Source organism: Dyadobacter subterraneus (assembly GCF_015221875.1).
Taxonomy (GTDB): Bacteria; Bacteroidota; Bacteroidia; order Cytophagales; family Spirosomataceae; genus Dyadobacter; species Dyadobacter subterraneus.
This window is the reverse complement of sequence record NZ_JACYGY010000001.1, coordinates 3,389,900-3,447,570: the sequence shown is the minus strand read 5'-3', so window position 1 is coordinate 3,447,570 and position 57,671 is coordinate 3,389,900. Positions and strand designations below refer to the sequence as shown.

Sequence of the window (57,671 nt, the reverse complement as noted above, 5' to 3'; positions counted from 1 at the left end):
GGTGCTCAGGTATTGTTAAATAGTACAGCTAGTGTATGTTAATAAGATAGTCAAAGATAACTATATTTTTTTAATTTTCTTGTACTCTTCCAATAATTGGTTTGCTACGACTTTTATATCAAAATTATCTGTGACCATTGTGAAGGCTTGTTTTCTTAGTTCATCTGCATAATTTTTATCTTGCAATATTTTAAGAAGACCTTCGGCGACCCCTTCACTGGTCAGAGGCGTAAGATAGGCGGCATTGTATTTTTTGATATAATCCCCAAAACCTACGCGATCCGAAACAAGTGCAGGAACTTTTGAAGTCATTGCTTCCAAAACTGCAATGGAAAATCCTTCGGAATAGGAGGGAAGTACGAACAAATCTGCATCTGACAATGCCTCTTTTTTGACCGTATCAGTCAACATTCCTACCAGCTTTATCTTTTCTGACAAGTTGTTATTTCTGATAAATTGCTCGGTTTCTGACAAATAGCCGTCATCCGGGCCGGCAAGAATAAGAACTGCATTGGGCAATTTCTCATGAATCTGCTGAAAAGCAGGTAACAGCAAGTCAAGCCCTTTTTTTATGTTCAGACGGCCCATGAACAAGATCATTTGTTTGGAAGGATCTATTCCATGTTTTTTACGGAAAATCCCCTTTTCCGGTAAATTGATGTATTCCGACACTTTCATTCCGTTTGGCACAATGACCATATTGGCCGGCCGGTAACCCAGATAGCGGATTACATCTTCTTCTTCGTCCGTATTGTTAATCTGAATTAAATCAGCTTTGCCCAACAATCTTTTTTGATAAAGTAAAGTCACCAGGTCTTTTTTCCACTTACTATGTGCAACGGCCCATTTATCAAGCAAACCGTGGATTGTGATGACCAACGCAGCTTTATGCGGTATTAGAAACGGCGCCAAACTTCCAAAATGCCATATTCCGTGCATATGAATAATGTCATATTCGTTAATGTGCTTTTTGAGATAGTCGTACATCTCGATTGAAAATTCCCGGTAGAAATTACTGATCGGTGTCGTTCTTTTGCATTCAATTAATCTTGCGCCTTCCGGAACGGGATACATTTTTTCGCCGGGTGTCATCGGACTTAAAATATCAACCTGATGACCCTGGGCCAACACTTCGTTGGTATGGTCATAAATAATTCTTGCAGGTCCGCCGATTGCCCACGTGTAAGCACATATGTTCAGAATTCGCATATTTTCAATAAGTTAATGATAATCTGATAGAAATCTAACGCAGATTCCTGTAACAGTTTACCATTTCTTTGGCTACGGTTTTTGATGAAAATGGTTGTATTATTTTTAATGATTCTTTTCCCATAAAATCAATTTTATCAGGATGATCAAGGAAAAACTTTAATGCAGTTTCGAGTTCAGACTGGCTTTCAGGATTAAATAAAAATCCGTTGATTCCGTTGCTGACCAAATCTTCTGCGCAGCCGCATTTTTCAGAAACAATGACGGGCATGCCACAAACCATGGCTTCGTTAACGACCAATCCCCACGGTTCTGATTTACTTGGTAAAATTAGTACATCGCTTTTTGCCAGCCAGGCAGGAACTTTATACCATGGATGTCCGCCGGCAAATTCAATAGTCCCGATGTCGGCATATGCTCCGGATATTTCCTTTAATTTTTCTTTGGACGGACCGTCTCCTACAAAAAGTAATTTCCAGTCAGATGAATTTTTATTGTTTTCTATGGCAGCAATGAATGCTCTGATCAGTAAATCCAGATTTTTCTCTTCCGCCAGCCTGCCCACATAAACGAAATTCCGGGATCTTTTTGACGAATTTATTTCAAAGTTTTGATTTCTGGCCTGATCAAAATTCGCTTTTATCACATCTTCGTCAATCACAGCGGCATTGGTTACAGCTATCTGGGATGGTTTGATACCCAAAGTTAAAAGATAATCAGCGGACGATTTTCCAAAACAGAAAAAAGCATCCGCGCGGTTTACAATCCAGCTTTTGATTTTTTCCTTCAAAGACGAGCGATTATGGTCCATTGAAGAAGATTCGGACGACAATACTATTTTAACACCTTTCGCCCGGGCGTAGATCATCAATAAAACCTGTGCGTAATCAAACCATCCGGTAACATTTAAAACAGTCGGTTTAAATTCATCAAAAGATTTAAACAGCGCTTTCAGTCTGTCTCCGAAATTAACCTGATCGAGGCTGGTTTGAAATAAAACGCGGTAAGGATAGTCGTATTTTATCGCCTCATCATCTTGCATTACGCTGCGACTGGCTTCGTAAAGCGCAATATGGACTACCAGATATTCACTTTCGGGACTGGTAGCCAGTATATTCTGATAAATCTCACTGAAAAGTTTCGACTTATAATGCGCCCATAACTGATTGTGAATCACTAAAACCCGCATTATTTATCTTTTTTAAGGTAATCCAGAATAATCGGATAGAGATTGTTAGTCAGGAAAACCTGCCCTTTATTATCAAAATGAACAACATCCATTTTCCGGTACATTTTTGTTGATGGATGATAATCAAATTCGCTGATTAAACGGACATTTTTTTCTTTGGCAAAATTGATAATTTCATTTCCCTGATCATTAAAATGACCCATGGCAACTTCTGAAATTTCGGGATGCAAGTAAATAAAGAACGGAATTTTATTCTCTTCTGCTATTTCTCGTAACTGTTCATAACCTGGGTTAAAACCTACGCCTGATTTCCTGATTCCTTCATCAACAGGTTTTTCAGTTGCAAGCGTATCTGATTTTGGTTTCTGTGCAACCGGATCTATTTCTTTTTGTGTTGAAAAAAACAAAGGAATTTTTCCGGCATAATAATCTACATAGTAAGGATAAAGATATTTGTAACGATCCCAAAGTTCCAGCAGCGCAACATGATATTGTTTGTCAGGCATATTCGGATCGATACCAACGTTGCTTTCATGCGCCATGATATCGTGGGCATCATGACTGCTTGTGACAAGACAAATAAGCCTGGCATGAAACAGACCGAATTTTTTTAAATAAGCGGCAATATTATCTGGTCCCCAGGACCCGGCTGAAATATTCAAAACACGGACCCGCGTTTTTAGTGCTAAGGTTAATTTTTTTTCAAGAAACCCGGAAGCGAGGCTGTCCTGATCTGTCATACTGCCACCATTTATTACGGAATCGCCTACGAGCAGCACAACCGTGGTATCGGTGGGAAGTACAGCATCATTACGCATCGAAAATTCGTTTGTAATAACTCGATTCCCAAAACGCTTTACATTTTGGTTCGGAGCATAGATATATTCAAAATCAGGATCGGAAACATATAGTGGTGCATTGCAAAAACCATATTTGAAACGGAGCACTGCTTCTGACACTCCGGCAACGATTATTAAAAAAATAATAAACCTGAAAATAAATTTTAGCATAAAGTAATTCTAATTTTGCGATGTTCGCAGATGCAAATTTAGAATTACTTTTTCATTTTTGATTTTTTATTGAAATACACAGCATGATTTCTTCCAAAAACCGTAAAATAGTTACGTACACACTACTGGCTTTAGTTATATTATCCGTTTTTATTTCGGGCGTTATTATGCCGCCTTTTCACGGTTACTACACTACCGATGAAAATTTTGTAGCAGATTCCGGTGTTTGGATGTGGTATGGCAATACGCCGCGAGGATTAGACTGGCCGGCTTCGCCTAGTATGTTATTTTATTTTTTGGTATTTGGAGCGGCCTGTTTCAAATCAATTATTGCCAATAGCGGAAGTATTCACGGACTGGTTTCTATTTTCGAGTCTTTTGATCTGGAAGCGTATAAATATCTCTGGGATCGTGAACCTTATATTTTGTTGGGAAGAGCGGTTCAGATATTACTTGTAGGCTATATTCTTTACCTTACGATCCGGTTAATACATAAAAGGAATCATTATCTGCTAACCGATTCACTAAGACTTTTCTTACCCATCGTTCTGGTTGCGTCAACCATTTTGTTTGCCAATTTACCCGTACTTCGGCCCGAAGCAATAGCTGGTAGTTTGTTTATTTTATTATTGGCAAAACTCATCTTTACAGATTCGGTTACGGTAAAAGATATTATAATCTGTTCGATAATATTCGGTCTGATTTTGGCCCAGAGGCTTATTTTTGCCTTTTTTGTTCCTTTTTATGTCATCGCCATTTTCTTGCTGACACCTCAGGATAAAATCAAAAATGTGATGTTGTCCTTGCTTGTCATCCTTGTATCGTTCATTGTTTTTTGTCCTTTTATTATATCGGATACATTGGTGGTTATGAAATCCTTTGTTGGGGGAATTATAGCTAAAATGAATGACAAGCCGATGGGCACTTTTTTCAATATGGAGTATCTGAAAGTGTATTTTGCTGAACCAGTCAACTATATCCTTTTAATATTAAGTTTGCTGGGTCTGTTCAATTTATTAAGAACTAAAAAAGTAATTTACTTTGTATTGATTGGAAATCTTTTTCTTTTCCTCTTTCTCGTTTTACGTTCATCGAAAATCTACGATACACACGTTTTGCCGGCAGGTGTAGTTACTTTATTCCTTATAGGTTTTGGTCTGAGTTATGTTGTGGAATTAGGAAAGGCGACTGGGTTTAAAATTGCCATTGGGCTTGTCGTGATAATCGCTCTTTTTCATTTTAATGAAGCCTATGCCCAACACAAAAGAGTGCATGCAACAGTTAATATGCATACGGCAGCAGAGTGGATTTTGACTTTGCCTGCCGGAACTAAAATGCTGCTCAACCCGGAACTTGAATTTTACATTCCAAAAACACAAGATTGTATTCTTCGTGAAAAAGCGCAGAATCTGGATACTTTGAAAATGATTAAGAAGCTAAATTTCCTTTTGGGAAATAAAGGCGCTGCCGAATTAAGCGAAAAAAATCTTCCTATTATCGCTAATGCATTTGCCTTCGAAGATGAAAAACAATACGATGCGCAATATCGAATTTTGTTAAAATATGTAGCAGCCGAAAAAAGAAAAATGTACGATTATGACATTTATTTTGATTCGATAGAACTCGCAAGCCACAGTGTCCAGACACAGGAGGCGATCAGCGAATTTAAGGCCGGAAAATATCAATATATGGTCACGGATTTACAATTGGAGGGCGTCAAGCCTGTCCGGATTTTTAACAAAGATGAAGGTGCCTACTATTACGTATATGATAGTGGGACGAAGTAAAATCGTTATAAAAAATCAAGGTAAATTTTTAGGGGCTGACCAAAAAGCCAAAGCCCTTTATCTACTTTGTAGATAGAGGGCTTTTTTGTATTTTTAATTACCACATTAGAAATACATGAGCAAGATAAAAAAATCTATCGTCTTTAAAGAATACTGCCCGCAGCAGCTATTATTTTTACCACCTTCTCTTGAAGAACTGATACCTCCTACGCATTTGGTACGGGTTGTTAATGAAGTAGTTGAACGGATGGATATCACAGAGCTGATGAACCTTTATGAAGGTGGGGGAACCAGCGCATACCATCCGCGGATGCTGCTGAAAGTCTTACTTTATGCGTATTGCATCAAGATATATACTGGCAGAAAGATAGCCCGTGCCCTGGGTCAGGACATCCATTTCTTCTGGCTGAGCAGTATGAGCCGGCCCGATTTTCGGACCATCAATACTTTCCGGAGCAGCAAAGCCAAAGAAGTGATTGAAGTGCTGTTCAGCTCCATGCTGGTGTTTTTGATGGAACACAAGTATATCAAAATGGAGCACTATTTCTGTGATGGCAGCCCATTTATGGCCGATGCCAATAAGCACAAGATGGTCTGGAAGAAGAATGCCCTCCGGTATAAGGCATCAGCAGAACAGAAATGCCAGCAGCTGCTCAAAGAGATTGATGCGCTGAATGCATCCGAAGATTTTACCTACGGAAATAAAGATCTTGAAGAATATGGATCACAGCCTGTTAGCCGGCAGGTCCTGGCCAATCAGATTGACCAGCTCAATGAAAAGATTAAGAATACCAGCGTCAAAAAAACAAAACGCAAAGCCCAAAGCCTGGGCAAACAACTGGTAGAAACAGCAGATCGGATTGAGAAATACGAGCAGCAGATTCTTATCGCGGGCAGCCGCAGTGGCTATAATGTAACAGATCAGGACGCCAGTGCGATGATGATGAAAAATAAGGTTGAGGTACTGCCCGCATATAATGTGCTGGCGGGATGTGAAGATCAGTTTATTACCGGCGTAAGCCTGCACCAGAACACCAATGACGGCACCTGCTTCAAAGACCACTTGGATCAGCTGTCAGTTCAGCAGTCTGTGACCCCTGAAAACATCATTGCTGACAGCATCTTTGGTACCGAAGAGAATTATGAGCTACTGGAAAACAAGGGGATAAACAATTATTTGAAATTCCCCCAGTTCCATAATGAGCAAAAGAAATCCTATAAGAATAACCCTTTTTTAAAAGAGAATTTCTATTACGATCCCGCTGCAGATAGCTATACCTGCCCCAATAAGCAGCAGCTTACTTTTCGAAGCAGCTATAAGCATACACATAAAAAAACAGGTTATCAGTCACATATAAAGGAATACGAATGTACAGACTGCACGGGTTGCCCATTCTACGAACGCTGTTGTAAATCTACCCAAGGGCATAACCGTACACTCAAAGTTAATGAGCAGCTTGACCAATACAAGCAACAGGCACGGGACAACCTTAACTCACAGAAAGGTTTTGAGCTCCGCAGACGAAGAAGTATTGAAATAGAAAGCTGCTTTGGCGACATAAAAGCCAACATGGGTTTTCGCCGCTTCCATCTTAGAGGTCTTAAAAAGGTAACTACTGAGTTTACCTTGGTTGCTATGGCCCACAACCTGAGAAAACTGCATCTTAAAAGACAAAAATCAGCAGCCTAAGTAGAAAAAATGGCCAGATAGCTGCTCTTAAGAGTACTTTCCGGCCATTTTTTATAAATCAATTAAATAACGAAGCTAAAAATCAAAATGAAGATCTTTTATTTATAAATCAAAGAACTCTTTTTGGTCAGCCCCATTTGCATTTAAAGGGCATTCACAATGGCTTGTTTATATTCGCTTAACAATGGGGTAACATTAACATTGCAGTTTTGCAGCCTGTTAAACGAGACGGCATTTAAGAAATTTTTAAAATAGAATTAATCCTCCCAAACCCGTAATTAAGCCTGTCTTAGTTTTATTTCAATTTATCCAGATTTATTTCAAACGTTTGCAGAAAATTTCAAACGTTTGCATTAAGTGCATGCTATTTTATATTTTTTATATCAATAATACAATTTGTAGTTTTGAAAAACTTACTCATCGACAGCCTTTAATAATCTTTTAAAAGCAGTATCTCAATTTATCTTAAAACAAATAATCCACATTATGAGACAAACTCTATTAGTCAGCAAAATGGGCTTGTGTTGTTGCGTTTTGTCGTTTTCTACGTTGATGACGTTAAGTGCCGGCGCGGCTGCCGGTCCGGTAGCAAACGGAAACAATCAACACATTTCTCACCGCACCTTGCTGTCAGTTAAAGACATTCCGCTAAAAGGCAAGGTTGTTACAACAAAAAACGAAGGGCTGCCAGGTGTTACCGTACTCATCACCGAAGCTGGCGGAAACAAACAGGGAGCCACTACAAATGAAAATGGAGAGTTCACTTTCAGTGCGTTGGAGGCCGGAAAAAAGTATAATCTGGAATTCAGTTATATCGGTTTTGAAAAACAGACTTTAAGCGATTTTGTTTTATCCGAAGCGAACAGTACCGTTAATATTACACTAAAAGAATCCGCGGCAGATCTTAATGAAGTTGTTGTTGTTGGTTACGGAAGCACAGTTAAAAAAGATATCACGGGATCTGTAAAATCTCTTAAAAGCGGAGAATTTAATACCGGGATTATTAACTCACCAGAACAACTTTTCCAGGGAAAAGTTGCGGGTGTGAACGTAACTTCAGCAACGGGTGAGCCGGGTGGAACCGTAAGTATTACGGTTCGCGGTCCGGGTGGAGTTCGTACAGGTAGTACGCCTCTTTTTGTGGTTGATGGATTGGCGCTTGACAATAGCAGTACGGGTGGCGCTACAAACCCGCTAAGTTTCCTGAATCCGCAAGACATTGAATCTATCGATGTTTTAAAAGATGCTTCGGCGACAGCAATTTATGGTGCCAGAGGTGCAAATGGTGTCGTTTTGATTACGACTAAAAAAGGGAAATCCGGTGTGGCAACGGTTAATTATTCAGGAAGTTTTGGTATTTCAAAAATGGCCAGACCTCTGGATGTTTTTTCAGCGGATGAATTCCGTTCGGAAGTAACAAAATTGGGTGGAACGCTGATTGACGGAAAAGGTAACACAGACTGGCAAAAGGAAATTTCCAGAACTGCACTTACACAAAACCACAATGTTTCACTGGGCGGTGGCACGGATAAGCTTACTTATTATGCATCGGTAGGTATGCAGAAACAAGAAGGGATTTTAAAGAACAGCAATCTCGACCGCTACACAGGACGTATAAATTTGAATCAAAAAATGCTTAATGATCGTGTCAGCGTGGATATAAATCTGAATGCCACCAACACGAAAAATTTAAGACCAAATCAGGGAATGATCGGCAGCGCGTTGTCGGCAAACCCGACTTATCCGGCTTATGATGATAAAGGTGCACCTTACCAATATCAGGACGGTACAAATCCGTTAATCACTCTTGCATTAGAAAAAGACCAGACAACGACAACACGTATCATTGGTAATATATCTCCATCGGTAACGATCATTAAAGGATTGGTTTACAAGTTGAACTTTGGTATTGACAACTCCAACTCAACGCAGGATATCCAGTCACTTGCTAATAAAGTTCCTTTTCAGGATGGCCGCTTGGAAACAAGAGATGTACGTAACAGCAACAAGCTGATTGAAAACTATATCACGTATTCCCTTGATAAGAACAATCATAATTTTTCAGTTTTGGCGGGTCATTCTTACCAGAAAATATCGTTAACGGGAAGAATTTACAGCATCAACAAATTCCCGGTTGGCGGTGTTGAGCCGATTTATAACCCGGGCGTAGGTCAGGATTTGACATTGGTTAATAACAGACCAACGGGTACTGCTACCTTGAATGAGTTGCAGTCATTCTTTTCCAGAGTAAATTATGCTTTCAAAGATAAATACTTGGTTACTGCAACGGTCCGTGCGGACGGTTCTTCCAAGTTTGGTGCGAACAACAAATATGGCGTTTTCCCATCTTTCTCTTTAGGGTGGAGACTTTCAGAGGAGAAATTCCTGAAATCTTCTGCTTTCACAGATTTGAAAATTCGTGCGGGTTGGGGACAAACAGGTAACCAGGAAATTCCTTCAAAAATTACTCAGGCTTTGTTTACTTCCACCATTACGGATAAGACAAGTTATCCTTTATTCAATACAGGAACATATCCTGCCGGAACAACTTATGCACGTCTTGCCAACCCGAATATCCAATGGGAAACTTCGACTCAAACGGATTTGGGTATTGATTTTGCGCTTTTCAAGGGTGCATTGAGCGGTTCGGTTGATTATTTCAGCAAAACTTCTGGTAAAATTCTTCTGGAAGTAATTCCTTCCGATCCGGTTCAACCGGCAGGTACTTTCTGGACCAATGTTGAAGATATGAAAATCGTAAACCAGGGAACTGAGGTTGATCTTGCTTATAGAAAAACACTTGGAAACGGAATCAGATTTGGCTTGGGGGGTAATATAACGTTTATCAAAAACAGGGTTAAAAATTCGCCTTATTCAGTAATTCCTTCCGGTGCTGCGCAAGGTTCAGGACTTACTTCTGCTACGATCAACGGATATATCAGCGGACAGCCAATCGGTACTTTTTACTTAAAAGAATTTACAGGATTTGACGATAAAGGAATCAGTACTTTCAAAGATGTAGATGGTGATGGAATTATTACTGACAAAGACCGTGTTGCTGCTGGTTCTGCGCTTCCTACCAAAATGTATAATTTCAGTGGAAATATTGGTTTCAAAGGTTTTGATCTGGTTGCTAACTTCAACGGAGTTTCGGGCAATAAACTCTATGACAATACAGCCAACTCCAATTTTTATAAATTAAGATTATCCAAAGGAATCAATGTAACGCCGGAAGCGATTGCTTATCCTAATGAATCGGTTAGCAACTCAGCTCCGGTATCGACGCGTTATCTTAAAAACGGCTCATTCCTGAGACTGAATAACCTTGCACTGGGTTACAATTTTAACACAACGGCCCTGGGAATCAACAATTGGGTTCATTCCATCAGAATTTCTGTGACAGGGCAAAACCTGTTTGTAGCGACCAAATACAATGGCTATGATCCTGAGGTGAACAACGACAGATCAATTAACGGGATCACTTCTTACGGTATTGACTACCTGAGCTACCCGAAAGCGAAAACGTTGATTTTTGGTTTAAATATTGGATTCTAATCTTACGAAAATGAATAAGAAATTACCTATCATACTTACAGTTGCAGGCATGTTTTTGACTACCATTGCCTGTACGGATTTAAAAGAAAAAGTTCTTGACGAAACGCTGGGTTCGACGCTTACGGATGAGCAGACCGCTAACGGTCTTATTGCTCCTGTTTACGCACTTTTGCCTGAACTCCACAAGCACACCAATTACTTCGCATTACAGGAAATTTCAACGGATGAGGCTATTCTTCCTTATCGCGGAGGAACAGACTGGGGTGACAACGGGATTTATCTTGCCCTGCACGCGCATACATCGGTAAGTACAGACCCGAACATTAAAGCAACCTGGGATAACATTGTGCAAAGTATTTCAAGATCGATCACTGCGATCACAACTTTGTCGACAGCAAAAGATGCGACTTCTACGCTTTATCTTGCTGAGGCGAGAGGGATGAGGGCTTATTATTCCATGATGATGCTGGATTTATTTGGAATTGTTTTCGTAAAAGAAGATCCGGGAACTGTTTCGAAAATCATTCGCGGCGCCGAAGCGGTTTCTTACATTGAAAGCGAATTGTTGGCTGTTGAACCGGTACTTCAAAATAAAGCTACTGTTGGACCGGGCAGATTGACAAAGGCTGCGGTTTGGGGTCTCCTTGCCAGATTATATCTTAATGCTGCAGTTTATCGCGATATTTATGCACCGCAATTTTCTTTCGCAAGTGCGGATATGGATAAGGTAATCGACTACACAAGTCGTATTATCAGCTCAGGAGAGTCTAAATTGTCTGCGGATTATTTCTCGATTTTTGGTAATGATAACCACACGAATTCGGAGTTAATTTTCGCCGTTGACCAGCGTCCTGATCTGAATGGCCATAACCGTATGGCTTATTTCTCACTTTCCGGAGATCAGTTTCCGTTAGCGGCATGGCCGGCGGCAAATGGTACGGATGGGCCTGGTATCACTTCTGATTTTTATCAGTCTTGGGTGCAGGCTTATGGAACCGTGGATCCAAAACGTGATCCTCGTTTTTACAAAGAAAATATGTCTGTTTACTCTAATGCCGCTGATACTTGTCTGGTTGATGCTGATTATAAAATAAACCGTGGAATTCTACGCGGACAGCAGTACGGAGCGATCCGTGTGAATGGTGCATTTTTGAGATGTCCGGATGGAAAATTGAAAGTTGGAAAACTTACCAACCTGAGCCGTAACCGTGCAGATCTACCTGTGATTTTTACAGAAAAAATTGACTTTACAACAGCAGGAAGCGGATACAGCGCCGGATATCGCGTTGAAAAATATGAATTTAGCCGCGTTTCTGATACAGGTAGAAACAAAGGAGAAGCTGATATTTCAATTCTTCGCCTGGCTGATGTTTATCTGATGCGTGCAGAGGCAAAATTGCGTAAAAGCGCAGGTGATGCAACAGCGCTAGAAGATGTGAACACGGTAAGAGCTGCAAGAACGGCTACAACGCCACCACCTGCACTGACTTCATTAACGCTGGATCTACTTTTCCGCGAAAGAGGTTTCGAATTATATTGGGAAATGGTTCGTCGCACAGATATGATCCGTTTTGGAAAGTACGAAGGAGCCTGGACCGAGAAAACAAGTACAGATGTTCACAAACGTATATTCCCAATTCCACAAACTGCAATCGACGGTGCATCGAATTTGCCGGGATATATGAAGCAAAATACAGGTTATTAATCTGCAAATTGATTGGAATTTTACAAAGAAAAACGCTTCCAGGAAAATCCTGGAAGCGTTTTTCTTTGTATTGGGCTAGGATAGCACTTATTTTATTTTCTTCCAGATCTCTCTCAAACCTTCATTTTTTCCTAAAAACGGATCGCTATCCGGAAATGGTACGCTGGCAATATTCTTGTCGGCTTGTTTTCTTTCTTCCGGTTTACCTCTTAAAATATCGTAATCCATACCATTCGGATAAGCGCCGAGTACCTTGAAGTCACTTGAAGATTCCAGATTTTTATGACCCACACCGGCTGGTATCACGATAATATCACCTGCGCTTATTTTTAATTTTTGTCCGCTTTCTCCACCTAAAAGCAAGGTTGCAGATCCATCATATATACCTAAAACCTCGTGAGAAATGCTGTGGTAATGATGATAGGTGAAAACCCCATTCCGCCAGGAATTTGTCCAGTTATTTTGCCTGAAATGTTCTTCGAGCCAAGTACCTGCCTTTGTACCTTTTTCGTTAAAAGCGTTTTTATATAAGATCAGCGGATATTTACTGTTTGGAATTAACCCGTCGTCTTTGAAAAAGTAGGTTTCAATTTTTGTTTCCATCATAAAATATACATTATTTTTTCAACGGTCCCTGACTCACTTCTTTTCCATCTTTCCAAACCGATTCTATTTTTCTTGTATTGTAAATATTCTTTTCCGGGCTTTCGGTAAGAATAATAAAATCAGCTTTTTTACCTTTTTCTAATGTGCCGTTATGATTATCTATTTTCAAAATTTTAGCGGAGTTTCTGGTTGCGGCCGTTATGGTTTGCATTGGAGTTAAGCCTGCCTGAACCATTAATTCCATTTCCAGATGTTCGGAAAAACCCTGTGCGCGAATTGGAAAGGCACCGGAATCAGTTCCAAGCGCAACTAGAATTCCTGCATCGTGGATCTTTTTTAAATTTTTTAAAGCCATTTTAGAACCAGCCAGATTTCTTTCATAATCAGGAGAATTTTTTACCTGATCTTGATATTTTTGGCTGATAATCATTTCGTAAACACCGGGTTCCAGTGAAGCTTTGAAAAAAGGATCTTCAACCCATTCCGGTTTTCTGGCATATATAAAAGCATATTCATCCAGTGATAATGTCGGGATATAGGCAACACCCTTTGCTTTCATCGCTTTAATTAAATCTGCATCAATTTCTTTGTCACGAATGCTGTGCGCCATAATATCCAGACCGGAAGCAGTTAAATCCCGGGCATCTTCAAGATTGTATAAATGACTTGCAACGCGAATTCCTTTTTTATGTGCTTCTGTAATAATCGACTTATAGATTTCCGGCTTCATCTTTTCAGCTTTTCCACCATGATCATCAACCCAGATTTTTATGACCGTAGGTTTAACTTTTGCCAATTGTTCAATTTGTGCAGGAACCTGTTCCGGTGATTCCGGTCGCCAAAGTAAATTCATCCATGAGCCTGGTGCTTTTTCTAGTGTGTTAAAACCATATCCGGCAGAATATAATCTTGCACCGGGCAACAATCCAGCTTTTGTTGAATCAATTAAACCATCAAAGATTAACGGTCTGTCGGTTCCCATGGTCAGAATCGTTCCAACACCGTAATCTTCGTATCTTTTTAATTGGCGGAGCACATTTTCACGTGTGTAATTTTCAGCTGTTGAGGTATTTCCTTTCAAAGTGCCAATATGCGTATGTGCGCTGATAATCGCTGGAATTATTGTTTTTCCTTTCAGGTCAATCAACTTTGCATTTGGTTCTTTTAACCCGGACTGAATCTCCGTAATAATTCCACCTTTGATCAAAATATCGACATCAGGTTTTGAAGCAGAACCTGTTCCATCAATCAGATTTACATTCTTCAGGAGAATCAGATTGTTCTGCTGCGCACTGGAAGATATGGTAATCGCAAGCAGAAATGAGAATAAAGTGTATCGAAAATTTAGTTTCATGTTGTTATCAATTTTCAAATTGTGCACTATAATTATACCAAACGTGAATGATTAGAATTTATCAGAATATAATTTCAATAAAAAAACAAACCCTGAACTGCCGTACACTGCAAGTTCAGGGTTTGTCTTCTAAGATTTATCTTTCTGGATTTTTATTTCTGGTCTCTAAAAAATGCGATTGCGTTTTCTTTGTCAATCTTGATTTGTTCAATTAAGGCGTCCAATCCAATGAACTTTTGCTCAGGTCGAAGGTAATGTAACAGTTCAACCGTCAAATCTTCACCGTAAATTTCTTTGTCAAAATCGAAAAGATTGGCTTCAATAGTCCGGTAAGAACCGTCAACAGTCGGGCGAACGCCGATGTTTAACATTCCTTGATAAGCTGTTCCATTGTAATATGCTTTGATAACATAAACGCCATTGGCTGGAATAAGTTTGTAAGACTCATGTAGCTGAATATTTGCGGTTGGAAATCCAATCGTTCTTCCCAGTTGCTTGCCCTTCACAACCAGGCCTGTAAAGGAGTAGGGGCGTCCTAACAAATATTTCGCCTCATCCACATTTCCTGACAAAAGCGAATGACGAATTCTTGATGAACTTATGGCAAGATCTTCAATATCCTGTCGAGGAATTTCTTCTACTTCAAAACCATAAGTCGAGGCATTCTTTTGAAGAAAATCAAAACTTCCTTCACGGTTTCTGCCAAACCGGTGATCGTATCCAATAACAAGTTTTTTCGTTCCGATTTTGTCAACCAGTATCTGACGGATAAAGTCGTCCGAAGATAATTCAGAAAAAGCTCTTGTGAACGGAATAATCGCCAAATGCTGGATTCCCATTTGGGAAAACAATTCTATTTTTTCGTCAATGGTAGAAAGCAGCTGCAAATCCTGGCTGTCTTCTGAAACAACCATTCTTGGATGCGGCCAGAAAGTAAGTACGGTAGATTCACCGTCGCATTGATTACTGATTTCCTTAAGCCGGGAAAGTATTTTTTTATGGCCAATATGCAAGCCATCAAAAGTGCCACTGGTTACGACTGCGCATTCCAATCTGTGAAAGGAATCAAGGCTGTGGTATATGTTCATTCGTCAACTGGTAACTTCAATTCAACACGCTTTTGGTAGATGAAATCGGTCAGGTTTTTAGCATCTTTCAGTTCGAAGGCACCGATTCTGGTGCGACATAAAACGCTTAGGTAAGCTCCACTTCCTGCTGCAACACCGAAATCTCTTACAATACTACGAATATATGTCCCTTTTGAACAAATGATCCTGAAATCTATGGATGGGAAATTGGTGCTATCAATTTCAAAAAGCGAAATCTCCACGCTGCGCTTTTTAATTTCCGCAGTTTCACCACGACGGGCTTTTTTATATAACCTTTCGCCGTCGACTTTCACAGCAGAATAAATCGGTGGTATCTGTTCAATTTGGCCCAGAAAGGTTTTTCTGGCGGTTTCAAGAACTTCGGGCGTGATATGATCCACCGGAAACTCGGCATCAAATTCAGTTTCCAGATCAACAGAAGGTGTCGTTTTACCTAATACAAAAGTACCGGTATATTCCTTTTCCTGAGCCTGATAGGTATCAATTACCTTTGTTTTCTTTCCTGTACATAAAATGAGCAAGCCGGTCGCCAGAGGATCCAGCGTGCCGGCATGACCGATTTTATTATATTTACAAGCTCTCTTTATTTTGTTGACAACATCAAAAGATGTCCATCTTAGCGGTTTGTCAATCAAAAGAACCTCTCCTTCGTCTTGTATGGTAGTCTCGTTACTCAAACTGTACTTATGTTATCTTAAAATGATCTCCTCAATCTGTCGTCACTGAAATATGCTATACAATGTCAAGTTTGTAACCCGACGCCAATAGTGCCAAAAGTATAATTCCTAAAATAATACGGTAATATCCAAAAACTTTGAAACCGTATTTGGTAAGGAAATTAATAAAGAATTTGATCGCGAGCATGGCTACAACGAACGCAATTACATTACCGATAAGCAAAGTCTGGATATCTGATGCCTGAATGGTATCGTATGTTTTCAAAAGCTTGTAACCGCCAGCAGCAGCCATTGTTGGAACTGCCAGGAAAAATGAAAATTCAGCCGCTTGTTTCCGCGAAAGGCCTTGAAGCATTCCACCGATAATTGTAGAGGCAGATCTGGAAACACCAGGAATCATTGCGATACACTGAAAAAAACCAATTTTCAATGCATCAAAATAAGTAATCTCTCTTTCTCTGGTTTCGTCGTTCGCGATACGATCGATGAAAATCAAAATTATTCCTCCTACCAAAAGTGATATTGCTACGACAACTACGTTTTCAAGCATTGAATCGATAATGTCGTTCAGCAGAAAACCAAGTACAGCAGCCGGAAGAAAGGCTACGAAAAGCTTGAAATAAAAATCAGTAGATTGAAAAAAGCGTTTCCAGTATAAAACCACAACCGAAAGAATGGCTCCGAATTGAATGTTCACTGTAAACATTTTGGTGAAATCCAGGTGGCTGATCCCCATAACTGAGGATGCGATGATCATGTGGCCAGTGGATGAAACAGGTAGGAATTCTGTAATTCCCTCAACAATTGCTAAAATAATAGCCTGCCAAATGGTCATGAATTAGCTGGTTTACGTAAAATGGCCCAGAACTCAACGACGAAACCAATCACAACGATAATCGGTCCAACAGTTAATCCCAATGCACCAAAACCAAATTCTTCTTTGTCCATGCTCATTACCGCAAATCCAACCAGAATCACGGCCAATCCGATCAGCATCATTTTGTAGTTTGATGCTCCGAAAGGAAGACTATTTTTTGTGTTGCTCATAAATATTTTAACAGGTAAGGTTTTATAAATCAATTAATATAAATCATCCAAAGCCATGCGCAAATAACGCGCAAGTGACTGATAGGTGCTGGCAATTCCAATCATGATGCCCAAAGCAAGTACAACCGCTACAAGAATAACAAGCTTGTCATATTCTTGCAACATCGCCAGTCCTTCTACATTTCTAACCGCAATTTGCTGCAAACCGATAAGCAATCCACCGGCAAGAACACCACCTATTGTGCCTTGCATCGCACCACGCAGAATATATGGCCGCTGAATAAATCCGTTGGTAGCACCCACAAGCTGCATACTTCTGATCAGAAAACGCTGTGAATAAATGGCCAGTTTAATGGTATTATTAACAAGCAATACAATGATAATCAGCATAATCAGTGCAAAACTGGCCAGCACTGCGTATATTTTTGTAACGTTACGGTTGATATTATCTGCAAGATCTTCCTGATAAACAACTTCGTAAACGCCGCCTAACTTTTCAATATCCTTTTTTATTGCCTGCAACTTGGATTCTTCAAAATAGTCTTCACCGATTTTGACACGGTAACTATCACGAAGCGGATTTTCTCCCAAAAAGGCGGTGAAATCTTCTTTTGTGCCCTCTATAAATTCTTTTGCCGCTTCTTCTTTTGAGACAAAAGTGATTGGATTAGGAGTCTCCGGCGTGTTATTTACATAAGGTCTGGCTTTTAAAGCAGTAAGTAATGAGTCCTGACCAGCCTTGGTGACTGCTTTATCAATAAAAACTCTCACTTCAATATTCTGACGAATGATCGAAACCAGTTTCTTGGATTGTATTACCAGCAGTCCGCAAAAACCGATCAGAAATAATGCAGCCGTAAGGCTCATTACAATCATTGCGTTAGGGTAACTACCAATCTTCTTCTTTTTTTTAGGCATAAAAAGGAATATTACGCGAATCAGGTTTGTACAAACTTAGTTGCGAAGTATTAATGGCAAAAATAAGGATTAATATTACATCAGAACCCGGGAAAACCGGGTCTTAACTATTTTTAACTATTCCGGAAGGAATCGGTTAATTTCTCTTGCTCATTTCGTCGCGTATTTTTGCAGCTTTCTCATAGTCTTCTTTGGAAAGCGCATCGTCAAGCATGCGTTGAAGTTCATCAAATGAAAGATCTCTCAACTGATCCATCAAACTTCCACGTGTCTGTATCGTTTCTTTCACAGCTTCTTCATCTCCGTCTTCTTCATCTTCTGTCAAAGAACTTGAAATAATTCCTGCCTCCGATAATATTGCTTCGTAGGTATAAATAGGAATATCAAAACGCAATCCGATCGCAATAGCATCGGAAGGACGCGCGTCAATTTCTACTTCACGCAAACTGTCTTTACAAACAATTTTGGCATAAAAAATACCTTCTTTCAAATCGGAAATCACGATTTCTTTCAAGGTGTAATTCATTCCTTCGGCAAAGGATTTGAAAAGGTCGTGTGTCATCGGACGGTTAGGTACAATGTTCTCAATTTGCACGGCAATAGCCTGCGCTTCGAACACGCCGATGATAATAGGAAGACGGCGGTTTCCTAATTCTTCGCCTAATACAAGAGCGAACGAACCTGCCTGAGACTGGCTTGGGGAAAGACCCAATATTTCTAACTTAATTTTTTTCACGTTTGGACTTTAATGGGCTAACGCAACGGTTTTCTAAACAGTTCTGGTGATTTTGCGCAATGGGTACTGAGATTCTCCTGACTTAGGTTTCTTCGTGTCAAAATGTGCATTTCCCTGTATTTTCATGCCTAGTATGTTGTTAGCCAAGATACTATAAAAATAAAAATACAGTTATTTTTACATTTTCCAAGTTATGGAAACCTATTCGTTTGCAAAAATAAATAACCCGACCTGCATAAAAAAATGCAAGTCGGGTTATCTCGGAAAACAATTGGTTATTTCAAGTCCTCAACGGCCTTTGTAAGCTTTGGTAAAATCTCAAAAACATCACCAACAATACCATAATCCGCAGCCTTGAAAAAAGGTGCTTCCGGATCTTTATTGATCACAACTATATATTTTGAGCCGTTAACTCCGGCCAGATGCTGAATCGCTCCGGAAATTCCGCAGGCGATATACAGATTAGGTGCAACCTTAATTCCGGTTTGTCCGATGTGTTCATGATGAGGTCGCCAGTCAAGATCTGACACCGGTTTGGAACAGCCAGTTGCCGCGCCGAGTGCTTTGGCCAGATCCAAAAGCGGCTGCCAGTTTTCCGGGCCTTTCATTCCGCGTCCACCAGAAACGATTATATCCGCTTCCGTCAAAGACAATTCTGAGCTTGCTTTTTCAATAGTACCAACATTAGCCTGGAAATCCTGATCGCGAAGTACAGGTGAAAATGTTTCTACCGTAGCTTTTTCCGATGATTCGGTTGCTTCAATCGCGTTTTTCTTTACAACCAGAATTTTAATTTCAGACTTAACTTCCACGTTAGAAAATGCTTTACCAGTAAAAATGCTTCTTTTCACAGTAAATCCTCCGTTGATTAGCGGCAATTCTGTGACACCGGAAACTATTCCTGCTTTTAGTTTGGCAGATGCCCGGGCTGCAACTGCATCACCCAATCCTGATTTTGCAAGAATAATAATTTTGCTTTCTTCCTGTTTTACAGCCTGCGCGAGTACGTCTGCATAGGCCAAGCTGTTTTCATGTGTTAACTTGTCATCCGAAGCGTAAAGAACTTTGGATGCACCAAAAGCACCGGCTTGTTCAAGTGAAGCTGTATCTGCTTTTCCAAGCGCCAGAACGGTGGCGGTGGTTCCCGTCATTTTTGCCACTTCTGCGCCATATGCAACGGCTTCCAGCGAAGTCTTTTTCACCAAGCCATTATCTAATTCTACAAATATGAGTACTGACATTTTTTGATCATGTTTAGATTTGAAATACTGAATCCAGTTTCCAAAAAAGTTTTAAATAACTTTTGCCTCTGTTCTTAATAATTTGATGAGCGTTTCTGCCTGGTCGGCCGGGATCATTTTACATGCTCCTTTTGGGGCTGGCAAAGTATAGTTTTCGGGAACCGTGAATTCCTCAACAGAAACCGGCTCAACAACCTGTAAAGGTTTTGTCCGCGCTGTCATAATGCCTCGCATATTAGGAATTTTCCATTCGGAAATAGGTTCCTGACAGCCTAAAACCAGGGGTAAGGATGCGGATAGTGTTTCTTTTCCACCGTCAATTTCTCTTGCGAGTGTCGCAGTTGTACCTTCAATTTCAAGTTTCATCACAGGAGAATAGGAGGGAATTCCCAGCATTTCTCCAACTAGCCCATGAACTACGCCACTATTGAAATCAATAGATTCCCTGCCCATTAAAATAAGGTCATAATTTTGTCCGGCAACATGGGCAATCTGGCTTGCAGTGAAATATGAGTCAACCGGATCAGCGTTTACCCGAATTGCATCATCAGCACCAATAGCAAGTGCTTTTCTGATCTGTGGATCGGCATCTGCACCGCCTACGTGAAGTACAGTGACTGAACCTCCATGCTGTTCTTTCAGTTCTACTGCACGGGCCAGGGCGTAATCGTCATAGGGTCCGATTATAAGTTGTACACCGGCTTTGTTAAGTTTGGTGTCGTTATCGGTGAATGTTATTTTGGCCGTCGTGTCCGGCACATTGGTTATACATACGAGAATTTTCATGATTGATATGGAAGTGACTGACTAAAAAGCTGTTGATGAAAATATCATGAAACGTTGCCCGGATAATTCAAAAAAGCCGTTTACCGTCGTTATTTATAATTTTTTAAGAATAAATTTATAATGGCGAATATACAGAAAATCTTAAATAGTATGCAAGCATAACAATATTAAAATGAAAAACTCACTGCTTCAAAATCTGATTACTTTTTACGAGGAAGATCCCAGCGATCCGTTCAACATATATGCATTAGCTTTGGAATATTTAAAATCCGATTCGACAGAAGCTGAGAAATTTTTTGATAAACTTCTAACAGAACATCCGGATTATTTGGCGACGTATTATCCCGCTGCGGCGTTCTTTGCAGAGATAGAAAAAGTAGAAAAAGCAGAAATAATATATCAGAAAGGAATTGATCTGGCGTTACTTAATAACAATACAAAAACGCATCAGGAGCTTCTAAGGGCTTATCGGTCGTTCCTTGATGAGCTGGATGATTAGCATTGAGGTTAATAATTTAATTTTGTAATGTGCCAAAAAAATAGTAGTTTTCCTAATTGGTAAGAAATGTGGCTTGTTTGGCGACTATTATAGGTTACAACGCTTTCACTCTGCTCAGTTTAGTTTTTAATATTTTACGTTGAGTTTCCCCGTCGGTCGGGGGAAGAAATCATTCATTGTTATTTATGGAAAAGGAATCATTTATTCCCATTGTTGTAAAATGGGCACAAGCTCATGGATTTAAGGAAATTCAGGCCAATATGGAAGGCTTTGAAACGCCTAAATCTTATGAAAGAGCTGCGGATAATGAGAAATTCACGCCGGATGTTACAGGTGTGAATATGTTCAACAGACATTATCTGGAAGTGTCCATGAAAACAGACCAGCTTCGGGGAAGTGTTTCCAAATGGAAACTTCTGAGCGAACTGGCCGGGATGAAAGGTGCTAAATTGTATCTGATGGCACCGCGTGGTCACGTCCGTTTCACACGTGAAATAATTACTCAATATAATATTCCGGCAGAAGTTATTAAAATAGATTAATAGCTCTTTACGAGAATTGAAATTAAAAAACCGGATTGAAAGTTTTAAAACATTCAGTCCGGTTCTTTTTTGTATTGATGTTTTAAAGCTGATCAGGCTTCCGGATATTTCCATTCACCACGGTAATCTCTGCGCAACAGTTTATTAGCTTCCGCATCGCCAGGAATTATTTCTTTCTCTCCATCCCAGATAATACTTCTTCCAAGTTTGTAAGATAACATACCCAGCAGGGCAAGATTTGTGGATCTTTGACCAACTTCAATCTCACAAATTGGTGGTGTATTTGTTTTTATAGAGCTCAAAAAATTTGCCCACAATTGTTGAATATTCTGATCGTCAGGTTTATTCAGTTGCGCATCCTGATGTATGACAGGTTTATTTGGATTGCTCGGATAGAAAGTCCAGCCATCAAGCCAGCCCATATGAAATGTGCCTTCCGTTCCATAAAAATAAACCCCGACGGCCTGTTGTGGATGCGTTTTCTCGGCATTATTTGCTCCAAAATTACGATGCTCCCATTCCAGGGTAAAACCATCAAAATCATAAACCGCGACCTGATGATCTGGTGCATCAGTATTATCCTGACGAATAGCACGACCGCCGGTTGAGTAAACTTTTTTCGGGTATTTTTGCTCAGACCACCACATGACCTGATCCAGCCAGTGAATTCCCCAGTCGCCCAATGTGCCATTTGCAAAATTGAGATAATTGCGGAATCCTTTCGGATGAATCGTTTTGTTATAAGGTACAAGTTGGGCGGGACCGCAGTACATATCCCAATCCAAACCTTTTGGCACTTCTTCATTTGCAACTTTCTGTCCTGCACCGCCACCATAGTGAACGAACGCTCTTGCCATACCAACTTTCCCTGCTTTCCCTGATTTCAGGAATTCCATACCTGAGACATTATGCGGAGAAACACGCCTGTGCGTACCAACCTGAACAATTCTTCCATGTTTTCTGGTCGCATTCACCATTGCTCTGCCTTCCTGAATGGTGTGACAAATCGGTTTTTCCACATACACATGCGCTCCTGATTCCACAGCTGCGATACAACACAGTGCATGCCAGTGATCAGGAGTAGCCACGATCACAATTTCCGGTTTTTCTTTCAACAGCATTTCCCGGTAATCCTTGTAAAGTTTAGGCTTGTCTGGAGTCAGTTTTGTAACTTCTGTATTGGTAATTTTTAACTGGTTTTCATCCACATCACACAACGCAACCACTTTGGATTCTCCTGCCTGAATGGCACAGCGAAGGATATTGGTTCCCCACCAGCCCGAGCCGATAAGAGCCGTTTTATATTGGGTCGTTCTTTTCAATGAAGTCAACAGCGGCAGAGAAGAAAACACAGCTCCCGCAAGTACCGATTGTTCAATAAATTTCCTACGGTCCATTTTAAATGATTGAATGAGAGATTGAGAGAATGATTGAATAGTGGCTTGAACTGGCTATTTTGCTTTTAGCTTGGTTATTAGCCAGTTGTTCATCACGTCGCGTTCTTCCGGGTATGTCCAGTGGCCGGTTTCGAGATATAACTTCAATTCTTTTGGTGCTGTTGTAACGTTGTAGGCTGAATACATGGAAGTTGGAGGACATGTTTCATCGTTGTAGCCCCACATATAGTATCCCGGTACTTTCACACGTCTTGCAAAATTCACCACGTCATAGTATCCAACCGTTGCCAGTTTTTCTTTTGTATTATTTACTTTAACACTTGTTTTGTCAAAGTAATGAGGCCACCCGCCAGCTCTTCCGCTGAGGTAACCTGTTACATCGCTTAACGCAGGATAAAACGCTCCAAGCCACTTAACACGCGGATCAAGACCAGCTGTAATAATAGACAAAGCACCTCCCTGACTTCCGCCGGTTACAGCCAGATTTGTTCCGTCATATTGAGGTAAACTAGTCAGGAAATCGTTGGCGCGAACGCAGCCCAGATATACTCTTTTGTAATAAAAACGATCCTTATCATCCAGGTTATAATTTGGATATCCGTTTAATGCGCCCAATCCCAAATCATTGTATACACTTGGATCCATGATGACCGAGATGCCATGAATACCGATTTCAAATGTGATAATATCTTTTTCAGCAGTAACCGGATCTCCATAATAAGCACGAACACCAGCGCCAGGAACTTTCAGTAAAGCCGGATATTTTCCTTCTTTTTTTGGAACGCTAAGAATTCCGTACAATCTGGTTCCTAGTTTGAAATTCTGTAAATTAACATGATAAACATTTACTTTTTCCGTGCAGCGTTCAGGCAGTAATGTCATTTTTACGTCCAAAGGGATCGTTGCTAATTCTTTTTTTGCAGTTTCCCAGAAGGTGTCGAAATCGGCAGGATTTGCTACTGTCGGCTGAATCTTTTCAGGTTCGAAACCGGCCGTTGCCAATCCGCGGTATTCGCCTTCGCCGTTAGCTGTCCAGGCAATACATCTCAAAAATCCCGGTGTTTTTAATGTTCCGGCATCAACTGTTATGGTTCCGTTCGCGGCAGTTTTAGTTTCTTTAATGGTCGGATCCATTTTTTCCAGTCCGATTTCATAGCGGATAGAAGCATTTTTTACAGGATTTCCATTTTTCAAAACGGTGATTGTGAATTTCACTTTATCACCGGTTTTGTAAGTCCAGTCTTCACGGTCGGGAGCAACTATAATTTTTGTCGCGCGCTCAATGGGTTGGGAAAAAGCCGGTGCTAATGCCAGCAGGAAAAAAAATAGTAAATGATGAAACCGGAGTTTCAAGGATTCAGGATTAATGGTATTTCGCATGGATATAGATTATAAATTCTTTGTATTGGTATAGAAAGAGCCAAAGCGGCCATTTCTTTGATTTCAATCCCGATTTTTTTTGCAATCTTTAAATTCAGAAAATAAAAGTCCGGTTTTAACATCAATAATATTTTAGTTTGATCCGCATAAATAAATTTATAAGTGAAACGGGTTTTTGCTCCCGTCGTGAGGCAGATCGTCTGGTAGAACAAGGTCGTGTAACGCTGAACGGTCAAAAGGCAGTTTTAGGCGATAAGGCGACAGATAGCGATGAAGTCCTTATTGATGGAAAACCATTGAAAGTAAAAAAGGCAGGCGTTTATATTGCTTTTAATAAACCGGTTGGAATTACCTGTACCACGGAAAGACAGATTAAAGGAAATATCATCGATTTTATTAATCACAAAGAAAGAATTTTCCCAATCGGGCGTCTAGACAAACCATCAGAGGGTTTGATCTTTTTGACTAGCGATGGAGATATTGTCAATAAAATTCTTCGTGCAGGAAATAATCATGAAAAGGAATATGTGGTTACAGTTGATAAACCCATAAAGTCCGATTTTGTCCAGAAAATGAGTAATGGAATTCCGATTCTGGATACGGTTACTAAGAAATGTTTTGTAAGAAAAGACGGACCGTATGTTTTTACCATCATTCTTACACAAGGGTTGAATCGGCAAATTCGGAGAATGTGTGAGTACCTGGGTTACAGTGTAACGAAATTAAAGCGTGTTCGGATTATGAATGTTACGCTGGAAAATCTATCAATTGGGAAATGGCGGGATTTAACCACCGAAGAATTGAAATATATCAATAATGCAGTGGAAAGTTCTACCAAAACGGAAGAGGGATCTTATGTTGAGGGGTTGGATGAGGAATAAATGACCGAATGTGCAAGAAAGAAATTACGGTGTGGTGCAACGTACATGTAGAGGGTGATTGGTTTCTACCGCGCGGAGGCCTCAAGTATTTTAGTCCTCCGTACCTTTTGGTAGTGAATTTGAGAATAAATTTAGTTATCCAGGTGCTTGCATAGTATTAATTGTGACAAGATCCAGCATTATCCAAGGTGCGGCGCACCACAGTAATTGTAGAAGTAAGAATAGGATTTCACATTATTCAAGGTGCGGCGCACCGTAATAATTGTAGAAATAAGAATAAGATTTCTCATTATCCTAGGTGCAGCGCACCAAAATAATTGTAGGAATAAGAACAGGATTTCACAGTATCTAAGGTGCGGCGCACCGTAATAATTGTAGAAATAAGATTTCACATTATCCTAGGTGCAGCGCACCAAAATAATTGTAGGAATAAGAACAGGATTTCACATTATCAAAGGTGCGGCGCACTATAATTGTAGAAATAAGAATAAGATTTCTCATTATCCTAGGTGCAGCGCACCAAAATAATTGTAGGAATAAGAATAGGATTTCACATTATCCAAGGTGCGGCGCACCGTAATAATTCTAGCATTTAGCATAATAACTTTTTAATCCAGGGTACAGATTAACAAACAAATCAAGATAAATAAATGATTAAAACGATACTCTCTTTGACCTTGGTCTTGTGCCTGAATTTTCCAATTTATGCGCAAAAAATAGATACCATTTATCTGGAAAAGCTTCTCAAAAGTCACCCGGATAAATTTTCGCACATTTTAAATCATCCTCAAAAAAATCAGGTCCAGATTCTCTACACCCAAATCGACCGAGACAAAAACAATATTCCTCACTTTGAAACTTACAGCTACAATCTGGATGATCACCGTTATTTTTTTCCAGCCAGTACTGTAAAACTGCCGACTTTAATTTTTGCACTGGAAAAAATTAATAAACTCAAAATTCCAGGTCTGACTAAGGAAAGTATCATGATCACCGGTGCTGATTTTGATAAACAAACGGTTGTTGAGAAAGACTCTACATCAAAAAGTGGGCTTCCATCGGTTGAACATTACATCAAAAAAATTCTATTAGTAAGCGATAATGATGCATACAACCGCCTGTATGAATTTGTGGGACGAGCGGAAATCAATCAGCGATTAAAAGAATATGACTTAACTACCAGTCGAATTCTAAATCGTTATGCTGTAAAAGATACAGAACTTACCTCGCGTCATACCAATCCGGTTTCATTTTTTGACAACAAAAAGATGGTATATAGTCAGCCGGGCAAATTTGATCTGGAGAATTATCCGATTGAGTTGAGTAATCTAGTGATGGGAAAAGCATATCTGGACAGTTCTGATCATTTGGTCAATAAACCTTTCAACATGACCAACCGTAATGCTTTCAGTATGACCGATCAGCAGGCGGTCATGAAAAAACTTATTTTTCCGGAAGTTTTTCCTGTAAATGAACGGTTTCAGTTAACGGTTGACGATTACAATCTCATTTATACCTACATGAGCAAATATCCGACAGAAAGCGATTATCCAAAATATGACCCAAAGGAAAACTGGTCAACAAGTGCGAAATTTTTATTTTACGGCGCAGATCCAGAAATAAAACCGGATTCCAATATTCGAATTTTCAATAAATACGGAGATTCTTACGGGTTTATTATTGACAATGCTTACTTCGTCGATTTTAAAAATAAAGTAGAATTTTTACTAACTGCTGTTGTTCAATCAAATGATGATGAAATTTACAACGACAGCAAATATGAATACAAAGAAGTTTGCTATCCGTTTATGAAAAATCTCGGGCAGGTCATTTATCAAACCGAGCTAAAAAGAAAGAAAAAATATCTTCCTGATTTGAAAAGATTTCAAATGAAATATTAATCAATATTTAGATTCCTGGGAAATGGAATGGCGTTGGTTAAAAAAGGATTGAACAAAAAACAAAGCCATCCCAACCACCAGAGAAACATCTGCCATATTAAAAATGCCGGTTTGAATGAAGCCCAGATCAATATGCAGGAAATCCGTTACCGAGCCGTGCACGATGCGATCATAAATATTTCCGAAGCCGCCACCAATTGCAAAACTTAAAGCAATCATACTCATCAGGGATATATTTTTTCTTAAAAACATATATCCTACGCCAAATGCAAGTGTTATCAATGGTATGCCCGAAAGCAGAATAAATTTAATTGTTTCCGGTAAAGAGCTTCCCAAACTTAGAAACGCACCGTCATTTTCAACCTTTGTTAGCGTGAAGTAATTACTTATCAAACTAATATTTTCGTAGTAATCCACTTTTTCTCTTACAATATTTTTGGAGATCTGATCGCATCCAATGTTTGCGATCAGAACCAGTAAAATGGAAATATTTGTTAAAATTCGTTTTTTACTCATTGCTGAATTGAAGCTTACTATTTTAAGTACGTTTTAAGAAAAAGTGAAATCTTTTTTCTGTTGGATTCTACATCAAACATTTCACCATAATGTGGCGCATCCGTTACAATCGTCAATTCGTTTGCAACCTTTGCCTTTAATAAATAAGAACGAAGCAAAACCGATTGCGTATATGGAACCAGTGCATCTTTTTGTCCATGGAAGATAAGGAATGGCGGATCATTGGCATCCACATAAGTTGTAGGGCTTGCCAAAGTAGCAATATCAGGTCTTTCCAGAATTGTTGCGCCAAATAATGAGGTTACAGCGTCGGTAGGATCATTGATTTCAATTTTAGGAATCAGTGCCATGAAATTTGACGGTCCGTAGAAATCAATAACAGCCTTAATTTTAAATGGAACAGATTTCCCTTCTTTTGTAAATTGTTTGATCTTGTTATTGTTGGAAAGCGCAAGCAACGAGGCCAGATGTCCTCCAGCTGAAAATCCTATAACTGCGAATTTATTTTTATCAATTCCATACTTACCGGCATTTTGATAAAGCCAGGAAATTGCCTGGTTACAATCCTGAATCTGAGCGGGAAAGATAGCGTCTGTGCTATACCGGTAGTCTATACTTGCAAATGCATAGCCTTCTTCAATGAAAGATTTGACCGTATTTTTCATATAACCCATATCGGCAAATTTATCATTTTCTTTCCACGCACCCCCATGAATCCAGATCACAAGCGGCAAATTTTCCTTGGCGTTTGCAGGGAGATAAATATCGAGTTTGTGCCTTTTCAAAGTATCACCGGCATAAGCCAGATTATTATGCATGACCGTTCCGGCAGGAAATATGCTTTTAATTTTCTCAGGAATCTGAGCTTGCACAGCCGTTATGCCGCATATCAATAGGGTAATAACTTTTGCTGTTTTTGAAATCTTGAAAGACATATGCGGCGTTATTGAGTTTAAATTTTAAGATAATTTGGAAACATTTTCCCCGACAGAAATCTTATTATAATCGCACCACTTTTTAATGATCAGGTTAATAAAACGCGATAAATAAATTTCATTCAGGAAAACATTGGACCAGTTGTCGTAGCGTTGGCATTGAATGCCAAGGAAAAAGAAGTAGATGGCTGTGCTGATGTACGGAATAATTCGTTTTTCTTCTTCACTAAAAGTAGCTGTACTTTCATAACCCTTCAGAAAACTTTCGAGTTTCAGGTTATACTGTGCTTCATCTTTTTCCAGGTTGTAAAGCTGCATAATGTAATAACCCAGATCCTGGCAAAGCATTCCGTTTCCGCAGAAATCAAAGTCGAAAATGGTGATTTCATCTTCACCATAAAAGTGCATATTATCAAACCAGATATCCGTATGCACAGCTCCAAATCTGACCTGGGACCGATCAATATGATGCAATTCTGATTTTAAAATTTCTTTCAATTCGGCCATGTAAATCATTTCTTCCTGTTCGGGATTTAAAAATGATTTGAGGTATTGAAAGGAATCATCAAGCAAAATTTCCGGCGTGTAGGTAACCCGGTCCAGATTATAATTTTGTGTCAGTGAATGAATTTTCCCAATTGTTTCTCCAACTTTAAAATGAATTTCTGCGGAATAGTTGAGTGCTTTTGCACCTCTGGCGTGTGAAAATAAAACGCCGAAACGAGTACCTTCGGGTGCGTTGAACTCCTTAATATATTGTCCGTCCGGTGAGGGGATCGGATAGGAAACAGAAATTCGATTGTCTTTTAAAAGATTGATAAGTCGAATTTCTTCGAGGATTTCAGCTTTTGTCCGCCAGTCAAGACTGTAAATTCTGAAAATAAGTTTCTCTGAATCAGCAGTGACCAGATAAGTATGGCTTATCCCTGTTTTTAAAAGTTTACAATCCGTTTTGGTCCCAAGCTGATATTCATTTTGAAGAAATTCGGCAAGGTGTTTTGTAGATAAGGTAGAGTTAGAAACAGGAAAGGGTGACATGCTCATTATTTTTCAGTGTAGTTCTTTCCTGCAAAAGAACAGAATTTTTTCACAGCAATTTGTACTGCGTGCTCTTGTTTTTTATTCAATTTTTTGAAAAATTCCAACTCAACATCCATTTCTTTTCCTTTGATAGTACGTTTCCAGCTGCCAACAATTTGTCCATCCACGACAATCATGCGGTTGTATGGAATGTTAAGTTTTGGATTATCCAGGATTTTTGGAGGCAGATTGAAAATGGCACTACGGTCTTTATAACTCATACCATATTCGTCGTAATCGGGCATCAAAAAGGTAGATTGTATTTTGCCTGATGCCGCTGAATCCGGATTGTATATATAGTTTTTCCTATTAATTTCTTCCCTAACAAAATCTTTTGGAAGCATGTCAATACCGACTTTGGCATCTTTGACAGTTAATCCGGACCACATCACAAAGTCTTCTAGCTGAGCCGGACCGCGACTTTTAAAATATCTTTTGGTAAGTTCTGCCGGCATTTCTTCTTTGGATAATGTCTTGGTTTTAGCAACACGCTCTTCAATTAGCGCATAGGTAAATTGCTTTCCATCCCTTGGTCCGCTGCAAATAATACCTTCCAATTCCGCCTGCATCATAATGCAGCTCAATCTTACGCCGTCGCCAGTCTCAATTTTCTTTTCCAGTTCAGCTTTTAAAGCATTTCTTGTTAAATATTTGCCACCTTCCAGATTTGTTGTGATAATATCATTGCACTGACTGAAAATTTTCGGAGTCAGTTCGCATTTGCGGTACATAAAGGCATTCACCGCATTTACTCTGGGAGCTGTGAGTGAAATCATCCAGCGAATATCTTCGGGAGATACAAAGTGCCAGGTAGGGCGCATGATATGTGTGCGCAAAATCCTGCCTTCATTAAAAGCCTTTTCAATATCCTCATCGAAAAAATTCTGTAACCGCAATCCAATCGCCCATTTTGCCATAGCGTATTCCTGTGCTTGCATGGCCACAAGATGTGTTACGATTTCCTCTGGTTTTGAGAATTTCGTTTGTGCGATTTGTTGATTAACAAGTCGGGCATGAATGATTTCCGAAGCAGTCATTTTTGATCACCAGAATTCTTTCTTTAATCACTTGGTAAGCTGTGTAATAGGCGTCACTTCCACTTTTTTAAATTCAACCTCAGCACCTTCCGACTGCAAAGCAATGTGACCTTTTTGCGCTGTTGCATTATAGCCGTAATTTACAAAATCACCATTTAACCAGACCTTGATCGAATTTTTCACACATTCAATCGTCATACTGTTCCATTCACCGAGTGGTTTTTCACTGCCATCGGTCAGGTTCGGAATTCTTCTAAGCTTATCACCATTTACGCCCCAGTTTGCTTTTGGACCACGTCTTTTTTCCATATCCGGCGTTGTAATGTCTTCCTGAATACACCAGAAATCCCCTGCATTTTCATGCATCATTTGTACTTCGATGGATTTTGGGAACATATCATATAACGCTCTCGGTGTGGAAACAAATACCAAAGCACCACAATTTCCCGGTTTTCCGGCAAAGCGGTATTGAAATGTTAATCGAAAATTTTCGTAGTCCGCATTGGTAATTAAATGTCCGCCGGGAGTTCCCATACTTACAAGCAGACCGTTCCGAATCATAAAGGGCGACTTCACTTTTGGATTTTTGTCCATTTCCGGCACATCAATATGCCATCCGCTAAGATCTTTTCCGTTGAGAAGGTTTTTCGATTTTTGTGCATTGGAAACAAACGGAGTGGCTATTAAAAGACCTAAGGCTAACAGGTAATGTTTTTTCATTTTCAGTTTGAATAAGTTTAAATATTAATCCCAACGGTTTTCGCGGATATCACCTTCCAGAATCTTGTTGATAGAAACCTTGGCATCAAGCAAGATATAAATACTGGTGCCACGTTCTCTTGCATATTGGTTTTCAATTTTTCCTGTCAGAGCTACTTTCCGGAAAAGTGGCTGCTCCTTTTTTCTTTCCTTGTCATCATCATCAGCATTTTGAACGAGGATTACATTTTTAATTTCTTCGTCAAGCGGTATCCAGTCAATGTAATCTGCATTCATGGTTACAGCTCCAATATTTTTAAACCTAGAATAGAAATTAATCGCTCCTGCCTGTCCATAATTATCACAAAGCACAACCGTATGCTTTTTATCACTGATTTTTTCGTAATCCGCATCCACTTTTTCTGCCAGTTCCTTCCAGCCCTGCATATCTGCGTAATCCTGCGGCAGTTCATGATCCTTTCCGTCTTCCCACCGAAGCAGCCCCAAAGCTTTATATTTTTCAGGATGCTTTTTAATATCTGCCGGACTTTCCAGGGGAAAACCGAGCCTTAATAATGGAATGAATAAAAGTAAAATAAATAATACGGTTGCGTAACGAAGCCATGTAAATCTGGCTGTAAATACCCTTTCAAGATATACAGAACCGAACGCCAGAAATATCGGATATAAGCCAATTGCGTAATAACCTTTGGCTCTCAGATATGTAAATAGTGATAATGTAAAAACAAATGACCAGAAGAAAACACGATATTTCCTGAATGGCTCATAGATAAAAAACGATAAAAAAGCAGCCAGAAGAATGAATATAGATCCCATGAAAAACAGGAATTGTTCTTTAATAAAATCCAGACGATTTACATTAACAAGCTGTGTTTTACTCAGTAATTTCATGTGGTGAATTACCGGAAAATGATTTTGGTATTGCCATATTAAATTGGGCGAAACGATCAGAAGTGCTAAGCCCAACGCGAGATATAAATGCTTATTTATGAATATTTTACGATTATTTGTTAGCAGCAGAGCAGGTAGTAATCCAAGGATCAAAAACATAATATTATACTTATTCAAAAATCCAAAGCCCAACGCAATAGCCATAAGATAAGGCCATTTATTATTTTCGGAATTGATGTATTTGAGTAAAGCATAATAGACTAATGTCCAGAAAAGTATGTCAGCCGAATTTGGCTGGTAAAGCATATTGATTCTCAAAATCACAGAGCATGTCACAGCTGTGGCACCTAAAATAAATGCAAATAAATTTCCCCCAAGATCTTCAATGGCTTTCCATACAATAACCAGAGTAAAAATGCCGAAAAGGGCCGGAAAGAATTTTACCCAAAAAACGGATTTGCCTAGTAATAAAATGAGGTAGGAGGTCCAGGACGTAAAAGGCGGAACAGAAAGATAACCCCAGGCCAGATGTTTTCCCTGGTCCATATGAAGAAATTCGTCCCGGTGCAGTTCATATTCAGGAGCACTGATTGTGTACTGAAGAACAAATTTCAATAGAATAAAGAAGCAGAGGATCAGCGCTTTTTTTGACAAGACAGTAACAATTTCAGGTTTAGAATTTTTTCATTTTACTTTATCTAAAACGCGGTATTCCATCAACAGGGCTATTTGATCCACATCATCATATTTAAACGTTACCGATTTGTCCGGAACAAATGTAAACCCAGCTTTTTCATAACATCGGATTGCACTGGAATTATCCGGAAAAACGTACAGATAAATAACATCAGTTTCAATTCTTTGACGACATTCATCAATTAGCAAATTAACAAATGAATGTCCAAGTCCTTTTCCACGACTGGCAGAGTCACCAATTAATAATCTGCCCAATCTGGGTGAATTAATATCACCGACAATAATTTCACCAAAAGCAAAAGCATTATTTTCGTCATCAATACCCATATAAAATTGCCGGTCGGGAAAAGTTGCCTGATATTTTTGAACTTGTTTTTCATCAAGCGGGTACGTCCATGCAGTTCCTGCAAACTGAAAAAGCAACTCGGCCGTGGTTACCCAGCTGTTCAGCAATCCGAAATCTGATGGCAAATATTTCCTTAGATTCATAAATTAATTTAGGGCACTTTTAAAATTGATATCGTTTTAATTCGATAAAGTTAACACGTAGTTAATATCTATGACATATCTTTGGTAATGTGGCAAGTATTGGCATAAAATAAAAGTTTCTGGCTCAGTTGTTGTCTTACTTTTTATAAAGATTTTTCTATTTAAAAGTTTACCGGAATTATGTATTGGTACGAAGAGGAGGTTCAAAGAGTTGAAAAGGAATTATCGCGTTTATCCTACCAGCCGGAAACGATTTTTTATGGGAGCTCATCGATAACTTTGTGGGAGACATTGTATTCAGATTTCGCTGATTTGAAACCTGTCAATTTTGGTTTTGGCGGCTCAACTCTGGCTGCCTGTGTCTGGTTTTTTGACCGGATTTTGGGCCAGTTAAATACTGCAAACAGGATCATTATTTACGCCGGCGACAATGATCTTGGGGATGGCAGGCATCCTGAGGAAGCGCTTCTGTCGTACAGGCAGCTCATTGGGCAGATCCGGAATAAATTCGGGAATGTGCCCTGTTATTATATTTCAATCAAGCCAAGTATCCAGCGCTGGGAGATTGTAGGCCAGATAATTGAAACAAACCGTCTTGTGAAACTGGAAACTGAAAATGATGATTTTCAGCATTATATCGATATTTTTCCATTCATGCTGACCGATCAGAAATTACCGGATTCTTCACTCTTTGAACCTGATGGATTGCATTTAAGTACCAAAGGATATGCGCTTTGGCAGGAAAAAATCAGGGAAAATCTGGCGTTATGAAAATTATCTCAACATTATAAATTTTCGGGAATGTAATGGAAAGAGCGTACCACAAGTGGTTTAGCCCGATGTTAGGCAAAGAAATGGAGATGCTGGTTTTTGGAGGACGAGGAGTTCCCGTCATTTTTTTTCCAACCAGAGGTGCCCGTTTCTATGATTTTGAAAACTGGAAAGTTATTGATGCCATGCGCACAAAAATAGAAGCCGGCGAGCTTCACGTTTTCTGTGTTGATAGTATCGATAATGAAAGTTTCTATTCAGACGCATCACCCGAAGACCGGATTTTACGCCATCTTGATTACGAAAATTATATTCTCAAAGAAGTAATTCCATTCATCAGAAAAATAAATCCTGAAAAAAAGCTGATATCAGCAGGTTGCAGTCTTGGTGGTTATCACGCGGTTAATATTGCATTTCGTCACCCAGCTTTGTTTACAAAAGTAGTGGGCATGAGCGCTCGTTATGATCTTACGGTTTCGCTTCCATTTTTTAAAGATCTTTTTGATGGCTATTTCAGCGATACCATTTATTACAATATGCCAACGCGTTTTATCGCGATGTTATCTGATAAAAGGATTGTTCGCAGACTTAGAAAACTAGAAATAATTCTAGTAATCGGACAGGAAGATTCCTTTTTGGAAAACAATAAAGAACTGAGTGCAGCTCTTACAAATCTGAAAGTGGCGCATGATTTTTTCATCTGGAATGAAGAAGCGCATCGTCCCCGTTACTGGCGTGAAATGGTAAAATTGTACCTATAAGAACCATTTAAATTGTTTCAAGCCGGTTTTTTTCGATCTTCGGGTAATGTTTTATTTATTTACCTCAATTGTATGAATCGATCACTTGGCTTCATCGCACTCCTTTTTACTTTTTATTCGGCAGCCGCTCAAAAAATCAGTTACAATGTAACCTTTCCCAATATTGCGCATCATGAAGCTCAGATTGATGTTACAATAACCGGAGCGACTCAAAATCAGCTATTATTTCGAATGAGCCGTTCTTCTCCGGGAAGATACGCCACCCATGAATTTGGTAAAAATGTCTACGACGTCAAAGGATTTGATCAGTCGGGAAAACCTGTTTCTGTTCTTCGTGTGGATGGTGACGTTTATCAGGTAAATGCGGTAAATGGTTTTGCGAAAGTGCGTTATACTTTGTTTGCAAACTATCTGGACGGAACTTATGCTGGCGTAGATCCGAACAGCATTCATCTGAATATGCCTGCAACTTTCATGTGGGTTAAGGAATTTGAAAATGCACCGATTGATGTAACCTTTAACCTTCCGGAAGGTAAAAACTGGACATTTGCAACGCAGTTAAAACCAACGGAAAAGGTAAATTTATTTACTGCGCCGAATCTTCAATATTTTATGGATTCACCAGTTAAAATTGGCGCACTGACCATTAAGAGCTGGACGCTTTCGAATCCGGATAAAAAACCATACGAATTCAGATTGGCACTGGAAGTGGATTCAAATGATTCTCTTACTACAATTTTTGCTGCCAAAGTCAAAAAAATCACACAGGAGACTCAGGCAGTTTATGGCGAGTTTCCGGCTTTTGACTATGGGAAATATACTTTTCTGGCGAGTATCAATCCTTATGTAAAAGGTGATGGTATGGAGCATAGAAATAGTACGATGATTGCCTTGCCAACAAAGTTTGACGGATCGAATAATTTACTAGGCGTTTTCTCACATGAATTTTTCCATGCCTGGAACGTAGAAAGAATTCGCCCGAAAAGCCTTGAACCATTCAATTATGAAAAGAGTAATATGAGCCGGGAGTTATGGTTTGCGGAGGGTTTTACGCAATATTATGGTGAGCTTCTTTTAAAAAGAGCAGATTTTGTTACTGTGGAAGATTTTGCAAGCGGCGTATTAACGGGATTAGTAAGTACAAAGGAAAATACACCAGGTGCCAAACGGATTTCTCCCGCTGACGCCAGCTGTATGGCTGTTTTTGTAGATGCAGGTGTTGCGGTTGACAAAACAAATTATCCAAACACGTACACTTCTTACTATCCTTATGGCGCGTCCATTGCTTTGGCGCTGGAACTGGAATTGTTGAACAGAAAATTGACATTGGATGATTATATGAAGGCTGTCTGGCTAAAACTTGGGAAGCCTGAAACGCCTTATGTGATCTCTGACTTACAGGCAGTTTTAGAATCTGTTACTGGTGACAAAGCCTTTGCAGCAGGTTTTTTCAAAAAATATATTTATGGACATGAATCGTATGATTATGCTCCGTTGCTTCAAAAAGCGGGATTTTTTCTTAAAAAACAGTTTGACGGACAAGCCTGGATTGGCAATGTGCGCTATAAGCAAAATTCTGAATTGGTGATCGCTGCCAATACAACAATCGATACCCCATTGTACAAAGGAGGAGTTGATATTGACGATCAAATCCTAAAACTGGACGGGAAGTCTGTAAAAAAAGAAGCTGATATAAAGGCTATCCTGGATGCTCATAAGCCTGGCGATGAGATTGAACTGGAATATCTGCATAGAAAAGATGTGATTCTGGCTATGATCAAACTTGTTGAAAATCCCAAGCTGGTTGTCTTGCCAAATGAAAAAGCCGATTTACCATTGGGTGATGGTGCAGTCGCTATAAGAAAACGATGGATTGAAAGTAAGGTGAAATGATTTTAACTAATTAATTTTGATCAAACCACTGGTATAAAGCGTTATAGCGCTATCAAGAATATCGAGAATTGTCTGTAAAGGCAAGTCTTCCAATGGATTAAAACGCATAATTTTCATACGTGATCGCTCATCCTGAATTAATCCGGGATGAGCGATTTTGTTTCCTTCAACTATCCCCAAATAAGGTAGGTCAGTTTTCTTTTCAACCCAGAGATAACAGAACATCTTGCCTTTATAGCAGAAAAATGGCATCCTGTATTTCCAGGCTTCCGAAATATTTCTATCTCTATCCAAAATAATTTGCCTGAGTGCAACAAGGCAGCTTTTGGCAGGTTCCTGTTTTTGGAGATAAAAGTTGTCAATTTCTTTCATCCGTCATTTTAAAATTTCTTTTACATCAAGTTGCTGGATCAATGCAGGATTTTCGGGAGTTAATGTAAAATAGACATCGATAACTCCGTTTTCTCCCTCAATCTGAAAGTTTCCGCGAAGCTGATTTTGTGGTTTAAGTTCAGTTACGTTTTTCACTTTTCCTATTTTAGTAAATAGTGCTTGTGTAGCTTTTTTTCGTAGCTCAACAGAACGGTCCGGGAAAAAATTTACTGCAAAAATATTGCTTGTTTCAGCATTCGACCAATCAGGTAATAACTTGACAATTTGATCTTTACGTAATTTCAGAATAGGTGAAACCGGCAGTTCTCTTGGTTTTAAACCGGCTAGTGAAATAAGTGTATCCATCACAGCAAAGTTAGCAGTATTCATGCTGGCATACGTAAGATTTCCGTTGGCAATCACTCCGATTCCATATTCGGGCATAATCCACCATTGGCTGCCAAAACCAGGCAAACCTCCTGTGTGACCTGTGAAAATACGATCCTGGCAGTCTCTGCTCGTTCTTAGCCCGTATCCGTAGCTGCTTACCAAAGAACATTCTCTTCCGTTTGGATACTTAAATTTTGCATTCAGATTGTTGAAAGTCCACGGCTGCTGCATTTCCCTGACAGAACTTCTCTTGATCGGGCCGGTTTCTTTATCGTTTTTTGCAGGCCATGCAGACAAATGAAAAGCCATATATTTTCCAAAATCTTCTATCGAAGTTAGTATCCCACCCATCGCGCCATACGTTCCGTCGTGCAGCAAAACTTCTTCTTTCCATTTACCTTCTTCCCAGCGATAGCCATGTGCCAGCAACTCAGCCGGAGCTTTGGTATATTCCCAAATCGTATGGTCCATACCAAGTGGTTTAAAAATATTTTCGTTAATGTATTGCTGATAAGGCATTTTGGTGATATTTCCTATTATCTTGCCCAGCATCCCAAAGCCCAGATTACTATATTCATATTGCACACCGGGAACGTTGGAATCTGAAATTCCGCTTTTAATCAGAGCCAGAAGTTCTTCATCTTTTCCATCAAGCTGGCGATCGCCCCAGGGATTATCCTCCGGAAAACCAGCTGAGTGGGTCATCAGGTTCCTAATTGTTATGGCAGGCGCATCGGAGGTAAGAAGCGGCATTGTTTTAAGCTCAGGAATGTAAAGGTAGGCAGGGTCGTCCAAACGTAATTTGCCTTCATCCCGAAGTTTCAGAATGGCCATTGTTGTCACACTTTTGCTCATTGAGGCAATTCTGAAAAGCGATTTTCCCGAGGCTTTTGTTTTATTGGCAAGATCGGTGTAGCCATATCCGCCAGAGTAAATTACCTGGTCGTCAGCGACAATGCCAAAGGCCATACCCGGATAATTATTCTTCTCGGCGTATTCCTTATAAATTTTTTCCAGTGTTGGTATCGCTGCTTTTATTTTAGCAATACGATCCGGATCGGTAAATACTGGTGGCTGATAAGTTTTGTAGGATGAGGCAGGTGCAGCCTCTTTCAAATTTTGCTTTTGCTGACTGTAACAAAAGTGAGCAAATAGCAGCGGAGATAAAGCCAGGAAAATTTTTTTCATGAGACAGTAATTGAGTAAAAATTTCTTCGTGAAGATAAGCCAATACACAAGTTGTGTAATCTTTTTACCAGAAGAAATTTCTCAATTTGTGTCAATCACGAGCCAGACTCATAAATATTTGGTTACTTTCCGGATCAAGATGGATCTCATAGGTATATTTACCACTTTCCAGCTTGTGTTCGCCAGTGTAATCTATCGGCTGAATAATATAGGGTTCGCCGTTAATATTAAGTTTTACGAAACTGTAACGATAAGCGAAATCAAAAGTCTTGTAGTCAGATAATTGGCTATCAGCAACTGTGCCGAATTTATTTATTCCACCACTTGTATTCACCTCAATATCGTCATATGGCAGTAAACTTGCATTCCTGATTCTTATCTGAACCTGGCTTTGCGCTTCAATGTCATTGCTAAGCTCTTTGTCTTTTGAACAACTTAGTTGCAGAAATACTATCCCAACAAAAAGGCATAATAGTAGTTTTTTCATAACGGCTGGATGGTTTACCGTGTTAATTAAAAAATCATTCCAGTATCTACCGAATAATTTCGTGGTTCTTAAACAACGCTTCGAAGAGGGTTTTTGTTTTTTTTCTTAGAAATAATTTATTAATCGTTAAAGTCAAAATATAACAAAAACGGTCGGGGTAGACCCAACCGTTTGATAAACAGACCTTATATTTTAGTTAAATTTTCAGCTTAAAAACGAATTCCCCATAACCAGACTCAATTTCCACACGTTGAAGTATACCAGATCTGTATGTGTAAGTCATGATATCTCCATCGGGTAGGGTAGTTTCATATACCGATGTAGCTATTTCTTTAAACTTTAAAAAAGTCTGAAAAACCTCTGAGAAGATTTCACTTTTCTGAACCGGTTCGTTAAAGTAAAGCCAGGTTACGGTCGCAGGAATATTACTTTTGAATTTTACGATATCATCCTTATCTTTTTTTAATTCGTAATGATTATCAGTAAAATGAGTTGTAGCAGCTAATTTCTTCTTTTTGTTAACAAAGCGCTGTACCTGAGCCTCTTTTAACTGAGCATTTGAAAAAAGATTTGTTGTATTGGACTGAATTTTAAAAGTGAGAAGCATATTGATATTCATCTCGCTGTCGGTGGCATAAAACTGTCCCTGAGGTTGTGCCTGGGAAGTTGCCTTTAAAAATCCAACTTCCTTTCCCCTCCATATCACAGAATAATTTCTATACTGCTGACCATTAGCTTCCACAGCCATAAAACAGATTAATACGATTAAAAGCTGTTTAAAAGCGGTCGAGGTAAATGGACTGTTCGTTCTAAAAATCATAATGCTCAGGCTGAAAAGATAATATTTTAAACGGGAACAACTGGTATTTATTCTAATGGGAAGGTGCAATTTGTATGCCAAAGAGAAAAACAAGCTTTTTTGAAAAGCTATTTTACAAATAAAGAAGTCAACTTCTAAAAGCTGACTTCTTTATTACCTGCTTTAAATCAAATGTTTATAAGCTTTTCCCCTGAATTCTAAAAGCATTCAAAATCGCGAGTAGAGCTACACCGACATCAGCGAAAACTGCTTCCCAAAGTGTAGCAATTCCACCGGCTCCAAGTATCATCACCACAACTTTGATACCCATTGCCAATATAATATTTTGATAAACAATGGATTTGGTGATTTTTCCAACTTTGATCGCTGAAACTATTTTTGACGGCTGGTCATTCTGTATCACAATATCCGCAGTTTCAATAGCTGCATCAGATCCAAGGCCACCCATTGCAATTCCTACGTCTGCCAAGGCAATTACAGGCGCATCATTCACACCGTCACCTACAAAAGCAATATGTTTTCCCTGATCTTTTAATTCCTGAACGAGCCTCACTTTATCTTCCGGAAGTAAATCACCATAACTTTTATCGATCTCTAGGGAAGAGGCAATTTGTAAAGTTATCGCCTGTTTGTCTCCTGAAAGCATAATGGTTTGGATGCCCAATGCTTTAAGGTCTTTTATTGTTTGAAGGGAATCTTCCTTAATCTCATCTGCAATGGTAAGGTAGCCGGCGTAAGTATTATCAACGGCAACAACGACGATAGTTTCTACAATTTTTTCTAGTTCCTCGGGAAAACTGACATTGAATTTTTTCATCAATTTTGTGTTGCCGCAAAATATCAGCTTGTCTCCCACTTTTCCTTTCAACCCAAGTCCGGAGATTTCTTCAACATCAGTAGGTTTTGTCAAAGGTTTGTCACCGGCATACTGTACAACTGCTTTGGCAACAGGATGGGTTGAGTAATTTTCCAATGAAGCAGCCAGATTGACGAAGTCGTGTTTGTCAATAGCAGTTTCAACTTTTTGTACTTTAAAAACTCCTTTGGTAAGTGTTCCTGTTTTATCCGAAACCAGCGTGTCAATACCTGTAACGACATCGAGAAAATTCGAGCCTTTGACAAGGATTCCGTTTCTTGAAGCTAGTCCGATTCCTCCGAAATAACCCAGCGGAATTGAAATTGTTAAAGCGCAAGGACAGGCAATTACGAGAAATACCATTCCACGGTAAAGCCACTGCTGAAAGTCATAATGACTGACAAAAATCAAAGGAACCAGGATAATCAGCAATGCAAGCCCAAATACGATTGGCGTATATATCTTGGCCAATCGGCTCACCATCAGCTGTGTTGGAGCTTTTCTGGCAGTGGCATCCTGAACCATTTCAAGAATTTTCGAAAGCTTTGAATCCTTGAAAAGTGCGCGTACTTCAATCTCAACCGTCTTTTCAGTATTGATCATACCGGCAAGAATCGGTTCATCTTTCGATTTTTCACCAGGTTTTGATTCGCCTGTCAACGCGGCCGTATTAAATACACCGGAATCTGAAAGTAGAACGCCATCCAGGGCCACTTTCTCACCGGCTTTTACAAGGATGGTTTCACCAATCTGAACTTCCTGCGGCGACAGAACCAAATCTTTATTATCCCGGATTACCGTAACAGCATCCGGCCGGATATCAAGAAGTGCTTTTATTGAACGTTTTGATTTACTAACAGCAAGATCCTGAATCAGTTCTCCGATTTCATAAAATATCATTACCGCAACGCCCTCACTAAACTGGCCGATGTAAAAAGCGCCAAGCGTAGCAATTGTCATCAACGTAAATTCATTAAAGAGATCACCTCTTTTAACCCTGCGAAAGGCAAGAGCGATCGTCTTGTAACCTGCCAGCAAATAGGCTGAAAGCATTAAAGCGATTTCAGCGTACTTATTAATTTCTATTTTTAAACCATAAGTAACGATGAGAAAAACAGCCAGAATTGTCAAACTCAGCCAAAGTGGCCAGCGTCCAAGTAACAGATCAGTATTTTCTCCGCTTCCATGGTCATGATCGTGGTCATGACCATCATCATCATCGTGATCATGACCTTCGTGACTATGCTCATGCGATTTATGATTGTGAGAAGGCGCCACATCATGAGCACAACATTCCTTTTCACTATGAATATGTTTTGTATGTGTTTCGTTTTTCATGAGTCGGAAACAAAAGCAAAAGAACTTTTACATTCTTTTGAATTCATTTTAAGTATGAATTTCAGGAAATTATTATATGCAAATATACTTCTTAAACACGTGCAACAGGGTGTCAAGTACTGTAAATCAGATAGTTGCACCATTGTTGCAGCGATATAATTTTCCTTCAATATTCCGTAAAAATTTAATTTTGAGAACGTTAGATATTAAAGTTTCAACATTTCATGCCTTAAACCCTGATAATATTTTCAAATTTTAGCTCATATTTTCTACCAGTCTTCCCAGCTTTTGAAGACTTTTTTCAATTTCCTCGTTGTACGGCGTACCAAAACTTATCCGAATGTAATTGGTAAACCGGGCATCTGTGCTGAAAATTTGCCCCGGGGCGATGCTTATATTATGTTTCATTGCTTGTTGAAACAAATCAAATCCATTCACTTTTTTATTCATTTCAATCCATAAAACATAACCTCCCAGTGGTCTGCTGACTTTTGTCTCTTTCGGAAAATATTCAGAAATAGCCTGGGTATAACGCAAACATTGTGTGTGAAGCGCCTTTCTCATTTTTCGCATATGCAAATCATAACGGCCGGTTTCAAAGAAAAGTCCGATCGCCGCCTGCGTGGGTGTGGCCGAGGATACAGAATGTGTCAATTTTAGACTGATCACTTTATCAATAAATTTACCCGGAATGCACCAACCAACCCGGTATCCCGGAGCCAATGTTTTTGAAACTGATGAGCATAGCATCACAAGTCCTTCTTTATCAAAACTTTTACATGTTTTAGGCCTTGTTTTGCCAAAATACATTTCACCATAGATGTCATCTTCAATAAGCGGAATCTGTCTTTTTGCAAGAAGTTGTACAAGTTGTTTTTTACGATGATCCGGCATGAATACCCCTAACGGATTAGAGAAATTTGTTACAAAGAGGCAGGCTTTTACTGGAATTTTTTCTATTGCTTTTTCGAGATATTCTATATCAGTTCCCGTCTGCGGATCCGTCGGTATTTCGAGGACTTTTAAGCCCAGACTCTGCATTACATTGAAAATACCAAAATAGGTTGGGCTGTCAATGGCAACCGTATCTCCCGGTTCTGTAACTGCTTTCAGGCAAAAAACAAGCGCTTCCATACATCCCTGAGTTGTTACAACGTCATTTCCCGTAATGTTTCCATTCCAGTTGAAAGCGTATTTCGCAATCTGTTTTCTTAACATTACATTTCCCTGAATTTCTTCATAGCCAGTACAGCTATTGGAGCTTTTTCTGATGGCTTCCATCATAACCTTGGACAATTTTGCCAATGGAATCAGGTCATCCGAAGGTACCGCCTGCGAAAGTTTTACTACTCCTTCCTGATTCATGGTTTTATAAACCATCCTCAGCATTTCATCTACACCGACATTTACAAAATCAGTTTCGGTTTGAGGGCTATCAGGAGTTTTCGGAATTTTGGCAGGATTATACCGCACAAAATAACCGGACTTTGTCCTTGCTTCAATAAAACCCTTATTTTCCAATTCGATATAGGCCTTGAAAGCAGTACTGATACTAATACCCTGTTCTCTGCTTAATGCCCGAACAGACAAGAGCTTGTCGCCTGTTTTTAGTATATTGTTTTCGATCTGGGTTTCGAAACGTTCTGCTATCTGGGTATATAGAAATTCTTCCTTTGATATAGTGATGTCCAATTTGATTGCCCGTTTGAAAATTGTCAATAATGAATCTGTTATGCTTGTAATTTAAAAAACTGAATCTGTTTTTCGGCGCAAAAAAACAAGAATTTTGTAAAATCACTATGAAAGAAAAAATATGAACAAGGAAGATTACATTTTTCTGTATCAAAGAGATCTCAAAAAGTTAAAAGCAGAAATTATTGCTTACAGTGATGAAGATTCATTATGGATAAAAATTCCAGGAACGTTGAACTCTGGTGGAAATTTATGTCAGCATCTGATCGGGAATCTCCGGACTTACATCGGTTTGGAACTGGGTCATTTTCCATACATACGCGACCGGGAAGCAGAATTCTCTTCGAGATTATTTTCCCAATCACAATTAATTAAAGAAGTTGACTATTTATTGGAGATAATACCGGAATCACTGAGTCAAATTTCTGATGAAGCGCTTTCAACTGAATATTCTCAGGAAACATTATCCATTGCTGAGTCGCAGAGTATCGGTTTAGTATTGACTCATCTTTCTATGCATTTAGCCTATCACACAGGCCAGGTTAATTATCACAGAAGAATCTCAAATGAAAAATTGCAATGAAAATAGTTGGTTACAAGCCTGAATATCAGGTCTATTTTAAAGAATTTAATATTAGTTGGCTCGAAGAATATTTCTCGGTCGAGCCATTTGACAATTATGCATTTGAAAATCCGGAAGAGGCGATATTGAAAGACGGAGGCAGAATTATTTTTGCTGAAAACGATGACGAGATTATTGGCACAGTGGCATTGAAATATGCTGAACCGGGAGTTTTTGAAATGGCAAAAATGGCGGTTCGTAAAGATGCCCGGGGTTTAGGCGCGGGAAAATTGCTCTGTACTTCCATTGTGGAAATTGCCAGAAATATGAAGGCAACCAGGCTAATCCTGTATTCCAATAAACAGTTGAAACCGGCAATTGCAATGTATCTTCAAATGGGTTTTACGGAAATTCCCCTTGAACCTGGCTTATACAAAAGGGCGGATATCAAAATGGAGTTAGTCTTTTAGTTAAAATATAAATTGAATTTTTATGATCGACATGAAACAATTTTCCAGCGACTGGATTGAAGACTGGAATGACCATGATTTGGAAAAAATTCTAAGCCATTATTCAGAGGATATAGAATTTTATTCTCCTATTATCAAACAGCTTGGCACCAATGCTGAGGGGGTGATTAAAGATAAAGCTACTTTAAAAGACTATTTCCAAAAGGCACTGGGGCTTTATCCTGATCTTTTTTTCAGTCTGCATGAAGTGCTGGTTGGTACCGAATCTGTAATTCTTTATTATACCAGCGTGAACAATAAGAAATCCGCGGAATTTATGCAGTTTGATAAGGAGGGGAAAATAAATTTTGTCCGTGCGCATTACAATTAAATCAATGAATGAAATTTTAAAAAACGATCTTGACAACTTCGCCTCAATTTTAGATGAAATACAAAAAGACAGTATTTCTTTTTTAAATAATATTAATGAAGTTCCCACAAGTAATACAAATCAGGAAACTGATATTTTTCATCTGCCTGTCACAGGTTTAGGAGCAAGTACCACGCTTGGATTATTTAATGAACATTTTAAAAAGCTGATCGTTTCCAGCGCCGGACCGCGATATTGGGGATACGTAATAGGAGGGGTGACGCCCGCTGCTTTGGCAGGCGACTGGCTCACATCGGTTTTTGATCAAAATACGCAAAGCACACAAGGAAGCGGCGATATTTCTGCGATTGTTGAATTGCAGACAATTAAATTGATGACCGAATTATTTCGATTGCCAGATCATTTTAATGGAGGTTTTGTGTCCGGCGCGACCATGTCTAATTTTACATGTCTGGCGGTGGCCAGACAGTGGGCAGGAAGACTGTTGGATAAAGATATTGCCAGGGAAGGAATGTCAGGTGAAATTGTCGTTCTGGCTGCAACTCCGCATTCATCGGTGATTAAATCACTTTCGATGCTTGGGTTTGGTAGTAACAATATAATCAAAGTGAAGGTTGAGCAGGGCCGTGAGCGTATTGATCTCGAAGATCTTGAACAGAAGTTAATTCAGTTTTCAGGAAAACCGGTAATTCTTAATTGTAGTGCGGGAACTGTAAACACGGTTGATTTTGATGATTTTCAAGCCCTGACTGTTTTGAAAAATAGGTATAATTTCTGGATGCATGTTGACGCTGCCTTTGGTGCATTTGCTGCTTGTTCAGACGATTATATTCATTTGTTAAATGGTTGGGAAAACGCAGATAGTATCACAATCGACTGTCACAAATGGATGAATGTCCCATATGACAGTGCCATTTTCCTGACAAGAAAGGAGTATCAAAAACTTCAAGTTGAAACTTTTCAAAATTCAAATGCACCTTATCTTGGAAATCCGGAAGAGAATTTTTCGTATCTGAATTTCCTGCCTGAAAATTCTCGCAGATTCCGGGCGCTGCCAGCCTGGTTCAGTCTGATGGCTTATGGAAAAGAAGGTTTTAAGTGGATTGTGCAAAATAGTGTTGACTGCGCAGCGCTATTCAAAAATTATCTGGAAACCAGCGAACATTTTGAAGTTTTGGGAAATGTCAATCTTAACGTTGTTTGTTTTGGATTGAAAAACCAAAGTAAAACCTCAGAGTTTCTAAATATTTTGAACCGACGCGGGAAAATTTTTATGACACCAACAATGTTGGATAACAGGCAGTGTATCCGTGCAGCTTTTGTTAATTACAGAACAACAAAGGAAGATATTGATATCGCCATCCAAGAGATGGAGGCCGTTCTTGAAAATTTATAATTCTCCGTAAAAACGCATTTACGAATCAAGTTTTTTCGATAGAAGTATTTCCGCGTACCAGAAATACTTCTATCGACCTGTTAGCCAACCAGTGTTTTAGGTTTCCGGCCAACTTTGGTTTTATTACGGATTTTATCCGGACGAGGCCGAATTTCGGCGTTGTCAAAATAGCGGGTAAGGGCTTCCAGAATAATGTCCTTTTGAGTAAGGCCTTCCCAGTAACCATAATCTTTCATTTTTTCCAAAAGCGCATAATCACAATCGAAAGTGACCTTTGTCGGCACGCCGTTACTTTCGGTCTGGGATGCATTAACTTCAATATCGTCGTTGATGTCAGAGACAATGGGTAGAGGTGCGAAATCAAATTTCCTTTCCTTTGCCATATTTTAATTGTTTATACGTTCGAGAATTTCCTTCGTTAATTTATAATAATCTTCGGCACCATTACTATCCGGAGCGTAATCGAAAATATTTGTACCATTAGCCTGCGCTTCTGATAAAGCAATATTGTCACGAATATAGCTATTCATGAACACGTCACCAAGTTGCTCCTTTGTAGCGCTGATAAGTTCATGACTGATCTTCTTTCTTATTTTTGGATTATACCGTGTTGCGAATACGCCGCCAAGGTTGGTTGTCGGACTGATTTTTTTAATTTCAGCAGAGTAAACCAGAAAGTTTCTAAGACCTTCGTAACTCAAAAATTCAGCTTGCAGAGGCACGTAATACTGATGGCATGATACAAGTGCCATACGCGTATTTCCGTTCAGTGCGGGAGGGCAATCGATGATTACAAAGTCATATTTGTCTTTCACCTTTTCCAATGCGATTTTCAAATTAAAAGGAAAAATCGGAGCCGACTTGATCGTGTCTTCCTTATGACTCATCTCAGCTGAGCCCGGCAGAATATCCACGTCCCCAACCTTCTTTACAATTTCTTCAAACGCATACTCTCCGGTGATAAATGAACCGCTGTCTTTTTTAAGACCACTATGAACAATTCCAAAACTTTTTGTCAAACTGGCCTGTGCATCCAGGTCAATTACAAGCACACGTGCATTAGCAAATTTGGCAAGTCCCGCTGCAATACTTTGTGCGGAAGTAGTTTTTCCAACACCACCTTTGTTGTTGACAATACTGATGATTTTCATTTAAAAGTATTATATGTATTAAAAGTTACAAATGAATGATCTGTCTGATTTGTAAATAAACGGAAAATATTCATAGAACTAATAATATAAAATAATAAGAATTTAAAGACCAATATTAATTAAAAGTATTTATAATATTAAAAGTAAACCAAAATATTTTGTAATTAATTTATAAATGATTGAAGTACAGTTAGCTAAATTTGGTTGTGTAAAATGGAAGTACATAAAAAAACCTCCCTTTGGGGAGGTTTTAAAAACAATATTTTTGAGAATTACTTAAATCTATTTCAAATCATATCACTTCATTGGGAACCGTCACAGGCTGTATTTTGCTTTGTTCCTTTTTAGAGATAAACTGATAAAGATTATACATTAGGAATACAGTTAGAATAACGGCCAGCACTACCACATTTCCCAAGATTCCGTAATTATTGAGATAACCTGTACTGGTCTCAGATACGATCATACCGGCAATAATGGAGGCCACACCACCCGCAATTTGCTGGATTGAAGCGTTAATTCCCATGAATGCACCTCTGTCCTGTGGCTCAGGAACGGCAGTCATCAGAGCACTTGCAGCAATCATCCGTCCACTTATTCCGACAAACAGCAGAATATTGATGACAATGATAATCCAGAATGGCGTGACGCCGAGATTACAGTATATTAGAGTCATCACAGAAGTAATAGAAGATCCGATGATGAACATCTTGAATTTCCCGATCTTATCGCTCAACTTACCCATTACAGGACTGGCGACCAACATGCAGACACCGGTAATCATATATAGGTAGGGAAGCTGTTTAATGTCAATTCCCAAATTATGAACACCATAGGCACTGCCAAAAGGCATTAACATAAAACCTCCTGTTGCTAATAAAGTGGTGGCAGCGAAGGCACGGAGGTAATTAAACTGAGCAAAAATGGAAGTTAAATGTTTGAATGCGTTTCCGGTTTTTTGAAGTTTGAGGTGCTCATCGATCGGTTTCATATAAATGAAAACAGATAAAGCAACTGCGATGCTAAGTCCGACGATCATTAAAAACGGCGCATGCCAGTTGTATGTATTTGCCAAAAACAACCCCAAAGGAATACCCAAAACCTGGCTGCTGGCGAAGGCCATCTGAACAAATCCCATCACGCGTCCACGAACCTGAATTGCAAAAAGATCCGTAATGATTGCGAAACTTATGGAGCTCATAACGCCTCCAAATATGCCCGTCACCACTCTCGCCATTAACAAAAATTCATAGTTTGGCGATATGCCGCAGAGGAATGTGCCAACGATAAATCCGGTATAAAAAAACAGCAAAAGATTCTTTCTGTCGAACTTGTCGGCGAAGCCTGCAGCCAGTAATCCGGCAGCTCCCGCACTGAACGCATAGGCTGAAACGACCAGTGCAAATTGCGATGTGGAGATCGAAAGTTCTTTCAATAAAATGGCTCCCAAAGGTGAGAGAACCATAAAGTCAAGGATAACCGTAAATTGCACTATGGCAAGAATAGCGATTACAAATTTCTGGTATTTGGTAAAGGTTTCAGGTTGTTTTTCGGACATATAAATGTGGATTTAGTCAATTAATTCTTCACAGGCATAACCCTCTTTAGTTAATATGGCAATCATTTCCTTGGTATGCGGACCGCTGGATTCTATGCGAAGCACATTGTCGCAATCCGTCAGATCTACATTCCAGCATATAATTTTCTTCTCTGCATTAAGTACAGGTTCTATTTTTTTCATGTCGTTGAAGTGCAGGTTGGTTTTAAAAACAAGCACATACTTATTATCATTGTATTGCGTTTCCATAGCTTCTTTATTTAAAGAGTGAGTCAAGAATTATTTTTAAAAATCAGGTTTACTCAGGAAAACGGATGAAGATCAGAAATACTTTAAATTTAAAATAAAAAATTTCTAAGGTTTTAACGCCTTGATTACCAGCGATAATGTCAAGTTTATTTTCTCCTCATCAAAAATAAAAGGTGGCCTTCCGGGCATACTGGTTTTAGCAATGTGAAACTTTACCAGTTGATACATAGGTCCAAACGCTATCGACCAATAAATTTCGACAGGCAAAGGAATGAGCTCCTTTCTCTCGATGGCTGTATGGACAAATTTGGACATTGCATCAAGAAATCTTCGTTCCATAACAGACCGGTCAACCAGCGGGGAATGTTTGAACTGCTCCATGAAAGTCATGCTGTGTTGATTTTCCATGCAATATTTCATCCGATTGAGCCACTGAACTTTTAAACCTTCGTCAAAATGAGATTCCGGATCAAAGTTAACGAGTGTTGCTTCCGCCATCTTTCGACTTTCCTCCGTAAAAAGCTGTTGAAGAAGACTTTCTCTGTCCTTGAAATAAATGTAAATCGTGGCTACCGAAACGCCGGAAGCCTTAGCCAGCTTATGCATACTTAGTCCGTCAAAGCCTTGACTGACAATCATTTCAATCGCCTTTTGTTTTATTATAATTTCTTTATTTGCATCTCTTGTTCTCATAAGTGATACAAATATAAATGAACGTTCGTTAATTTATAAATTATTTTTAAATTTATTTTTGACTGATGGGTTGAAATTCAGATAGATAGCAGCTTATTGAAGTAGCTAGTAGGTGACAAGTTGTTTAAGATGATGTTCAAGATGGTCAACGTAATCTGTAATGTAGAAGTGAAGCGGTAATTTTTGACCATCTTTCCCTGCACCAAAACGTTGAAGGTTATCAGCAGAGATGATTTTTATAATTTCGAGAAGATGTTGATTGTAAATTTTCCAAAACTGGATTATATGGGAAGTACTCAGATTTTGGTAATTATTATGTTGACACCATTCATTTTGATCATAAAAGATGATTGGCTCATTTTCAAACTGAATTCTGATAAACCGCTGGTGATTGTTTGTTGCGCTGTCAATCAGATGACCGAGTATTTCCTTTTTGCTCCATTGAGTGGGAGAGGCTTTGAAAGAAAATTCTGTTTTCGGAATTTTGTCAAGCAAATCAGGAATGGTTTGAAGAAGATATCTTAATCTTTCTGAGGCTTGTATAACTGTTTCCATTTATAAATCGGTTATGACAAAATTCTCTACTACTTTTTTATTATAACCTTTATATCCTCCCTGAAAGTCCCGACCGGAAATAGCGATGAAATCGGCCATTCTTTGCGAGTTCAGTTGTGACAATAAGAAATCATAATCTCCATCATACTTTATAAAATAGCCTGAATAAACAGTGCAATCAGGATTTTCATACAGTACAAAATTGGGATAACGGTTCATAGGAGAAAAAATAATCTTTTTCCCAAAGGAAGAATCCAACCCTTGGGCACGCCCAAGCGCATACCAGGCAACGGGATTTGGTTTTCCGTTATCCCGTTTTAATAGATCTTTTTTGATACCGAGAAGATATTTGTATGCTTTGGGATAATCCTTTTCCAAAACCTCTTCACGGATAATTTTGTGCTTCCCATTATGATCTTTCTCGTAAGGAAAAATTATAAATTCATTAATGGGATCAGACGAAGTTTTTAGCTTTGAGCCTTTTATAATAGGCTTTACAAGGGTATTTTCAAGCCAGAAAACATGACCATTTTTATTGATGCACTGCACTAAATCTTCTTTTTTCTTTAAAATTGAAAATAGAAATAAGCTATCAGAAAGTGTAGTAAGTCCAACTGAAATCTGGCAAATTTCACCCAGGTTTTTCCCTTTTGTGATCAGAGGTTTTTCAACTGATAAGTGCCATTGATTATGCTTATCAAGTTCAGAAAATGATATTTCCCGTTTTTGGTAACTCAAATCATAGTCACTCAATTCATAACAAAAAGTATCCAGTTGGTGTTTTCCAAAAATAGTAATGGCGGCGTACGTACCAGTGTTGCCAAAAATACGAACCGATCTGTAATTAGTAATTTGCCTTAAATTCTGATTTTCCTTGAAATAGGACCGGAGTGGTTTTCCCGTTTCTGAGCTCAAAAAAGAATTTGGTGTAATAAATCCGCAAATGCCATTTTCAGTTAAAAGTCTGGATGCCAGCTGAAAAAATGCAACATACGCATCCGTAGAACCTGACTGACAAAAGGAATATGACTTTTGAATAAACTGTCTTTGTTTTGCTGAAAGATTTTGAATTCGGATATAAGGTGGATTTCCAACAATCAGGTCAAACTTTTGGCTTCCGTCAATTTGCTGCAATGCATCAAGATTTTTTAGCTTCCAGTCAATTTTTAAATCCAATGGAGCTATCAGTTCTTCAAGATTTTGCAAACATATCTTTATAGCTTCTGGATCAATATCCCAGCCATGTATGTTTTCAAGATTTTGTTTTAAATCTTCTTTTGGAGAATTTTCAATAATGTAGCGAGCTATCGGGACTAAGAAACGTCCATCGCCACAGGCAGGATCAAGGATAGAATTTTTACTAAAATTAAGCTGATGAAATCCGGTATTGTCAAGAATTTTTTCAACAATGAACGAAGGCGTGTAGATTTGTCCAAGCAGTTTTTTCTTCTCGTAAGTGCGCGTCTGTGAAGCCATTATTTTGGAAAACCTTTCTCTTTTTGCTCCATTTCTTCGGATGAAATATAATTAATCCATCCAAATATACATATATTTTATTTACCTCAAATGACATATACGAAACCCTGGCAGTCCTCGAACAAACTCGGTGATCACAGGCGATTCGATATCTTTCAATAAAATTTCATATGTATCCTCATAAAAAGTAAACGAGCTGTTGTCTTGCCGGACTCGGTCTGTCCCTTTTAAAAACAACGTTCCTACTTCTCCATTTAGTAATGCCTGTTTATCAATGAAACCGAGAAGAGAAGCGACAGTTCCTTCACTTTCTGTTTGATGAAAGGAAATACAGAAATAATGGGAAGTTTTTGAATTGGGTTTTCGCAATTGAAACGCGGGAATATTCAGGACATAATCTCCTGCAAGATTTCCCGTTTTTCTCTTCATTGATTTAATGTCCAATGAAAAAGTATATTCTTCGGAAGTGATCAGAAAATCTTGTCCCCAATCCTGGCCATCAATAGCTCCAAAAGATTTTGCCGGTCTGGGTAAATGATAAGTATCGGCAAAAACAATTTCGCCTAAACTTCCGGTGTAACGCATGATCCTGGTTTGGGAAAAGCGCTCATTTTGATTATCCCAAATATTGGCAATTTTATGATGACGAAGGGAATGTTCAACCAGCTGGCGGGCATATTTCTTCTGCTCGTCACTTACTGAGATTTGTATGTATGATGATTGGCTTAAAACATTTTGCTCCATGCAAATCTGATGAGCAGTAAAGTTCCGACAAAACCTATGACGATATAGGCAAAAGGTACATAAGTGAAGGCTACTAAATGAAGGCGGTCGAAAAACCACATCACGCCTATTAAAGCCGCAATGAGCGTAAGAAATCCGGACAACTTACCAAAACCCGGAATAAGTGAAAATGGAATTTTTTGTTTGATGATCATCAAAGTCAAAGCCATTGAGATGATGGGCAAGAATTGTAAAACGATATTCGCCTGCCAAACGCTTTGCCGTTCAAACAGGAAAAGATAGATATTTAGTGTGACGGCAAAAATGCCTGGGATGCAAACCGCATAGACCAGAACCGAATAAACCAATCCCCAAAATTTAACATCACGACTTCCGGTAGCAACTTGCCCGACCACCCAGGCAATACCGGGTAACAGGATAAAATATAAAGCAACGGGCCAATAATTTTTAGAAACCTGATCGAATAAATCGTGAAGCGTCATTTTTGTCTAAGTAAAAAGGGAAAAATACGGAAGCATAATCGCTTCGTACTTTTCCCTCATTTCATATTTTTATTACAATGTCAAAAGGAAACCGATAGTAAAGTTTGCATCCCAGTCAAACACAAATTCTTCACAACCTGTCGCGTCTGCCACTGCTTTATAAATATTTACACCCGCTTTTGATTTTGCATTGGTCAACTTTGCATAACCTGATGGTGCGCTCAAAACGGTATAACGTTCCTTTCCTTTACGCACTTCCTTCGCCATTTCAAATGGAACACCACCAATGATAAATGCCGTTTTTCTCAAATCAGAAGGGATTTGTTTTGCTTTTGCATTTACTTCATCATAAACTTTTTTATCATCAGTACCATCCTGAAAATATTTTGCTCCGTAAGATTCAACGGATTTTATACCTGCTCCGGCAATCCATGAAATCTTGGTATTTCCTGAACCAATATCCACAACAAAAGCTTTGTTAGCATATCCGGCCGGTAAAACGGATTTTAATCCCAACTGACCTTCCTGTTCCGGAGTCACCTGATTTACCACATAACCAAGCGATTTTAGTGCACTCGTAATTTTTGTAGTTACCTCGGCTTTTGCCGCACCAGAACTTACTACAAAGTGGATATCTTTTTTACCAACCCCGTAATCAAGCATTGTACTGATGTATTTTTTCAAACCGATTCTTACATCTTCATCCGTTGCCATGTTTTCAGTTACAAGACTATTTCCGAATTCTGATTTTTCGAGTTTCCAGCGTTTTTGACTGTCAACTTTGATAATGAATGAATTAAACCCACTGGCACCAAGTTCAACCACACCTTTCAATTTTCCATCAACAGGTTCCGGAGATGTATATTCAAAAGATTTCGCAGGTGCATCAGATGCCGGATTTTCGTTTGTTGCATTATCACTGGCTTCACTGCTTTCGCTTGTTAAAGCAGTCGTATCAACTTCTGATTTTTGTTCTTTTGCCACTTTTTCAAGGGCTTGCTGGCCGCCAAAATATTTATAGCCAACAAATATGGCTGCTATAACCAGTGCTGTAATTAATAGTCTTCCGGCAACAGTTAGTCTTTTCATTGTTTGTTAAAAGTAAATTGAAAAATGTAATTGTAATAAGCAGTTTAGTCCAGTAACCCGCGATAGCTCGAATCTTTTGGAGGATCGATAGAACGTGACGGCTGATTTGGCGTATCAAGTTGTATCAATTTGAAATCTCCTTTGTTATAAGCTTCCAGCATCGCCTGACCCTTGTCCGATAAAAGTCCGTTCTGAACATCTACACCATTGATAAAATCCATTGAAAGATCCATAGCGCGTTTCATTTCGCCAAGTTTCAGGCTCATATCGTCCTGAATATATTCCATGGATTCATCAAAATAAAACTTTTTGTCAGGATTTCCTTTGAAAATACTAACTGCGGTACGCAGCGCATTCGAACTTTCTTTGACAATTCGGTACTCTGCTTCTTTAAGTTTTACTTTAATTTCAGTTTCCTTGATAATATAATCCGCGCTCTTGTTCACTTTTTCCATGAATTCAAGAATCGTTTTCATATTACGCTGCAAGGGAAACAATTTCTCGTTCATTTCCTGTAAACCTGCACCTTCAATTGTTGCCAGTGAAGCTGTTTCTTTCATTCCGGGACGATCAGTCATTTGGCTGGCCTTGTTGGCTTCGGCAAATTTCTGCTTGATCTCTTCGTTATTCTCGGTAATTTTTCTGTTCAGTTTTACCAGTTGTCCAGCCAGGATATTGATCTGGCCCTGCATTTTTTCACGCTTTTCTTTCAAATCATCAATGTAAATCTTCATGATTGCAATCGGATCCAGTTTGATGATCAGGCCGGTGATATTTCGCATCAAGGTCTTGAAAAGAAAAAAGACTGCAGTGCGGACGTCCTTACTTGTAAATAGAAAAACCACTACTGCAAGCAAGGCAAGTAAAAAGCCAAGGTATAACGTATTCTGGGTGACTTCAATTAAAAATGCAGCCAGTTTGTTCCAGTAATATAAACCCGCTGCGCCTGCTGCGCCAAGAAAAAGCAGAGAAGTAATCCCCTCGGGCTTGCTCCAATAAGATCGCTTGGAAACATCTTCCTGCGAGCCGCCGATTTGAGTAAAGTCTGGTGATGCCATGGTTGAAGGTCCTGATTATTTTAAGTATTGATTGATTTTACTGAGATCTGAATTTATTTGCGACACAAAACTTTGGTATGTTACTTCAAAGCTGTCTTTGTTTGCATTGATTTTGGCACTTTGTTCGGAGATCTCACCCGAAATTTGTCCCAAACGGTTTTTATTTTCGTCTATCTTTTTTTGAAGATTTGCAATCTCCTGAATATAAGCATTATTATTGTCTTCCAGTTTTTTTAGTTCATCATTCAGCGAGCCAACTCTTTCTTTTATAGCACGTTCCACATCTTTCAAAAAAGATTCGCGGTCTTTGCCAAGGATAGAAAGATACTGATCAGCAGAAGTTTTCAGGATAGAATGATCTGTAATTCCTCCCATCGCTTTGAAACTTGCCCAGGCAGCCTGAAACTGTTTTTCTTCGCCTAGTCCCAAACCTTCCATACTTCTCAAAGCCTGTTTGTATTCAAAATAATCAGGCCCGGGCAGATTTGCTTTTTCAAGCAGTTCAACAAAATGCTGGACAAATTTCCGGTCGACTTCCGCCGTGCCGGCTGCATTTTGTACGGTAGGGGCGGGTGCAGGTTTTGGCTGTTCAACCGGTGTTGAGGCGGTTGGTGTCGCCGCAATATTCGCACTTCCCGTCGCCGCAACTTGTGTAGGCTCTGTACTTTCCTTGATAAAAAAGCTCAGTATTTTCTTACCGATACCAGGTTCAGAATCTGCCATGTTTTTAGTAATTGTTTAAATTTGAGTCTTAAAAAGATAAGCGCAAACAGCGGTAATTCACTGTTTTACTGCTTTCTTATGTCAATATTACTAAAATTCATGTGATTTATGCATGCAGGATAGTTACAAATGGTAGCGGGGATTGATGACCGAATTTTTTACGTGATGAATTTTTTTTGATAACTGAAATTTCAAGCTTTTGAAAGGATTTCTAAACGGAATCGAAATTATTCTATTAACCCTGTTCAGGACTTAAACCATTTCCCAAAAGATTCCTCATAACTCGATCCAATAGGAATTTCTTCACCTGCGAGATTTATAATTTTATTCCTGACATTTTCAATACGCCTAAAAGGAATAATGAAAGAGCGGTGCACACGAATAAATTCCTGTTCTGGAAGTTTTTGCAGTATCGCTTTCATCGTCATTCGCACGACCAGCGGTTTGGTATTTTCAATATGGATTTTTAAATAATCGTCGAGTCCTTCGATAAAAAGGATATCCGAAAAAGCGATTTTATGGAGACTGTAATCTGCACGAACCAGCAGAAATTTGGCGGCAGGGTTTTCAATAGGGTTTTTAAAGTGATAGAAATCTTTCGCCTTGTTGGCTGCTTGCTGAAATCTTTCAAAGGTGAAAGGTTTCAAAAGATAATCCACCGCATTGAGATTAAATCCTTCAACAGCATGTTCGGCATAGGCAGTCGTGAAAATCACCATAGCTTCATGCGGGATGGCCTGATAAAAATCCAATCCGGACATGGACGGCATATTAATGTCCAGAAAGATTAAATTCACCGGGAAATTTTCAAGATAAGTCATTGCATCATCTGTCCGGCTGAAAGTTTTTTGCAAATCGATAAAATCAATTCTGCTGCAAAAATTGGAGATTATCCGCAATGCCGGTGGTTCGTCGTCAAGTGCAATGGCCTGGATCATGAAAGT

57 protein-coding genes (1 of these 57 cut by a window edge) are annotated in these 57,671 nt (G+C 39.1%); 15 read left to right on the top strand and 42 right to left on the bottom strand.

The features are described from left to right. Nucleotides 1-60: 60 nt before the first annotated feature. From IEE83_RS14190 to IEE83_RS14180, 3 genes are read right to left on the bottom strand one after another with little or no spacing between them, the layout of a single operon-like run. On the bottom strand, nt 61-1,209 hold the full coding sequence (locus tag IEE83_RS14190; protein WP_194121206.1) for a glycosyltransferase: 1,149 nt from the start codon (nt 1,207-1,209) through the stop codon (nt 61-63). Between the two features lie 34 nt (nt 1,210-1,243). Further along, entirely contained in the window at nt 1,244-2,398 is a 1,155-nt protein-coding gene (locus IEE83_RS14185; protein WP_194121205.1) for a glycosyltransferase family 4 protein, read from the bottom strand. Then, the gene (locus IEE83_RS14180) at nt 2,398-3,408 is read right to left on the bottom strand and encodes a hypothetical protein (protein ID WP_194121204.1); all 1,011 of its coding nucleotides are present in this window, start codon (nt 3,406-3,408) and stop codon (nt 2,398-2,400) included. The genes IEE83_RS14185 and IEE83_RS14180 overlap by 1 nt, the downstream gene beginning before the upstream one ends. Nucleotides 3,409-3,491: 83 nt before the next feature. Here IEE83_RS14180 and IEE83_RS14175 point away from each other — a divergent pair, with 83 nt between their 5' ends. The 4 genes from IEE83_RS14175 (at nt 3,492) to IEE83_RS14160 (ending at nt 12,145) form a co-directional block, all read left to right on the top strand. Next, nucleotides 3,492-5,195, top strand: a complete 1,704-nt coding sequence (locus IEE83_RS14175) for a hypothetical protein (protein ID WP_194121203.1) — start codon at nt 3,492-3,494, stop codon at nt 5,193-5,195. 115 nt (nt 5,196-5,310) lie between these two features. Further along, nucleotides 5,311-6,885, top strand: a complete 1,575-nt coding sequence (locus IEE83_RS14170; RefSeq protein ID WP_194119464.1) for an IS1182 family transposase — start codon at nt 5,311-5,313, stop codon at nt 6,883-6,885. 486 nt (nt 6,886-7,371) lie between these two features. After that, on the top strand, nt 7,372-10,440 hold the full coding sequence (locus tag IEE83_RS14165; protein WP_228101811.1) for a SusC/RagA family TonB-linked outer membrane protein: 3,069 nt from the start codon (nt 7,372-7,374) through the stop codon (nt 10,438-10,440). A 10-nt stretch (nt 10,441-10,450) separates the two neighbouring features. Beyond that, entirely contained in the window at nt 10,451-12,145 is a 1,695-nt protein-coding gene (locus tag IEE83_RS14160) for a RagB/SusD family nutrient uptake outer membrane protein (RefSeq protein WP_194121202.1), read from the top strand. A gap of 87 nt (nt 12,146-12,232) precedes the next feature. Here the strand turns inward: IEE83_RS14160 and IEE83_RS14155 are convergent, their stop codons facing one another. The 10 genes from IEE83_RS14155 to IEE83_RS14110 all read right to left on the bottom strand — a co-directional run bounded on the left by IEE83_RS14155 (nt 12,233) and on the right by IEE83_RS14110 (nt 20,619). Further along, the gene (locus IEE83_RS14155) at nt 12,233-12,751 is read right to left on the bottom strand and encodes a cupin (protein ID WP_228101810.1); all 519 of its coding nucleotides are present in this window, start codon (nt 12,749-12,751) and stop codon (nt 12,233-12,235) included. A gap of 10 nt (nt 12,752-12,761) precedes the next feature. After that, the gene (locus tag IEE83_RS14150) at nt 12,762-14,105 is read right to left on the bottom strand and encodes an amidohydrolase family protein (protein ID WP_194121201.1); all 1,344 of its coding nucleotides are present in this window, start codon (nt 14,103-14,105) and stop codon (nt 12,762-12,764) included. 152 nt (nt 14,106-14,257) lie between these two features. Beyond that, complete coding sequence (locus tag IEE83_RS14145; RefSeq protein ID WP_194121200.1) at nt 14,258-15,193, bottom strand: bifunctional riboflavin kinase/FAD synthetase; 936 nt, start codon at nt 15,191-15,193, stop codon at nt 14,258-14,260. Next, nucleotides 15,190-15,891 carry a tRNA pseudouridine(55) synthase TruB gene (truB, locus tag IEE83_RS14140; RefSeq protein ID WP_194121199.1) on the bottom strand — a complete coding sequence of 234 codons (702 nt, stop codon included), beginning with the start codon at nt 15,889-15,891 and terminating at the stop codon, nt 15,190-15,192. Before truB ends, IEE83_RS14145 begins: the two co-directional genes overlap by 4 nt. A 55-nt stretch (nt 15,892-15,946) precedes the next feature. Then, nucleotides 15,947-16,726 carry an undecaprenyl-diphosphate phosphatase gene (locus IEE83_RS14135; protein ID WP_194121198.1) on the bottom strand — a complete coding sequence of 260 codons (780 nt, stop codon included), beginning with the start codon at nt 16,724-16,726 and terminating at the stop codon, nt 15,947-15,949. Further along, entirely contained in the window at nt 16,723-16,938 is a 216-nt protein-coding gene (locus tag IEE83_RS14130) for a DUF3098 domain-containing protein (RefSeq protein ID WP_194121197.1), read from the bottom strand. The genes IEE83_RS14135 and IEE83_RS14130 overlap by 4 nt, the downstream gene beginning before the upstream one ends. 33 nt (nt 16,939-16,971) lie before the next feature. Further along, entirely contained in the window at nt 16,972-17,856 is an 885-nt protein-coding gene (locus tag IEE83_RS14125) for a cell division protein FtsX (protein WP_194121196.1), read from the bottom strand. 136 nt (nt 17,857-17,992) lie between these two features. Then, nucleotides 17,993-18,592, bottom strand: coding sequence for a bifunctional nuclease family protein (locus tag IEE83_RS14120; protein ID WP_194121195.1), 600 nt, complete (start codon nt 18,590-18,592; stop codon nt 17,993-17,995). Nucleotides 18,593-18,867: 275 nt separating this feature from the next. Further along, entirely contained in the window at nt 18,868-19,833 is a 966-nt protein-coding gene (locus IEE83_RS14115; RefSeq protein WP_194121193.1) for an electron transfer flavoprotein subunit alpha/FixB family protein, read from the bottom strand. 51 nt (nt 19,834-19,884) lie between these two features. Then, nucleotides 19,885-20,619 (bottom strand): electron transfer flavoprotein subunit beta/FixA family protein, encoded by a 735-nt coding sequence (locus tag IEE83_RS14110; protein WP_194121192.1) that lies wholly within the window; start codon nt 20,617-20,619, stop codon nt 19,885-19,887. Between the two features lie 172 nt (nt 20,620-20,791). Here IEE83_RS14110 and IEE83_RS14105 point away from each other — a divergent pair, with 172 nt between their 5' ends. Both IEE83_RS14105 and IEE83_RS14100 read left to right on the top strand, forming a co-directional pair. Next, nucleotides 20,792-21,118, top strand: a complete 327-nt coding sequence (locus IEE83_RS14105) for a tetratricopeptide repeat protein (protein WP_194121190.1) — start codon at nt 20,792-20,794, stop codon at nt 21,116-21,118. Between the two features lie 185 nt (nt 21,119-21,303). After that, nucleotides 21,304-21,660, top strand: coding sequence for a hypothetical protein (locus IEE83_RS14100; RefSeq protein WP_090335811.1), 357 nt, complete (start codon nt 21,304-21,306; stop codon nt 21,658-21,660). 92 nt (nt 21,661-21,752) lie between these two features. Here IEE83_RS14100 and IEE83_RS14095 read toward each other — a convergent pair whose 3' ends face one another. Then, nucleotides 21,753-23,057: a Gfo/Idh/MocA family protein gene (locus tag IEE83_RS14095; protein WP_194121189.1), complete on the bottom strand. Its 1,305-nt coding sequence runs from the start codon at nt 23,055-23,057 to the stop codon at nt 21,753-21,755. A gap of 54 nt (nt 23,058-23,111) precedes the next feature. Beyond that, the gene (locus IEE83_RS14090; RefSeq protein ID WP_194121188.1) at nt 23,112-24,437 is read right to left on the bottom strand and encodes an acetylxylan esterase; all 1,326 of its coding nucleotides are present in this window, start codon (nt 24,435-24,437) and stop codon (nt 23,112-23,114) included. Nucleotides 24,438-24,574: 137 nt separating this feature from the next. On the opposite strand from IEE83_RS14090, the gene rluF reads away from it, so the two are divergent. Continuing rightward, nucleotides 24,575-25,318: a 23S rRNA pseudouridine(2604) synthase RluF gene (gene rluF, locus IEE83_RS14085; RefSeq protein ID WP_194121187.1), complete on the top strand. Its 744-nt coding sequence runs from the start codon at nt 24,575-24,577 to the stop codon at nt 25,316-25,318. A 650-nt stretch (nt 25,319-25,968) separates the two neighbouring features. Beyond that, nucleotides 25,969-27,219, top strand: coding sequence for a serine hydrolase (locus IEE83_RS14080; RefSeq protein WP_194121186.1), 1,251 nt, complete (start codon nt 25,969-25,971; stop codon nt 27,217-27,219). Here IEE83_RS14080 and lspA read toward each other — a convergent pair whose 3' ends face one another. From lspA to IEE83_RS14045, 7 genes are read right to left on the bottom strand one after another with little or no spacing between them, the layout of a single operon-like run. After that, nucleotides 27,220-27,735, bottom strand: coding sequence for a signal peptidase II (lspA, locus tag IEE83_RS14075; protein ID WP_194121185.1), 516 nt, complete (start codon nt 27,733-27,735; stop codon nt 27,220-27,222). Between the two features lie 17 nt (nt 27,736-27,752). Beyond that, the gene (locus IEE83_RS14070) at nt 27,753-28,670 is read right to left on the bottom strand and encodes an alpha/beta hydrolase (RefSeq protein WP_194121184.1); all 918 of its coding nucleotides are present in this window, start codon (nt 28,668-28,670) and stop codon (nt 27,753-27,755) included. A 24-nt stretch (nt 28,671-28,694) separates the two neighbouring features. After that, nucleotides 28,695-29,708: a phosphotransferase enzyme family protein gene (locus tag IEE83_RS14065; RefSeq protein WP_194121183.1), complete on the bottom strand. Its 1,014-nt coding sequence runs from the start codon at nt 29,706-29,708 to the stop codon at nt 28,695-28,697. 5 nt (nt 29,709-29,713) lie between these two features. Further along, a complete protein-coding gene (locus IEE83_RS14060) occupies nt 29,714-30,787 on the bottom strand; it encodes a winged helix DNA-binding domain-containing protein (RefSeq protein WP_194121182.1) in 1,074 nt (357 codons plus the stop codon). A gap of 27 nt (nt 30,788-30,814) precedes the next feature. Further along, complete coding sequence (locus tag IEE83_RS14055; protein ID WP_194121181.1) at nt 30,815-31,507, bottom strand: 3-keto-disaccharide hydrolase; 693 nt, start codon at nt 31,505-31,507, stop codon at nt 30,815-30,817. 24 nt (nt 31,508-31,531) lie between these two features. Continuing rightward, nucleotides 31,532-33,052, bottom strand: coding sequence for an ArnT family glycosyltransferase (locus tag IEE83_RS14050; RefSeq protein WP_194121180.1), 1,521 nt, complete (start codon nt 33,050-33,052; stop codon nt 31,532-31,534). A gap of 30 nt (nt 33,053-33,082) precedes the next feature. Next, nucleotides 33,083-33,583, bottom strand: a complete 501-nt coding sequence (locus IEE83_RS14045) for a GNAT family N-acetyltransferase (protein WP_194121179.1) — start codon at nt 33,581-33,583, stop codon at nt 33,083-33,085. 180 nt (nt 33,584-33,763) lie between these two features. Here IEE83_RS14045 and IEE83_RS14040 point away from each other — a divergent pair, with 180 nt between their 5' ends. The 3 genes from IEE83_RS14040 (at nt 33,764) to IEE83_RS14030 (ending at nt 37,008) form a co-directional block, all read left to right on the top strand. Next, nucleotides 33,764-34,354 (top strand): GDSL-type esterase/lipase family protein, encoded by a 591-nt coding sequence (locus IEE83_RS14040; RefSeq protein WP_194121178.1) that lies wholly within the window; start codon nt 33,764-33,766, stop codon nt 34,352-34,354. A gap of 35 nt (nt 34,355-34,389) precedes the next feature. Next, a complete protein-coding gene (locus IEE83_RS14035) occupies nt 34,390-35,115 on the top strand; it encodes an esterase family protein (protein ID WP_194121177.1) in 726 nt (241 codons plus the stop codon). A gap of 72 nt (nt 35,116-35,187) precedes the next feature. Then, on the top strand, nt 35,188-37,008 hold the full coding sequence (locus tag IEE83_RS14030) for a M61 family metallopeptidase (RefSeq protein ID WP_194121176.1): 1,821 nt from the start codon (nt 35,188-35,190) through the stop codon (nt 37,006-37,008). Between the two features lie 6 nt (nt 37,009-37,014). Here the strand turns inward: IEE83_RS14030 and IEE83_RS14025 are convergent, their stop codons facing one another. From IEE83_RS14025 to IEE83_RS14000, 6 genes are all read right to left on the bottom strand, one after another. After that, nucleotides 37,015-37,380 (bottom strand): DUF1801 domain-containing protein, encoded by a 366-nt coding sequence (locus IEE83_RS14025; RefSeq protein WP_194121175.1) that lies wholly within the window; start codon nt 37,378-37,380, stop codon nt 37,015-37,017. A gap of 3 nt (nt 37,381-37,383) precedes the next feature. Continuing rightward, nucleotides 37,384-38,958, bottom strand: a complete 1,575-nt coding sequence (locus IEE83_RS14020; protein ID WP_194121174.1) for a serine hydrolase domain-containing protein — start codon at nt 38,956-38,958, stop codon at nt 37,384-37,386. A 91-nt stretch (nt 38,959-39,049) separates the two neighbouring features. Next, a complete protein-coding gene (locus tag IEE83_RS14015) occupies nt 39,050-39,445 on the bottom strand; it encodes a hypothetical protein (protein WP_194121173.1) in 396 nt (131 codons plus the stop codon). A 196-nt stretch (nt 39,446-39,641) separates the two neighbouring features. Then, a complete protein-coding gene (locus tag IEE83_RS14010; RefSeq protein ID WP_194121172.1) occupies nt 39,642-40,265 on the bottom strand; it encodes a DUF6134 family protein in 624 nt (207 codons plus the stop codon). 175 nt (nt 40,266-40,440) lie between these two features. Next, nucleotides 40,441-42,459, bottom strand: a complete 2,019-nt coding sequence (locus IEE83_RS14005; protein ID WP_194121171.1) for a heavy metal translocating P-type ATPase — start codon at nt 42,457-42,459, stop codon at nt 40,441-40,443. 255 nt (nt 42,460-42,714) lie between these two features. Then, nucleotides 42,715-44,151: an aminotransferase-like domain-containing protein gene (locus IEE83_RS14000; RefSeq protein ID WP_194121170.1), complete on the bottom strand. Its 1,437-nt coding sequence runs from the start codon at nt 44,149-44,151 to the stop codon at nt 42,715-42,717. A 121-nt stretch (nt 44,152-44,272) separates the two neighbouring features. Here IEE83_RS14000 and IEE83_RS13995 point away from each other — a divergent pair, with 121 nt between their 5' ends. The 4 genes from IEE83_RS13995 to IEE83_RS13980 are packed head-to-tail and all read left to right on the top strand — an operon-like array spanning nt 44,273 to nt 46,949. Next, a complete protein-coding gene (locus IEE83_RS13995) occupies nt 44,273-44,734 on the top strand; it encodes a DUF1572 family protein (protein WP_194121169.1) in 462 nt (153 codons plus the stop codon). Further along, complete coding sequence (locus IEE83_RS13990; RefSeq protein WP_194121168.1) at nt 44,731-45,183, top strand: GNAT family N-acetyltransferase; 453 nt, start codon at nt 44,731-44,733, stop codon at nt 45,181-45,183. The genes IEE83_RS13995 and IEE83_RS13990 overlap by 4 nt, the downstream gene beginning before the upstream one ends. Before the next feature lie 31 nt (nt 45,184-45,214). Beyond that, nucleotides 45,215-45,553 (top strand): nuclear transport factor 2 family protein, encoded by a 339-nt coding sequence (locus IEE83_RS13985; protein ID WP_228101809.1) that lies wholly within the window; start codon nt 45,215-45,217, stop codon nt 45,551-45,553. Between the two features lie 4 nt (nt 45,554-45,557). After that, the gene (locus IEE83_RS13980) at nt 45,558-46,949 is read left to right on the top strand and encodes a pyridoxal phosphate-dependent decarboxylase family protein (RefSeq protein WP_194121166.1); all 1,392 of its coding nucleotides are present in this window, start codon (nt 45,558-45,560) and stop codon (nt 46,947-46,949) included. Between the two features lie 80 nt (nt 46,950-47,029). On the opposite strand, the gene IEE83_RS13975 is transcribed toward IEE83_RS13980, so the two are convergent. The 14 genes from IEE83_RS13975 to IEE83_RS13910 all read right to left on the bottom strand — a co-directional run. Next, nucleotides 47,030-47,332, bottom strand: coding sequence for a hypothetical protein (locus IEE83_RS13975; protein WP_194121165.1), 303 nt, complete (start codon nt 47,330-47,332; stop codon nt 47,030-47,032). A gap of 3 nt (nt 47,333-47,335) precedes the next feature. Beyond that, entirely contained in the window at nt 47,336-48,100 is a 765-nt protein-coding gene (locus IEE83_RS13970) for a ParA family protein (RefSeq protein WP_194121164.1), read from the bottom strand. 292 nt (nt 48,101-48,392) lie between these two features. Then, a complete protein-coding gene (locus tag IEE83_RS13965; protein WP_194121163.1) occupies nt 48,393-49,658 on the bottom strand; it encodes an MFS transporter in 1,266 nt (421 codons plus the stop codon). A 12-nt stretch (nt 49,659-49,670) separates the two neighbouring features. Beyond that, the gene (locus IEE83_RS13960) at nt 49,671-49,907 is read right to left on the bottom strand and encodes a hypothetical protein (protein ID WP_194121162.1); all 237 of its coding nucleotides are present in this window, start codon (nt 49,905-49,907) and stop codon (nt 49,671-49,673) included. A gap of 105 nt (nt 49,908-50,012) precedes the next feature. Then, complete coding sequence (locus IEE83_RS13955; protein ID WP_228101808.1) at nt 50,013-50,600, bottom strand: TetR/AcrR family transcriptional regulator; 588 nt, start codon at nt 50,598-50,600, stop codon at nt 50,013-50,015. A 105-nt stretch (nt 50,601-50,705) separates the two neighbouring features. After that, entirely contained in the window at nt 50,706-51,155 is a 450-nt protein-coding gene (locus tag IEE83_RS13950) for a DinB family protein (RefSeq protein WP_194121161.1), read from the bottom strand. Next, nucleotides 51,156-52,631, bottom strand: a complete 1,476-nt coding sequence (locus IEE83_RS13945; RefSeq protein WP_194121160.1) for an HsdM family class I SAM-dependent methyltransferase — start codon at nt 52,629-52,631, stop codon at nt 51,156-51,158. An 81-nt stretch (nt 52,632-52,712) separates the two neighbouring features. Then, a complete protein-coding gene (locus IEE83_RS13940; protein WP_194121159.1) occupies nt 52,713-53,375 on the bottom strand; it encodes a hypothetical protein in 663 nt (220 codons plus the stop codon). After that, on the bottom strand, nt 53,357-53,857 hold the full coding sequence (locus IEE83_RS13935; protein WP_194121158.1) for a hypothetical protein: 501 nt from the start codon (nt 53,855-53,857) through the stop codon (nt 53,357-53,359). Before IEE83_RS13935 ends, IEE83_RS13940 begins: the two co-directional genes overlap by 19 nt. Nucleotides 53,858-53,929: 72 nt before the next feature. Then, nucleotides 53,930-54,946 (bottom strand): acetate and sugar kinases/Hsc70/actin family protein, encoded by a 1,017-nt coding sequence (locus IEE83_RS13930; RefSeq protein WP_194121157.1) that lies wholly within the window; start codon nt 54,944-54,946, stop codon nt 53,930-53,932. A gap of 44 nt (nt 54,947-54,990) precedes the next feature. After that, on the bottom strand, nt 54,991-56,004 hold the full coding sequence (locus IEE83_RS13925) for a hypothetical protein (RefSeq protein WP_194121156.1): 1,014 nt from the start codon (nt 56,002-56,004) through the stop codon (nt 54,991-54,993). A gap of 15 nt (nt 56,005-56,019) precedes the next feature. Next, nucleotides 56,020-56,727: a hypothetical protein gene (locus tag IEE83_RS13920; RefSeq protein WP_194121155.1), complete on the bottom strand. Its 708-nt coding sequence runs from the start codon at nt 56,725-56,727 to the stop codon at nt 56,020-56,022. Between the two features lie 245 nt (nt 56,728-56,972). Then, nucleotides 56,973-57,665 carry a LytR/AlgR family response regulator transcription factor gene (locus IEE83_RS13915; protein WP_194121154.1) on the bottom strand — a complete coding sequence of 231 codons (693 nt, stop codon included), beginning with the start codon at nt 57,663-57,665 and terminating at the stop codon, nt 56,973-56,975. Beyond that, on the bottom strand, nt 57,662-57,671 hold the 3' end of the coding sequence (locus tag IEE83_RS13910; RefSeq protein ID WP_194121153.1) for a sensor histidine kinase. The gene runs 1,025 nt beyond the window's last position; 10 of the gene's 1,035 nt are visible here — the last part of the coding sequence; its start codon lies beyond the right edge, outside the window — the gene reads right to left on this strand; it ends in the stop codon at nt 57,662-57,664. Before IEE83_RS13910 ends, IEE83_RS13915 begins: the two co-directional genes overlap by 4 nt.

Bases quoted from the DNA above. Each gene is read 5' to 3' on its own strand.
- IEE83_RS14175 (WP_194121203.1), top strand. From the start codon at position 3,492: ATGATTTCTTCCAAAAACCGTAAAATAGTTACGTACACACTACTGGCT.
- IEE83_RS14180 (WP_194121204.1), bottom strand. From the start codon at position 3,408: ATGCTAAAATTTATTTTCAGGTTTATTATTTTTTTAATAATCGTTGCC.
- IEE83_RS14065 (WP_194121183.1), bottom strand. From the start codon at position 29,708: ATGTCACCCTTTCCTGTTTCTAACTCTACCTTATCTACAAAACACCTT.
- lspA (WP_194121185.1), bottom strand. From the start codon at position 27,735: ATGAGTAAAAAACGAATTTTAACAAATATTTCCATTTTACTGGTTCTG.
- IEE83_RS14010 (WP_194121172.1), bottom strand. From the start codon at position 40,265: ATGATTTTTAGAACGAACAGTCCATTTACCTCGACCGCTTTTAAACAG.
- IEE83_RS13915 (WP_194121154.1), bottom strand. From the start codon at position 57,665: ATGATCCAGGCCATTGCACTTGACGACGAACCACCGGCATTGCGGATA.
- IEE83_RS13950 (WP_194121161.1), bottom strand. From the start codon at position 51,155: ATGGAAACAGTTATACAAGCCTCAGAAAGATTAAGATATCTTCTTCAA.
- IEE83_RS13920 (WP_194121155.1), bottom strand. From the start codon at position 56,727: ATGGCAGATTCTGAACCTGGTATCGGTAAGAAAATACTGAGCTTTTTT.
- IEE83_RS14125 (WP_194121196.1), bottom strand. From the start codon at position 17,856: ATGCCTAAAAAAAAGAAGAAGATTGGTAGTTACCCTAACGCAATGATT.
- IEE83_RS14060 (WP_194121182.1), bottom strand. From the start codon at position 30,787: ATGACTGCTTCGGAAATCATTCATGCCCGACTTGTTAATCAACAAATC.
- IEE83_RS14020 (WP_194121174.1), bottom strand. From the start codon at position 38,958: ATGAAAAAAATTTTCCTGGCTTTATCTCCGCTGCTATTTGCTCACTTT.
- IEE83_RS13925 (WP_194121156.1), bottom strand. From the start codon at position 56,004: ATGGCATCACCAGACTTTACTCAAATCGGCGGCTCGCAGGAAGATGTT.
- IEE83_RS14080 (WP_194121186.1), top strand. From the start codon at position 25,969: ATGATTAAAACGATACTCTCTTTGACCTTGGTCTTGTGCCTGAATTTT.
- IEE83_RS13985 (WP_228101809.1), top strand. From the start codon at position 45,215: ATGAAACAATTTTCCAGCGACTGGATTGAAGACTGGAATGACCATGAT.
- IEE83_RS14045 (WP_194121179.1), bottom strand. From the start codon at position 33,583: ATGAATCTAAGGAAATATTTGCCATCAGATTTCGGATTGCTGAACAGC.
- IEE83_RS14070 (WP_194121184.1), bottom strand. From the start codon at position 28,670: ATGTCTTTCAAGATTTCAAAAACAGCAAAAGTTATTACCCTATTGATA.
- IEE83_RS14160 (WP_194121202.1), top strand. From the start codon at position 10,451: ATGAATAAGAAATTACCTATCATACTTACAGTTGCAGGCATGTTTTTG.
- IEE83_RS13965 (WP_194121163.1), bottom strand. From the start codon at position 49,658: ATGTCCGAAAAACAACCTGAAACCTTTACCAAATACCAGAAATTTGTA.
- IEE83_RS14055 (WP_194121181.1), bottom strand. From the start codon at position 31,507: ATGAAAAAACATTACCTGTTAGCCTTAGGTCTTTTAATAGCCACTCCG.
- IEE83_RS13980 (WP_194121166.1), top strand. From the start codon at position 45,558: ATGAATGAAATTTTAAAAAACGATCTTGACAACTTCGCCTCAATTTTA.
- IEE83_RS13955 (WP_228101808.1), bottom strand. From the start codon at position 50,600: ATGAGAACAAGAGATGCAAATAAAGAAATTATAATAAAACAAAAGGCG.
- IEE83_RS14005 (WP_194121171.1), bottom strand. From the start codon at position 42,459: ATGAAAAACGAAACACATACAAAACATATTCATAGTGAAAAGGAATGT.
- IEE83_RS14035 (WP_194121177.1), top strand. From the start codon at position 34,390: ATGGAAAGAGCGTACCACAAGTGGTTTAGCCCGATGTTAGGCAAAGAA.
- IEE83_RS13970 (WP_194121164.1), bottom strand. From the start codon at position 48,100: ATGAAAATCATCAGTATTGTCAACAACAAAGGTGGTGTTGGAAAAACT.
- IEE83_RS14025 (WP_194121175.1), bottom strand. From the start codon at position 37,380: ATGAAAGAAATTGACAACTTTTATCTCCAAAAACAGGAACCTGCCAAA.
- IEE83_RS13960 (WP_194121162.1), bottom strand. From the start codon at position 49,907: ATGGAAACGCAATACAATGATAATAAGTATGTGCTTGTTTTTAAAACC.
- IEE83_RS14040 (WP_194121178.1), top strand. From the start codon at position 33,764: ATGTATTGGTACGAAGAGGAGGTTCAAAGAGTTGAAAAGGAATTATCG.
- IEE83_RS14110 (WP_194121192.1), bottom strand. From the start codon at position 20,619: ATGAAAATTCTCGTATGTATAACCAATGTGCCGGACACGACGGCCAAA.
- IEE83_RS13940 (WP_194121159.1), bottom strand. From the start codon at position 53,375: ATGGAGCAAAATGTTTTAAGCCAATCATCATACATACAAATCTCAGTA.
- IEE83_RS13945 (WP_194121160.1), bottom strand. From the start codon at position 52,631: ATGGCTTCACAGACGCGCACTTACGAGAAGAAAAAACTGCTTGGACAA.
- IEE83_RS14185 (WP_194121205.1), bottom strand. From the start codon at position 2,398: ATGCGGGTTTTAGTGATTCACAATCAGTTATGGGCGCATTATAAGTCG.
- IEE83_RS14150 (WP_194121201.1), bottom strand. From the start codon at position 14,105: ATGAAACTAAATTTTCGATACACTTTATTCTCATTTCTGCTTGCGATT.
- IEE83_RS14170 (WP_194119464.1), top strand. From the start codon at position 5,311: ATGAGCAAGATAAAAAAATCTATCGTCTTTAAAGAATACTGCCCGCAG.
- IEE83_RS13930 (WP_194121157.1), bottom strand. From the start codon at position 54,946: ATGAAAAGACTAACTGTTGCCGGAAGACTATTAATTACAGCACTGGTT.
- IEE83_RS14130 (WP_194121197.1), bottom strand. From the start codon at position 16,938: ATGAGCAACACAAAAAATAGTCTTCCTTTCGGAGCATCAAACTACAAA.
- IEE83_RS14145 (WP_194121200.1), bottom strand. From the start codon at position 15,193: ATGAACATATACCACAGCCTTGATTCCTTTCACAGATTGGAATGCGCA.
- IEE83_RS14105 (WP_194121190.1), top strand. From the start codon at position 20,792: ATGAAAAACTCACTGCTTCAAAATCTGATTACTTTTTACGAGGAAGAT.
- IEE83_RS13990 (WP_194121168.1), top strand. From the start codon at position 44,731: ATGAAAATAGTTGGTTACAAGCCTGAATATCAGGTCTATTTTAAAGAA.
- IEE83_RS13935 (WP_194121158.1), bottom strand. From the start codon at position 53,857: ATGACGCTTCACGATTTATTCGATCAGGTTTCTAAAAATTATTGGCCC.
- IEE83_RS14100 (WP_090335811.1), top strand. From the start codon at position 21,304: ATGGAAAAGGAATCATTTATTCCCATTGTTGTAAAATGGGCACAAGCT.
- IEE83_RS14135 (WP_194121198.1), bottom strand. From the start codon at position 16,726: ATGACCATTTGGCAGGCTATTATTTTAGCAATTGTTGAGGGAATTACA.
- IEE83_RS14165 (WP_228101811.1), top strand. From the start codon at position 7,372: ATGAGACAAACTCTATTAGTCAGCAAAATGGGCTTGTGTTGTTGCGTT.
- IEE83_RS14190 (WP_194121206.1), bottom strand. From the start codon at position 1,209: ATGCGAATTCTGAACATATGTGCTTACACGTGGGCAATCGGCGGACCT.
- IEE83_RS14115 (WP_194121193.1), bottom strand. From the start codon at position 19,833: ATGTCAGTACTCATATTTGTAGAATTAGATAATGGCTTGGTGAAAAAG.
- IEE83_RS13975 (WP_194121165.1), bottom strand. From the start codon at position 47,332: ATGGCAAAGGAAAGGAAATTTGATTTCGCACCTCTACCCATTGTCTCT.
- IEE83_RS14155 (WP_228101810.1), bottom strand. From the start codon at position 12,751: ATGATGGAAACAAAAATTGAAACCTACTTTTTCAAAGACGACGGGTTA.
- IEE83_RS14015 (WP_194121173.1), bottom strand. From the start codon at position 39,445: ATGAAAAAACTACTATTATGCCTTTTTGTTGGGATAGTATTTCTGCAA.
- IEE83_RS14090 (WP_194121188.1), bottom strand. From the start codon at position 24,437: ATGCGAAATACCATTAATCCTGAATCCTTGAAACTCCGGTTTCATCAT.
- IEE83_RS14095 (WP_194121189.1), bottom strand. From the start codon at position 23,057: ATGGACCGTAGGAAATTTATTGAACAATCGGTACTTGCGGGAGCTGTG.
- IEE83_RS14030 (WP_194121176.1), top strand. From the start codon at position 35,188: ATGAATCGATCACTTGGCTTCATCGCACTCCTTTTTACTTTTTATTCG.
- IEE83_RS13995 (WP_194121169.1), top strand. From the start codon at position 44,273: ATGAACAAGGAAGATTACATTTTTCTGTATCAAAGAGATCTCAAAAAG.